This is a genomic window from Pseudomonas sp. 5P_5.1_Bac1 (assembly GCF_025466015.1).
Classification (GTDB): Bacteria; Pseudomonadota; Gammaproteobacteria; order Pseudomonadales; family Pseudomonadaceae; genus Aquipseudomonas.
Genome location: NZ_JANLNX010000087.1, coordinates 1 through 57,274 on the forward strand (window position 1 = coordinate 1; position 57,274 = coordinate 57,274).

Annotated in this window: 53 protein-coding genes (1 of these 53 cut by a window edge); 22 read left to right on the plus strand and 31 right to left on the minus strand. The window is 62.5% G+C overall.

Going from position 1 to position 57,274, the window contains the following annotated elements:
• The 5 genes from NTD82_RS17840 to NTD82_RS17860 form a co-directional block, all read right to left on the minus strand.
• Window positions 1-733: PepSY-associated TM helix domain-containing protein (locus tag NTD82_RS17840; RefSeq protein ID WP_262129645.1), on the minus strand; the 733-nt coding region annotated here is incomplete at its 3' end.
• A complete protein-coding gene (locus NTD82_RS17845; RefSeq protein ID WP_175653259.1) occupies window positions 730-1,017 on the minus strand; it encodes a DUF3649 domain-containing protein in 288 nt (95 codons plus the stop codon). The genes NTD82_RS17845 and NTD82_RS17840, both read right to left, overlap by 4 nt.
• 39 nt (window positions 1,018-1,056) lie before the next feature.
• A complete protein-coding gene (locus NTD82_RS17850) occupies window positions 1,057-3,276 on the minus strand; it encodes a TonB-dependent siderophore receptor (RefSeq protein WP_262129646.1) in 2,220 nt (739 codons plus the stop codon).
• Window positions 3,277-3,419: 143 nt separating this feature from the next.
• A complete protein-coding gene (locus NTD82_RS17855; RefSeq protein WP_262129647.1) occupies window positions 3,420-4,757 on the minus strand; it encodes a sensor histidine kinase in 1,338 nt (445 codons plus the stop codon).
• Window positions 4,754-5,479 (minus strand): response regulator transcription factor, encoded by a 726-nt coding sequence (locus NTD82_RS17860; protein WP_262129648.1) that lies wholly within the window; start codon window positions 5,477-5,479, stop codon window positions 4,754-4,756. The genes NTD82_RS17855 and NTD82_RS17860 overlap by 4 nt, the downstream gene beginning before the upstream one ends.
• A 249-nt stretch (window positions 5,480-5,728) precedes the next feature.
• On the opposite strand from NTD82_RS17860, the gene NTD82_RS17865 reads away from it, so the two are divergent.
• Genes NTD82_RS17865 through NTD82_RS17875 form a run of 3 tightly spaced genes read left to right on the plus strand, consistent with a single transcriptional unit; the run spans window position 5,729 to window position 8,045 of the window.
• On the plus strand, window positions 5,729-6,208 hold the full coding sequence (locus NTD82_RS17865) for a hypothetical protein (protein WP_262129649.1): 480 nt from the start codon (window positions 5,729-5,731) through the stop codon (window positions 6,206-6,208).
• 3 nt (window positions 6,209-6,211) lie between these two features.
• Window positions 6,212-7,651, plus strand: coding sequence for a PAAR domain-containing protein (locus tag NTD82_RS17870; RefSeq protein ID WP_262129650.1), 1,440 nt, complete (start codon window positions 6,212-6,214; stop codon window positions 7,649-7,651).
• Window positions 7,629-8,045, plus strand: a complete 417-nt coding sequence (locus tag NTD82_RS17875) for a hypothetical protein (protein ID WP_262129651.1) — start codon at window positions 7,629-7,631, stop codon at window positions 8,043-8,045. Before NTD82_RS17870 ends, NTD82_RS17875 begins: the two co-directional genes overlap by 23 nt.
• Window positions 8,046-8,660: 615 nt before the next feature.
• Here NTD82_RS17875 and NTD82_RS17880 read toward each other — a convergent pair.
• The 4 genes from NTD82_RS17880 to NTD82_RS17895 all read right to left on the minus strand — a co-directional run bounded on the left by NTD82_RS17880 (window position 8,661) and on the right by NTD82_RS17895 (window position 13,345).
• The gene (locus tag NTD82_RS17880; protein WP_262129652.1) at window positions 8,661-11,144 is read right to left on the minus strand and encodes a TonB-dependent siderophore receptor; all 2,484 of its coding nucleotides are present in this window, start codon (window positions 11,142-11,144) and stop codon (window positions 8,661-8,663) included.
• A 74-nt stretch (window positions 11,145-11,218) separates the two neighbouring features.
• Window positions 11,219-12,166: a FecR family protein gene (locus tag NTD82_RS17885; RefSeq protein ID WP_262129653.1), complete on the minus strand. Its 948-nt coding sequence runs from the start codon at window positions 12,164-12,166 to the stop codon at window positions 11,219-11,221.
• Window positions 12,163-12,675 carry a sigma-70 family RNA polymerase sigma factor gene (locus tag NTD82_RS17890; protein WP_095158697.1) on the minus strand — a complete coding sequence of 171 codons (513 nt, stop codon included), beginning with the start codon at window positions 12,673-12,675 and terminating at the stop codon, window positions 12,163-12,165. The genes NTD82_RS17885 and NTD82_RS17890 overlap by 4 nt, the downstream gene beginning before the upstream one ends.
• 64 nt (window positions 12,676-12,739) lie before the next feature.
• Entirely contained in the window at window positions 12,740-13,345 is a 606-nt protein-coding gene (locus NTD82_RS17895) for a LysE family translocator (RefSeq protein ID WP_095158698.1), read from the minus strand.
• Between the two features lie 129 nt (window positions 13,346-13,474).
• On the opposite strand from NTD82_RS17895, the gene NTD82_RS17900 reads away from it, so the two are divergent.
• Together NTD82_RS17900 and NTD82_RS17905 are read left to right on the plus strand one after the other, a co-directional pair.
• Complete coding sequence (locus tag NTD82_RS17900; RefSeq protein WP_262129654.1) at window positions 13,475-14,344, plus strand: LysR substrate-binding domain-containing protein; 870 nt, start codon at window positions 13,475-13,477, stop codon at window positions 14,342-14,344.
• Between the two features lie 44 nt (window positions 14,345-14,388).
• Window positions 14,389-14,724, plus strand: coding sequence for a DUF2834 domain-containing protein (locus NTD82_RS17905; protein ID WP_262129655.1), 336 nt, complete (start codon window positions 14,389-14,391; stop codon window positions 14,722-14,724).
• Here the strand turns inward: NTD82_RS17905 and NTD82_RS17910 are convergent.
• The gene (locus NTD82_RS17910) at window positions 14,672-15,265 is read right to left on the minus strand and encodes a YcbK family protein (RefSeq protein ID WP_262129656.1); all 594 of its coding nucleotides are present in this window, start codon (window positions 15,263-15,265) and stop codon (window positions 14,672-14,674) included. The two genes, NTD82_RS17905 and NTD82_RS17910, sit on opposite strands and share 53 nt — an antisense overlap.
• Before the next feature lie 83 nt (window positions 15,266-15,348).
• Here NTD82_RS17910 and NTD82_RS17915 point away from each other — a divergent pair, with 83 nt between their 5' ends.
• Entirely contained in the window at window positions 15,349-16,500 is a 1,152-nt protein-coding gene (locus tag NTD82_RS17915; RefSeq protein WP_262129657.1) for a hypothetical protein, read from the plus strand.
• Window positions 16,501-16,535: 35 nt separating this feature from the next.
• On the opposite strand, the gene can is transcribed toward NTD82_RS17915, so the two are convergent.
• From can to NTD82_RS17930, 3 genes are all read right to left on the minus strand, one after another.
• On the minus strand, window positions 16,536-17,174 hold the full coding sequence (gene can, locus NTD82_RS17920; protein WP_095158703.1) for a carbonate dehydratase: 639 nt from the start codon (window positions 17,172-17,174) through the stop codon (window positions 16,536-16,538).
• Window positions 17,175-17,239: 65 nt separating this feature from the next.
• Window positions 17,240-17,692, minus strand: a complete 453-nt coding sequence (rimI, locus tag NTD82_RS17925; protein ID WP_095158704.1) for a ribosomal protein S18-alanine N-acetyltransferase — start codon at window positions 17,690-17,692, stop codon at window positions 17,240-17,242.
• Complete coding sequence (locus tag NTD82_RS17930) at window positions 17,685-18,485, minus strand: energy transducer TonB (protein WP_095158727.1); 801 nt, start codon at window positions 18,483-18,485, stop codon at window positions 17,685-17,687. The genes rimI and NTD82_RS17930 overlap by 8 nt, the downstream gene beginning before the upstream one ends.
• A 176-nt stretch (window positions 18,486-18,661) precedes the next feature.
• On the opposite strand from NTD82_RS17930, the gene mksB reads away from it, so the two are divergent.
• From mksB to mksF, 3 genes are read left to right on the plus strand one after another with little or no spacing between them, the layout of a single operon-like run.
• On the plus strand, window positions 18,662-19,939 hold the full coding sequence (gene mksB / locus NTD82_RS17935; protein ID WP_095158705.1) for an Mks condensin complex protein MksB: 1,278 nt from the start codon (window positions 18,662-18,664) through the stop codon (window positions 19,937-19,939).
• The gene (gene mksE, locus NTD82_RS17940) at window positions 19,929-20,630 is read left to right on the plus strand and encodes an Mks condensin complex protein MksE (RefSeq protein ID WP_095158706.1); all 702 of its coding nucleotides are present in this window, start codon (window positions 19,929-19,931) and stop codon (window positions 20,628-20,630) included. The genes mksB and mksE overlap by 11 nt, the downstream gene beginning before the upstream one ends.
• The gene (gene mksF / locus NTD82_RS17945) at window positions 20,627-23,458 is read left to right on the plus strand and encodes an Mks condensin complex protein MksF (protein WP_262129658.1); all 2,832 of its coding nucleotides are present in this window, start codon (window positions 20,627-20,629) and stop codon (window positions 23,456-23,458) included. Before mksE ends, mksF begins: the two co-directional genes overlap by 4 nt.
• A 45-nt stretch (window positions 23,459-23,503) precedes the next feature.
• Here mksF and NTD82_RS17950 read toward each other — a convergent pair whose 3' ends face one another.
• From NTD82_RS17950 to rplU, 5 genes are all read right to left on the minus strand, one after another.
• Window positions 23,504-23,965, minus strand: a complete 462-nt coding sequence (locus NTD82_RS17950; protein ID WP_095158708.1) for a CreA family protein — start codon at window positions 23,963-23,965, stop codon at window positions 23,504-23,506.
• 5 nt (window positions 23,966-23,970) lie between these two features.
• Window positions 23,971-25,089, minus strand: coding sequence for a glutamate 5-kinase (proB, locus tag NTD82_RS17955; protein WP_095158709.1), 1,119 nt, complete (start codon window positions 25,087-25,089; stop codon window positions 23,971-23,973).
• 93 nt (window positions 25,090-25,182) lie between these two features.
• Window positions 25,183-26,406: an Obg family GTPase CgtA gene (gene cgtA, locus NTD82_RS17960; protein ID WP_095158710.1), complete on the minus strand. Its 1,224-nt coding sequence runs from the start codon at window positions 26,404-26,406 to the stop codon at window positions 25,183-25,185.
• 194 nt (window positions 26,407-26,600) lie between these two features.
• Complete coding sequence (gene rpmA / locus NTD82_RS17965; protein WP_010225698.1) at window positions 26,601-26,858, minus strand: 50S ribosomal protein L27; 258 nt, start codon at window positions 26,856-26,858, stop codon at window positions 26,601-26,603.
• 35 nt (window positions 26,859-26,893) lie between these two features.
• Entirely contained in the window at window positions 26,894-27,208 is a 315-nt protein-coding gene (gene rplU / locus NTD82_RS17970) for a 50S ribosomal protein L21 (RefSeq protein WP_009398990.1), read from the minus strand.
• 251 nt (window positions 27,209-27,459) lie between these two features.
• On the opposite strand from rplU, the gene NTD82_RS17975 reads away from it, so the two are divergent.
• The 3 genes from NTD82_RS17975 to NTD82_RS17985 all read left to right on the plus strand — a co-directional run bounded on the left by NTD82_RS17975 (window position 27,460) and on the right by NTD82_RS17985 (window position 29,250).
• Window positions 27,460-28,428, plus strand: coding sequence for a polyprenyl synthetase family protein (locus NTD82_RS17975; protein ID WP_095158711.1), 969 nt, complete (start codon window positions 27,460-27,462; stop codon window positions 28,426-28,428).
• 99 nt (window positions 28,429-28,527) lie between these two features.
• On the plus strand, window positions 28,528-28,869 hold the full coding sequence (locus tag NTD82_RS17980; protein ID WP_110970966.1) for a zinc ribbon domain-containing protein YjdM: 342 nt from the start codon (window positions 28,528-28,530) through the stop codon (window positions 28,867-28,869).
• Between the two features lie 132 nt (window positions 28,870-29,001).
• Window positions 29,002-29,250, plus strand: a complete 249-nt coding sequence (locus tag NTD82_RS17985; protein ID WP_042124780.1) for a hypothetical protein — start codon at window positions 29,002-29,004, stop codon at window positions 29,248-29,250.
• A gap of 84 nt (window positions 29,251-29,334) precedes the next feature.
• On the opposite strand, the gene NTD82_RS17990 is transcribed toward NTD82_RS17985, so the two are convergent.
• The 5 genes from NTD82_RS17990 to NTD82_RS18010 all read right to left on the minus strand — a co-directional run bounded on the left by NTD82_RS17990 (window position 29,335) and on the right by NTD82_RS18010 (window position 34,027).
• Entirely contained in the window at window positions 29,335-29,952 is a 618-nt protein-coding gene (locus tag NTD82_RS17990; RefSeq protein WP_095158713.1) for an FKBP-type peptidyl-prolyl cis-trans isomerase, read from the minus strand.
• An 82-nt stretch (window positions 29,953-30,034) separates the two neighbouring features.
• Entirely contained in the window at window positions 30,035-30,343 is a 309-nt protein-coding gene (locus tag NTD82_RS17995; RefSeq protein ID WP_095158728.1) for a DUF6482 family protein, read from the minus strand.
• Window positions 30,344-30,479: 136 nt separating this feature from the next.
• Window positions 30,480-30,968: a TIGR00645 family protein gene (locus NTD82_RS18000; protein WP_095158714.1), complete on the minus strand. Its 489-nt coding sequence runs from the start codon at window positions 30,966-30,968 to the stop codon at window positions 30,480-30,482.
• Window positions 30,969-31,101: 133 nt separating this feature from the next.
• Window positions 31,102-31,419 (minus strand): hypothetical protein, encoded by a 318-nt coding sequence (locus tag NTD82_RS18005; RefSeq protein ID WP_095158715.1) that lies wholly within the window; start codon window positions 31,417-31,419, stop codon window positions 31,102-31,104.
• Window positions 31,420-31,588: 169 nt separating this feature from the next.
• Window positions 31,589-34,027, minus strand: a complete 2,439-nt coding sequence (locus tag NTD82_RS18010; protein WP_095158716.1) for a Lon protease family protein — start codon at window positions 34,025-34,027, stop codon at window positions 31,589-31,591.
• Window positions 34,028-34,300: 273 nt separating this feature from the next.
• Between NTD82_RS18010 and NTD82_RS18015 the strand changes: the two genes are divergently transcribed.
• The 4 genes from NTD82_RS18015 (at window position 34,301) to NTD82_RS18030 (ending at window position 37,738) form a co-directional block, all read left to right on the plus strand.
• Window positions 34,301-34,789 (plus strand): DUF3015 domain-containing protein, encoded by a 489-nt coding sequence (locus NTD82_RS18015; RefSeq protein WP_262129663.1) that lies wholly within the window; start codon window positions 34,301-34,303, stop codon window positions 34,787-34,789.
• 73 nt (window positions 34,790-34,862) lie between these two features.
• Window positions 34,863-36,716 (plus strand): DUF4105 domain-containing protein, encoded by a 1,854-nt coding sequence (locus NTD82_RS18020; protein ID WP_262129665.1) that lies wholly within the window; start codon window positions 34,863-34,865, stop codon window positions 36,714-36,716.
• 100 nt (window positions 36,717-36,816) lie between these two features.
• Window positions 36,817-37,164, plus strand: a complete 348-nt coding sequence (locus NTD82_RS18025) for a hypothetical protein (RefSeq protein WP_095158719.1) — start codon at window positions 36,817-36,819, stop codon at window positions 37,162-37,164.
• Between the two features lie 70 nt (window positions 37,165-37,234).
• A complete protein-coding gene (locus tag NTD82_RS18030; protein WP_262129666.1) occupies window positions 37,235-37,738 on the plus strand; it encodes a GreA/GreB family elongation factor in 504 nt (167 codons plus the stop codon).
• Here the strand turns inward: NTD82_RS18030 and gdhA are convergent.
• Together gdhA and ettA are read right to left on the minus strand one after the other, a co-directional pair.
• Entirely contained in the window at window positions 37,735-39,072 is a 1,338-nt protein-coding gene (gene gdhA / locus NTD82_RS18035; protein ID WP_262129667.1) for an NADP-specific glutamate dehydrogenase, read from the minus strand. The two genes, NTD82_RS18030 and gdhA, sit on opposite strands and share 4 nt — an antisense overlap.
• A gap of 289 nt (window positions 39,073-39,361) precedes the next feature.
• Complete coding sequence (ettA, locus tag NTD82_RS18040) at window positions 39,362-41,029, minus strand: energy-dependent translational throttle protein EttA (protein WP_175653276.1); 1,668 nt, start codon at window positions 41,027-41,029, stop codon at window positions 39,362-39,364.
• A gap of 426 nt (window positions 41,030-41,455) precedes the next feature.
• On the opposite strand from ettA, the gene NTD82_RS18045 reads away from it, so the two are divergent.
• Together NTD82_RS18045 and glyA are read left to right on the plus strand one after the other, a co-directional pair.
• Window positions 41,456-45,304: an EAL domain-containing protein gene (locus tag NTD82_RS18045; RefSeq protein WP_262129668.1), complete on the plus strand. Its 3,849-nt coding sequence runs from the start codon at window positions 41,456-41,458 to the stop codon at window positions 45,302-45,304.
• A 107-nt stretch (window positions 45,305-45,411) separates the two neighbouring features.
• Window positions 45,412-46,665 carry a serine hydroxymethyltransferase gene (glyA, locus tag NTD82_RS18050; RefSeq protein ID WP_262129669.1) on the plus strand — a complete coding sequence of 418 codons (1,254 nt, stop codon included), beginning with the start codon at window positions 45,412-45,414 and terminating at the stop codon, window positions 46,663-46,665.
• An 88-nt stretch (window positions 46,666-46,753) separates the two neighbouring features.
• Here the strand turns inward: glyA and NTD82_RS18055 are convergent, their stop codons facing one another.
• From NTD82_RS18055 to NTD82_RS18075, 5 genes are all read right to left on the minus strand, one after another.
• Complete coding sequence (locus NTD82_RS18055) at window positions 46,754-47,056, minus strand: helix-turn-helix domain-containing protein (protein WP_095159899.1); 303 nt, start codon at window positions 47,054-47,056, stop codon at window positions 46,754-46,756.
• Window positions 47,057-47,287 (minus strand): type II toxin-antitoxin system RelE/ParE family toxin, encoded by a 231-nt coding sequence (locus NTD82_RS18060; RefSeq protein ID WP_410017067.1) that lies wholly within the window; start codon window positions 47,285-47,287, stop codon window positions 47,057-47,059.
• 15 nt (window positions 47,288-47,302) lie between these two features.
• On the minus strand, window positions 47,303-48,274 hold the full coding sequence (yjiA, locus tag NTD82_RS18065) for a GTPase (protein WP_095159901.1): 972 nt from the start codon (window positions 48,272-48,274) through the stop codon (window positions 47,303-47,305).
• Window positions 48,275-48,361: 87 nt separating this feature from the next.
• Entirely contained in the window at window positions 48,362-48,559 is a 198-nt protein-coding gene (locus NTD82_RS18070) for a YbdD/YjiX family protein (RefSeq protein ID WP_056841925.1), read from the minus strand.
• A gap of 15 nt (window positions 48,560-48,574) precedes the next feature.
• A complete protein-coding gene (locus NTD82_RS18075; RefSeq protein ID WP_095159902.1) occupies window positions 48,575-50,641 on the minus strand; it encodes a carbon starvation CstA family protein in 2,067 nt (688 codons plus the stop codon).
• A gap of 182 nt (window positions 50,642-50,823) precedes the next feature.
• Between NTD82_RS18075 and NTD82_RS18080 the strand changes: the two genes are divergently transcribed.
• The 4 genes from NTD82_RS18080 to NTD82_RS18095 all read left to right on the plus strand — a co-directional run bounded on the left by NTD82_RS18080 (window position 50,824) and on the right by NTD82_RS18095 (window position 55,506).
• Window positions 50,824-51,189, plus strand: coding sequence for a PilZ domain-containing protein (locus tag NTD82_RS18080; RefSeq protein ID WP_095159903.1), 366 nt, complete (start codon window positions 50,824-50,826; stop codon window positions 51,187-51,189).
• Between the two features lie 262 nt (window positions 51,190-51,451).
• Window positions 51,452-52,972: a nucleobase:cation symporter-2 family protein gene (locus tag NTD82_RS18085; RefSeq protein ID WP_095159904.1), complete on the plus strand. Its 1,521-nt coding sequence runs from the start codon at window positions 51,452-51,454 to the stop codon at window positions 52,970-52,972.
• A 174-nt stretch (window positions 52,973-53,146) separates the two neighbouring features.
• The gene (locus NTD82_RS18090; RefSeq protein ID WP_262129672.1) at window positions 53,147-54,712 is read left to right on the plus strand and encodes a tyrosinase family protein; all 1,566 of its coding nucleotides are present in this window, start codon (window positions 53,147-53,149) and stop codon (window positions 54,710-54,712) included.
• A 2-nt stretch (window positions 54,713-54,714) separates the two neighbouring features.
• Complete coding sequence (locus tag NTD82_RS18095) at window positions 54,715-55,506, plus strand: DUF2182 domain-containing protein (RefSeq protein ID WP_262129673.1); 792 nt, start codon at window positions 54,715-54,717, stop codon at window positions 55,504-55,506.
• On the opposite strand, the gene NTD82_RS18100 is transcribed toward NTD82_RS18095, so the two are convergent.
• A protein-coding gene (locus tag NTD82_RS18100) for a TonB-dependent receptor (protein WP_262129700.1) crosses the window boundary here: on the minus strand, window positions 55,445-57,274 show its 3' portion. The gene runs 870 nt beyond the window's last position; only the last 1,830 of its 2,700 coding nucleotides appear in the window; the start codon falls outside the window, past its right edge; its stop codon occupies window positions 55,445-55,447. The genes NTD82_RS18095 and NTD82_RS18100 overlap by 62 nt on opposite strands.

Below are 57,274 nucleotides of genomic sequence, written 5' to 3' on the forward strand. Positions count from 1 at the left end.
GCTGACCCGCGTTTGGCGCAGCCGCATGCTGCGCCACCGGCATGCCGCGCAGGGCGCGGTTGAGCGCATCGCGATCGCCATCGAACAGCGCGTCGGACGCCGCCGGCATATAGATCAGGTAGAAAATCACCAGCCCGGTGTAGGTGATCATCAGGTGGAAGGGCAGCACCAGCACCGCCGTGGCGTTGTGCGCGTCGAGCCAGGAGCGCTGGCCCTTGGCCGGGCGGAAGGTGAAGAACTCCTTGAAGAATTTCTTGTGGATAACGATGCCGCTGATCAGCGCCGCGAGCATCGCCATGGCCGCCAGCCCCACCACCCAGATGCCGATGTTGCGCGGCAGGTTGAGGGTGAAATGGAAGCGGAAGAAAAAGCTGCCGCCCGCGCTTTCGCGCACGTCCAGTAGCTCGCCGGTGTGCGGGTCGAGCGCGGTGCCGCCGCCACGGCGCTGCTCGCCGGCGGAAACGGTGAGGTTCGGCGAGCGCTCGCCGGGCAGGCCAATGTTCCAGGCGCTGGCGCCGGGATGGTTGCTTTGCAGGTAATCCAGCCCGCGCTGCACGGCCTCGTCCTGGCTAAGGTTGTGGGTCGGGATTTCCGGGCGCATCCAGCCGTCGATTTCCTTGTCGAACACCGCGAGGGTGCCAGTCAGAAAAATCGCGAACAGGACCCAGCCAAAGATCAGCCCGCTCCAGGTGTGCATCCACGAGAGCGATTGGGTGATGGTCTTCGGTTTCATCCCAGGGCCTCCATCAGTTGCGGCCAGAAGCCGATCACCGCCAACGGCACTGCCAGCGCCAGCCCGGCCCAGGCGCGGGCAGCGCTGCGGCAGGCGAAGGCCCAGAGGATGACGCCGGTGTAGACGGCGAAGGACAGCAGGCTGGCGCTGATCAGGGCGTCGACCTTGTCCAGCGGCAATAGCCGGGCCAGTGCGGCGGTGAAGGCATAGGTGAAGGCGTAACCGCCCAGAATCGCGGCGACGATGCGGGAGAGCATGGGCCAGGAGAAGGTTGTTGTTTTCATGGGGGGCTCATGTTTCCCGCTGGCCTTGAAGGTCTCTGATCAGAAGCTGGTCGTCACCGACGCATAGAACGCACGACCCGGTTCGTTGTACGTGCTCGCACCCGAGCTGGTGCCCGCGCCTTCGCGGTACACGCGCTTGTCGAACAGGTTGTTGATGCCGGCACCGAACGACAGGTTCTTGTTCACTTCATACGTGCCGCCAACACCCCAGACATGGTACGGATCGAGGGTCTTCAGCTCGTTCTGCGCGGTGACGTCGACGTCACGGGTCGGGTTGAAGCGGCGCGGCTCCTGCTTGCCGTAGTAGGTGCCGGTCAGGCTCAGCGCCAGGGCCTGGGTCACCTGCCAGTCGAGCATGGTGTTGACGGTGTATTCCGGCACCACCGACAGCGGGTTGCCGTCGCTGTCTTCGTTGGAATCCATGTAGGTGAAGTTGGTGTTCCAGCTCAGGATCTCGCCAGCCTCGCCCAGCAGCGGCACGCCGACGTTGCCTTCCCAGCCCTTGACCACGGCGTCCTTGGCGTTGTCCCAGCGCAGGATCGCTTCGTTGGCCGAGGTGCGACCGGCGAGGTCGTTGGACGAGACGATCTTGTTCTCGTAGTCGTTGCGGAAGTAGGTCAGGCCGGCGCTCCAGCCGTCGCGGGCAAAGCTGATGCCCAGCTCCTTGTTGATGCTGATTTCCGGGTCGAGGTTGTCATTGCCCAGCACGTAGCAGCCGTTGGAACTGAGGCTCGGCGCACAGCCGTTGCCGTTGCTGCGGTACAGGTAGTTGGGGTTGGACTGGTATAGGTTCGGCGCCTTGAAGGCCCGGGCGACGCCGCCCTTGAGGGTGATGTCGTCGGTGAGCTTGTACGAGGTGTTCAGGCTCGGGCTCCAGTTGGCGCCGAACTGGTCGTGGTGGTCCAGGCGCAGGCCCGGCGTCAGGTACCAGTTGGGCGTCAGCTCGATGTTGTCCTCGGCATACACCGCCATGATGGTGGAATCCATGTCGGTGGCCCGCGCGCCCGCGGCGGAGTTCGGCAGGGTGGTGCCGATGGCGCGGTTCATGGTGCTCGGGTCATCCAGTTCCTGGTAATTCCACTCGGCGCCGAGGGTCAGGGTCTGCGCCACCAGCACCTGCAGCGGGATGTCCAGTTGGCCCTGGACCAGGTAACTGTCGTAGGTGCTCAGGGACTTGTCGTTGCCGCTGATATCGCCGTCGACCGAACCGGTCTGGCCTTCCAGCAGGCGGTCGTTGCGGGTCTTCTCGTACTGCGCGAGCACACGCGACGTACCGAACTCCCAGTCGCCACGGTGGGTGACGGAGAAGTTCTGCCGGTACATCGTGTTGGTTTCGCGACCGAGCCACTGGTTGACGGTGCTGCCCGGGGTCAGCGAATCAGTACCGCCGGTGCCCACGTCGCCGGTGTAGATGTTGCCCTGGCGGCTGTAGCCGGTTTCGAAATCGAGGGTCTGCTGGTTGTCCAGCGCCCAGCTCAGCAGCGCGTTGACGTCCTTGTTGCGCACGCCTTCGCGGCCAGCGGCGAGGGACGCGCCGGAAGCGGTGTCGGTGTGGGCCTGGTTGATGTCGGCATCGTCGGCATCGGTCTTGTTCAGGTTGCCGTAGACGCGGAAAGTCAGCGAGTCGGTCAGCGGGCCGGCGAGGCTGAAGGTGGTGCGCTTGGTCACGCCTTCGGCATCGTCTTCGGGCAGGTTGGTGAAGGCCGAGATGCTGCCAGTCAGGGCCTGGGTCGGGCGCTTGGTGATGATGTTGACCACGCCGCCCATGGAGCCGGAACCGTAGCGCGCCGCGGCCGGGCCGCGCAGGACTTCAATGCTCTCGACTTCGTTGGCCGGCACCCAGTTGCTGTCGCCGCGGGTGTCGCGCTCGCCGGAGCGGGTGTAGCGCACCGAGTTGCGCGAGGTGACCGGCTTGCCGTCGATCAGGATCAGGGTGTTTTCCGGGCCCATGCCGCGCAGGTCGATCTGCCGGTTGTTGCCACGGGTACCGCTGGCGCTGTTGCCGGTGAGGTTGACGCCGGGCATCTTGCGGACGATCTCGGACAGGTCGTTGACCGGCGGGCGTTTCTTGATGTCTTCAGCGGTAATCAGAGAGACGCCGGGCGCCTGCTTCAGCTCTTCCGCGGCGGTGGCCACCACATGGGTGTCGCCCAGTTCCAGCGCCTCGCTGGTTTGCGCGTCGGTGGCGGCCAGCAGGGTCGAAGGGGATGCGGCCAACAGGGCCAGGCAGAGGTGATTGAGCTTGAATCGGGGTTGCATCGACGACGCTCCTTTCGCAATGAGGGCCTGCAGAAAAGGAGCGAGAGGAATGGAAAAACGATGACATCCGACTCACCCCAGGTCTGCCCGGGACGAGCGCGAATGCTATAGATTCGTAAATGAGAGTAAATCTTTTTTACATTTCATACACTTCTCAGCCTGAGGTTGACGCGCAGCCCTGGCGTGCGGTTTTGCGCCCAGACTTCGCCGCCCTGCAACTGCACCACACTGCGCGCAATCGACAGCCCCAAGCCAAAACCATCGCCCCCCGGGCGCGCGGCGTTGAGCCGGGTGAAGGGCTGGAAAATGCTTTCCAGCTTGGCCGGCGCCACGCCCGGGCCCTGGTCTTCGATCCACAGGTGCCAGTCGTCGCCATCGCGGTTGCCGCCAAGGCGCACGATCCCGCCCGGCGGCGAATGACGCACGGCGTTGCGCAGGATGTTTTCCAGCGCCTGGGCCAGGCTGTTGAGGTTGCCGAGCACGGTGCAACTGGCGGGCAGCTCGTTGTGCAATTGCTCGGCGGGCCAGCCGCTTTCGTAGCAGACGTCCTCGCACAGCACCTCCCACAAGCGCCCGATGTCCACCGGTTCCAGCGGCAGCAGCGGGCGTTCGGTGTCGAGCCAGACCAGCTCCAGGGTGTCGTTGATCAGCCGTTCCATGCTCTGCACTTCACGCTCCAGGCGCTGGCGCAGGGCGACGGTGTCCTGTTCGCGCTCACCGGTGACGCGCAGGCGGCTCAAGGGCGTGCGCAGCTCGTGGGACAGGTCGCGGAGCAACTGACGCTGAAAATCGACGGTGCTTTCCAGGCGCCCGGCCATGTGGTCGAAAGCCCGCGCCAGCTCGCCCAATTCATCACGCCGGCGGGTCAGTTGCGCGCCGACCCGGGCCGAGAGATTACCGGCGCTCAGGGTATTGGCCTGGCGCCGCAGAATCACCATCGGCGCGATCACCGTGCGGTACAGCAGCACGCCGAGCCCCAGCGCCAGGCATGCCGGCAGCAGCCGTTCCAGCAGCAACCGCCACAGGTGGTTGTACTTGCGCGGGTCCAGCCGCGGCGGCAGGTCCATCACCAGCCGGGCTTCGCTGTCGCTGAACGGGATGTAGAAGGTCGGCGTGCCACCGGGCCGGCCCACCGACCAGTCCAGCGGCCGCATGAAGTTGAGTTTCTTGCGCTCGCGCCCGCGCAACGGGCGCGATGACAGCGACAGGTCATGCTGCCCGACCACCGCCGCCCAGACGCCTTCTCGCGCCCTCAACGAAGCCAGAAACCCATCGACCCCGGGCGTGCCGTTTTCGGTCCAGGCGCTCTCCGCCTCGCGGGCGTAGTCCGCGAGAATCTGCCGGGTCGGCTCGGGCAACTTGGCGGTCGTCATCTCGATGCGCTGACTGACATCCACGTGCAGGCTGATGATCAGCAGGCTCAGCAGGGCAATGCCGCCAACCAGTTTCCAGAACAGCGAATGGCGGTCGGGCAGCGTCATGGCGTCACGCGCTTGAGCACATAACCGGCGCCACGCACCGTCTCCACCCGGCCAGCGCTGTAGCCGATGGACTGCAATTTGCGGCGGATATGGCTGACATGCATGTCGAGGCTGCGATCGTGGATCGAATACGCCCGGTGCAGCGCCTGCTGGTAAAGGAAGGTCTTGCTCAGCACCTCGTTGGGCGAGTGCAGCAAGGTTTCGAGGATGCGGTATTCGGTGCTGGTGAGATCCGCCCAGACACCGTTGTTGCAGACATCGCTGCGCAGCGGATCGAAGGTCAGGTCAAGCGCCTGGCCCAACGCCTCATGGCCGCTGTGGTCCGCACGCTCGTAGGCCACGCGCCGCAGGATGGCGTCGATGCGCACATCCATCTCGCCCATGCTGAACGGCTTGGGCAGGTAGTCGTCGGCGCCCTGGCTGAAGCCGACGATACGGTCCTGCTCGGCCCCCAGCGCCGACATCAGGATCACCGGCACGCGCTGGCGGCGGCGCAATTCGGCGAGCATCTCCAGGCCATTGCTGTCGGGCAGCAGGATATCCAGTAGCACCAGGTCATAGGCGCCGTCGCGCACCAGCTCGACCACGTCGCTGGCGTCATGCCGCACCGTCACGGCAAACCCGCGCTGGCCCAGGTGGCTGTCGATATGGGCGGACAACACCGGGTCGTCCTCGATGGAGAGGATACGGATCGGAGCGCGTGGGGAAGCAGCGGCCTGCATGGGGGCACCTTGCAAATGAGAATGTTTCTTTGTCGCGTATTCTGACTAAAGATGCGGAAGATGCCCACAGGCGGATGTCTATTTTTCATCCATGCCCCACATTAACCATCAAAAAATCCCTATCACCTTTTAGGAAACGTCTGATGTCTTTCCGCTAACCAAACCTCCAGGGTTGCAGGCTCCCAACCGACAGGCACCGCTGTTTTTTCATTCAGAAAAACAAGCGGACCCTCTGCAAGGAGCAGCACCGTGGACAGCACCACTCCTCGCTTTACCAACGAAGTGTCTGCAGAGTTTCTGCAGTCACTCGACGAATCGCCCAACGCTCCTGAAACCCTCGTAACCTTCGCCGAATCCGTGCGCGATCAGGTGCTGCAGCAGAACGAGTATTGCCAGCCCCATCCGGCGCAATCCATCCACCGCCTGGCCTGCGAAGGTAGCCGCACCCGCAAGGGCGGGGTCATTCGCAAGACAACCAGCGAAATGCGGATCACATTGCACAACGGCCTGGAGGTCGGCGTTGCCCAGGCTGGGGATGTCGCCGAATACTCGGACGGCAGCAGCGCAGCAATCCTGCCCCACAGCCTCGAGGAAGGAAGCCACATCGCCGTGGTCGGCAGCCGCCTCGCCAACGGCGACGAAATCATCGACACCCTACAGGACCAGGTCTTTCTCATCTCGAGAAAGGGCCTGCTCTCCTCCGATGGCGTGTATGTGACGGAGGACTGAGCCATGGCCCGCGTAATGGTAAACGGCCTGGGGCACGGCCTTCATGGCGACAAGACCACAACGGGCGCCATCTGCCTCGGCAGCCTGCCCTACTCCACCCAGGGTGGCCGAGGCGTACTGCGCCTCGGCGACAGAACCACCGAATGCCCCAAATGCGGCAAGGTGGGCACCCTCGTTGAAACCGCGCCGACCATCCTCTGGAACGGCAAGCGCGCCGCGCTGCACGGCGCGCTGATTCAGTGCGATTGCCCGGCGGGCAGCAACCGGCTGATCGCGCTGAAGGAGCCAGCGGCGGCAAGGTCGGCAGTGGCAAACCCTTTGCAAACAACCGCTGGCCCCTCCTCCTCACAGCCGTTCGCCCCACCGGCTACCGCCGCAGGCTCGGCTTCTTCCGTGTCCGGCGCGTCGGCTGTCTCGACCGCAGACGATAACGATCCCGCCGAGCCCGGCTTCTACATCGTGCAGAAATCCATCAGCCGCTCCGCGCTGGAAGCCGAACTGTTCGGCGATTCGCCGTCCCCGGAGCTGATGCGCAAGTTCAATGGCCTGAACGGCAGCCTTGGGAACGACATCGTCAAGGCTGGACAGTTGGTGGTGCTCGGTGATCCGCGGAATTTCATGTGCATGCGGGAAGAGGCGCATTTGATGCAAGTGGCGGAAGAAGTTGCCGTGGCGTTGAAGGATCTGGATCCGGAGGACGCAGATTTCATGGTCAAGTATCGGGGCGAGATTGCTGCAATTCTGGGGGAGACCTCAACTTGGGCAGGGGTCACCGCCACCGTACTGGAAAAACACGTGCGGAACATCACCCATGTTCTGCTCGAATTGGAAAAGCTTCATAAGAATACCTACCAAACTTATGGACACCTACGAGTACCCGATTTTTTTGAAAAGCGGAAACAGTTGCTGACGAAGTTAGATGCCTTACTCTTCAACTCAACCCGCGTACGGAGTTTCACTTCGCTGGGCAATCACCCGAAACTGCAAAAAGCACTGCATATCTCGACAAAAAGTCTGGTGCACAATTGGAAAAAGGCCGGAGGACCAAGAAAAATCCCCGGTTACTCTAATTATGTGAAATCCATGAGCAAGGCCGCAGACTACATGAAGAACGGTGGCTTTATCGCCATCGGGGTGGGCGGAATATCTTCGGCACTTATAATCAAGGAAACTTGCACGACTGAATCGGATGAAGAATGCACCAGGATCGTGATGAAAGAGGGCAGCAAATTCTCGTTTTCCACTCTCGGCGGATTAGCTGCTGGCTGGGCGGCCTCCAGCTTGAAAATATGCTTGGGTCGCAGCCAAAAGCTTTCAGTCACGGGGTACGCAGTTTGCACGATAGCTGTAGTTGGCGGAGCCTCTTTTACAGGGGCTCATTATGGTGGAAAACTTGGCGAACTCACGGGGGAAACCATTCATGACCACTTTCTCCGTGATTGATATCGACTCCTGGCCGATTGAATGGAGGGTTTTCCTCTGTTCGGGATGGGTCGCGCTGATTATCCTCAATTATGGTTTCAGAACCTATATTTATAATATCCACCTCCCCGAGATGATACAGGCATTCAGCCGAAGCCCTTACATATCAAAAACCGCATCCATGCTTGAAAAACAAGGACCTATTGCACGAAGAACCCTCATAGATTTTATATTCGGAGCCATAAAGTACGCACCAAAAATGATAAGACTCGGCTATGTATCCGCTCAAGATATCTACGACCTCCCTCTCTACCTGAAGGTGCTTATCTACACCCAAGACATGGCTACCCGAATAGCTATAGCATGGAGTTTTAGCGTACTGACACTCATATTGATTGCAGACACAACAAATTAAAAGAACGAGGACAACCTGTTGGCCGACCTGAGAACGTGGTACCCCATAGCAATTATGCTTATGAGCCTGACAGTCATCCTATCCTTTATAATCGCCTTCGCACACACTGCATATATAACAAAAAAGCACTTCAATGAAATACTCAACGCAGTAAAGCACAGCCCTAACCTCTATTCCCCCATGAAAGCTAACGCCTTAGGAGGATTCCCGAGAAAACTATTTGCAGTAGGTAGTTTATACGGAGCCTTGTCCAGCCCAAGACTACTGTCAGTCGAATATCTGTCACTCAAAGACATAGAAAATTTTCCACCGCACCTTTTACGTCTATTAGCCAGGGAAAGACTCCTTCACCACATAGAACTTATACTATTTCTTGCCGCAGTCTCTCTACTTCCGCTCAAGCCCTGATCGAAAATTCACTAAACCCGACAACCCATCAGTACATGAGGGGATAAGTGCCTGGAAAGCCTGCCAAAGTATAGGCGTTAGTCATATTCATATTAGTGCCCATAAAAGGAAACAGTCAGTGATAGAAACCGAACTGCGTCGTTGAATATCTACTAATGCGTTAACCTAACCCGCCCCCTCACCTCAGTGAGGGGACGATCTCAATCGTTAAAACTCCCACTTCGTCGTCACCATCACATTCCGCGGCGCCCCATAACTCCCGCTGTAGAAGTTCTCATCCAGCGAACTCACATACTTCTTGTCGAACAGGTTGTTGACCGTTGCGGTCGCCGACCATTGGGAGGTGAGTTGGTAGCGGGCCATCAGGCCGACCGTGGCGTAGTCGTCCTGCTTGTAGGTCGACGGCGACGGCAGCATCCAGCTTTCGGAGGTGAAATGGATGCTGCTCTGCCAGTTCACACCGCCGCCGACGGTCAGGCGCTCCAGCGCGCCGGGCAGGCGGTAGGTGGTCCAGAGCTTGAAGATGTCCATCGGGATGATGGTCTTGATCCGCTCGCCTTCGCTGTCCTTGACCCGCGAGTGGCTGTAGCTGGCGTCGACGTTCCAGCCCGGCAGGATCTCGCCGCTGACTTCCATTTCGAAACCACGGGTGGTGGTTTTCTTCGCGGCGTAGGCGGTGTCGTAGTCGGTGCCGATGATGATGCCGTCAGCCACGTTGTCGTTTTCCAGCTTCACCTCGAACAACGCGAAGGCGGTGTTCAGGCGACCGTCGAAGTACTCGCCCTTGAGACCGATTTCGTAGTTGTCGCCTTCTCGCGGGTCGAGCAGTTTGCCGCTCCGGTCCTTGTAGGTCTGCGGCTTGAAGATGCTGGTGTAGCTGGCGTACAGCGAGTGGTTGTCGTCGAGGTCGTAGACCACGCCGGCATAGGGTGTGACCTCGCCACTGACCCGCACCGAATCGTCGGTGTTCAGGTAAACCATGGCCGGGACGTTGTAGTGGTAGCTGGCGCCGTATTTGTAGTTGCTCACCCGGGCACCGAGCACCAGCGACAGGTCGTCGGTGGGCTTGAGGCGGGTCGCCAGGTAGGCGCCGTTCTGCCGCTGCTGCAGGTTGTCGTCTTCGCGGTTGATGCTGTAGGTCGGGCGCGGGCCGTAGTTGTCCCAGGTGCGGATATTCACCGGCAGGCCGCTGACAAGGTTGTTGCTGCCGCCGGACGCGGTGGGATGGCCGAAGCCGTTGCGGCGGTTTTCGTAGTTCTGGTAGTTGAAGCCCATCACCAGTTCGTGTTCGCGACCGAAGGCCTGGAACGGGCCGGAAAGCATCAGGTCGAGGCCTTGCTGCTTCTGCCAGTTCTCGCCTTTGGTGGCGGTGTATTTCAGGCCGCTGCCGGTGGCCGGATCGACGAAGCCGGTGGACGTGCCGGCGATCACCGAGTCGTAGTCGCGGGTGCCGTAGAGGTAGCTGGTGGACAGTTTCAGGGTCCAGTCATTGGCCAGCTTCTGCTCGATGGAGGCGAAGCTGTTGATGATTTCCTGATGGTTGCTGCTGTCGCGACTGGCCGGGTTGTCGGAGCGCGAGGTGTGCAGCTTGTTGCCGTACTTGTCGAGCAGCGGCAGGCCGGTTGTGGAGAACCCGCGCGGATCGCTGTCCAGATAGTCCACGCCGACGGTGAGCAGGGTGCTGTCGCTCAGGTCGAATTCGGTAATCCCGTAGAGGATGGTTTTTTCCTGCTGCAGGTGGTCGGTGAAACTGTTGCCCTGTTGATACGCCGCCACCGCCCGGCCACGCACGTTGCCGCTGTCGGTCAGCGGACCGGAGACGTCCACTTCCGTGCGGTACAGGTCCCAGGAGCCGAGGCCAGCGCTGGCGTAGCCCTTGAAGGTGTCGGAGGGGCGCTTGCGCACCAGGTTGACGGTGCCGGATGGATCGCCCGCGCCAGAGAGCAGGCCGGTGGCGCCGCGCACCACTTCGACCCGATCGTAGATCGCCATGTCCGCCAGCGCATGAGGCAGCGCCTGGCTGAAGGCGAAGGACGTGGTGGGCATGCCGTCGAACTGATAGTTGTCGATCGCCAGGCCACGGGAGAACACGTAGAGCCGGTCGCTGCCCGGGCTCTGCACGTTGAGCCCCGGCGCCTGCTCCAGCACCTGGCCGATGCTGCGCAGGTTCTGGTCGTCGATGCGCTGGCGGGTCAGCACGCTCACCGACTGCGGGGTTTCGCGCAGGCTCATGTTCAATTTGGTGGCGGTGTTTGTCGCACCGGTGGTGTAGGAACCCGTGCCTTCGGTGGTGCTCCCCAGCCCCACGCCAGTGACACTGGTCGCGCCCAGTTCCAGCGCGCCGTTGACCTGTGGAACGTCGATCAACACATAGCCGTCCGGGCTGGACTGGGCTTGCAGGCCCTGACCGCGCAGCAGTGTGGCGAACCCTTCCCGCACGCCATAGCTGCCTTGCAGACCGGTGCTGCGCTTGCGTGCCACCTGCTCGGCATTGAAGGAAATCGCCACGCCGGATTCGCGTGCATAACGGCTCAGCACATCACCCAGCGCGCCGGCCGGGATGTCGTAGCGTTGCACCTGTTGCTGGGCCTGGGCCGGCAGGGTCGCGAACAAAGGGGCGCCGACGATGGCGAAGTGAATGGCCAGCGCCAGGGCACTGCTGGCGTTGCGGGGGCGTAGCGATGCAGACATCTTGCGTAGTCCTCGTTAGGTGTTGGCTAGTACAAGGACGCACGGCAAACGATTAGTGGAAAAAGGTTTGAGAATTATTTCTGTTCGAGACGAACCCGGGTCAGCCACGGGGTGTAGTGCTCGACCTCGATCGGCAGGCTGCGCGCCAGCAGACGCAATGCACGCTCGCTGTCGTCGGCGGGCAGCACCGCGGACACTTTCAGGCCGGACAGGGCCTTCGCGTCATAGCTCAGGTAACCGCCATGATGACGGGCCAGACGCTCCAGCACCTGGTTCAGCGGCTGCTCGCGAATCACCAGTTGATGAGCGCTCCACGCCTGCTCCAGTCCAACACCGTCCACCGGCTGCGCCGGCTGGATGCCATGGCCGTCGAACTGCACTTGCTGGCCGGCCGGCACGGTGACGATATCGCCGGCGCTCTTCACTTCGGTGCTGGATTCGATCATCGCCAACCGCGTGGACTCACCCAGACGCTCGACCACGAAGCGCGTGCCCAGGGCACGCACGCTGCCGTGTTCGGTGACCACCAGGAATGGCCGGCTGGCGTCCTTGGCCACATCGACAAGGATTTCGCCGCTGACCAGGCGCAGGGTGCGGGTTTGCCCATCGAATTGCAGGTCCACCGCCGAACGCCCATCGAGCTGGATACGGCTGCCGTCGGGCAGTTGCTGACTGCTCCATTGGCCGACGCCCGTGCGGATATCGGCCAACAGATAGGCCGGCGGAAATTGCTGCAGCGCCAGCCCGGCGGGGATCGCCAGCACCGCCGCGACGGCTAGTGCCTTGAGGCTGCGCCGCGTCCGCGAACGCGCGACCACGGTGCCCAGCGCCGCGCGCACCGGTGCGCTTGGCAGGTCATGCAGTGGCGCCAGGCTGCCCTGCAACGCCTGAACCGCGTGCAGATGAGCGGGATCGGCCGTCAACCAGGCGCGGAAGGCCTCCCGCGCCGCGGCATCCGGCTCGTCGTCCATGCGCACCAACCATTCGGCAGCCTGGCGCAGCACCGCCGCCGAGTGCTTCACAGCACACCACCGGCGGCGTGGCACTGCAGCAGTGCCTGAACCAGATCGTTCTGCACGGTCTTGGTCGAGACGTTCAATTGCTCGGCGATCTGCGCATGGCTCAAGCCATCCAGGTGGCGCAGGACGAACACCTGGCGCATGCGCGGCGACATGTTTTCCAGCGCCCGGGCAATGTGTTCCAGGGCCTGCACCGCAGCCATCACCTGTTCCGCAGACGGTGCCTGCTCCATGAATTCGGCATGCCGCGCCAGTTCATCGCGGTAAGCCTGTTCGAGCTTGTGCCGGCGACTGCGGTCCACCAACAGGCGCCGCGCCACGGTGGCGAGAAACGCCCGCGGCTCACGCGGCGTGACATAGGCGCCAGCGCCCAGCAGACGGATGAAGGTGTCCTGGGCCATGTCCGCAGCATTGTGCGGACAATCCAGGCGCCGCCGCAGCCAGCTCAGCAGCCAGCCGTGATAGCCCTTGTACAACGCATCGAGACTGTCTGCTGGCGGAGTGGCTTTCATGGGACACAGGACTAAATGGGAATGATTCTATCTTACGGCGCTGACACAGAAAGTTGCAATCCGCTCAACGCACACTGGCGAACAGCACCGTCACGCCGAGTCCGAGCAGCGCCATGCCGATCACCCGGTCCACAAGCAATTGGCGCTCGATCATTACCCGGCGCAGCGGCGCACTGGAAAAGCCCAACGCCACCAGGCTGAACCACACCCAGTGGGCCACGGACATGAACAGGCCGTAGCCGAATTGCTGCGCCAGCGAACTGCCCGGCCCGACCACCTGGGTATAGGCGCTGACCACGAACAGCAGCGTCTTGGGATTGAGCGCGTTGGTGAGGAAACCCGCAACGAAGGTGCCTCTGGCTGCGGGCGCTTCGCCGTCCAGTGACAGGCGGCGGGTGTTGGTCAGCGAGCTGTAGCCGAGGTAGATCAGGTAGCCGGCGCCGAGCACTTTCATCAGCAGGAATAGCGTCGGCGAATGCTGCACCAGCACGGACACCCCGAGCACGGTGTACAGCACATGCACCTGCACGCCACAGGCGATGCCGAGCGCGGCGAGCAGGCCGCTGCGCCGGCCGAAGGCATAGCTGGCCCGAGTGACCATGGCGAAATCCGGCCCGGGGCTGATGACCGCCAACACGGTGAACAGGGCAACGGCGATGAGTTCGTTCACAAAGATTCCCTTTCTGGATACGCAAGCAAATAGCGCAGATCGACTACGCGGTCCGCCATTATCGAAACCCTGACCACGGCTTAAAAAGCGATTTATAGTGCGGCAAATCCGCTAGTTTTCCTCACAGATATGAAACTGCCTGCCCTCACCGCCTTTCGCTACTTCGATGTCGCCGCGCGCACGGGCAGCTTCGTCCGCGCCGCCGAACAATTGCACGTCACCCACGGCGCGGTCAGCCGTCAAGTGCGCCTGCTCGAGGCCTCGCTTGGGGTGGAACTGTTCGAGCGACGCAATCGCGCGATCTTCCTCAACGCTGCGGGCCGCGCCTTGCTGGCGACCACCCAGTCGGTGTTCGAACAACTCGAAGGCACGGTCTACCGCCTGCAACAACAGGCCAGGGAGAACGTGCTGGTGTTGTCTTGCGAGCCGACCCTGGCGATGAAATGGCTGATCCCGCGTCTGCCAGACTTTCAAGCCGCGCACCCGGAGATTCAATTGCACCTGATGGCGGCCGGCGGCCCGGTGGATTTCGCCCGCAGCGGCGTCGACCTGGCGTTGCGCCGCGACGACTTTCAGTGGGAAGACGGGCTACAGGTGCGAAAGATCTGCGACGAATGGGTCGGTCCGGTGATCAGTCCGGCGCGGTCGTTGCCCGCTTACGGATTCGCCGGCCAGCGCCTGCTGCACAGCGCCACCCGCCCCGGCGCCTGGGCGACCTGGCTGCGCCTGAGTGGACAGCCGGACGACAGCGAAGGCCGCGCCGACTACGAACATTTCTACTTATGCATCCAGGCCGCGGTGGCCGGTCTCGGCGTGGCCATGGCGTCGCGAATGATGGTCGACGATGAACTCGCCAGCGGCCAATTGCAGGCGCCGCACGGTTTCGTTCGCGACGGCTCGGCGTATGTGCTGCTCTGTCCGCAGCCTTGGGAGGAGTCGGAGAAATGCCGGCGCTTTGCGGACTGGGTGGTTGAGAAGACCCACAGCAATCCGGCGTGAGGTTACACTCGGCCCTCAGAATTTTCCGACGCAAGGACTGCACGATGAACAAGCCCTGGCTGGCCCTGGTCACCCTCCTCGCCTTCACCGGCTACACCCTCTACAGCATGAGCATCGCCGAACAATCCCTGCTGCAGTTCGGTCTGCAACTGATGTCCAGCCCCGACACCGCGCAGGTGGTGATCGACCTTTACATCATGGCCGGCCTCGCCTGCGCGTGGATGGTCCAGGACGCTCGGGCCAAAGGCCGCTCGCTGCTCAGCGTGCTGCCGTACTGCCTGCTGACCGCGGTGTTCGTGTCCATCGGCCCATTGCTGTATCTGGTGATCAACGGGTTTCGTCATTCGCCAGCCGCACACAGAACGACGAATCCGCACTGAAGTCGCCACCCCAGGTGCGATACCCGGCGGTGTCGATATGAATCCGCCCTGACGGATAACGCCCCAACCCCATGTTCCAGACCTTGCCGTAGCGCTGCCAGAAGCGGCACAACGGTTGCGGGTCGCTGCCCTTGGCCAGCAGCAGATCGACGGCGAAGGCGCGGGTGTGGGCACTGCCGACCGCGCCGCCGGCGCAGCGATTAAGTGCCGGGTCACGGTAGGCCGACACCACTTCATAGGGTCCGAGAATCCGTTCATCACTGAGCAGGTCCAGCAGCCGCAAGGTGCTGCGTACCTCCGGCCATTGCGCCACGGGCGGCACCGCAAAAGGCTCGGCGCGGCACTGGCGCCAGTCGCTGGCCGAGCGCAGCAACTGATACAGCGGCACCACGCCGTACAGTTGCGCATCCACCAGCATTTCGCGGAACGGCCGGGTCTGATGGTCCGCCGTCCATTGAGCGAACGACCAAAGATCGCGCTCATCCGCCTGTGCCGCGGTACTGATCAACAGGGCCGCGATCGCCTTTTTCCATCCGTTCATCCGCCCTCTTCCCATGGCCCCGGCAACTCCCCCAGTATGGCAATCCTCCCAATCGGAGGGAGGCATCTGACAAGGAGTTAAGCATGCACAAGATTGCACCGATCGCTCTGGGCCTGATCGCCCTCGCCGCAGCCAGCCAGGCAGCGGCCGACACCCGGGTGGAACTGGGCAGCCAGGAGCGCGTGACCCGGCTGTTCGCCTACCCCAACAACTGCAACGTGATATGTTTTCGCGACTGGTCGCTGGAAAAGACCGTCGAGCACTACCTGACCCAAAGCGTGCAGCGCGACGGCTACCCGGCCGCGACGGTGACGGTGCGGCGTGACAACGACAAACTGCATGCCGATATCAGCGGCGTCCCGGCGAACTACGGCAAACCGCTGACCGCCCTGCTCGACACTGGCGAACTGGCCTACAACGGCGCGAAAAAACTCAACACCGACGGCAAATGGGCCTACAACTGGTACCTGTTCCTGCCGCTGGGCATGGCCCTGGAAAACCGCCGCAGCATCGAGCTGCTGCACTTCCCGCCGGATTACTCGCTGACCCAGGCCCAGGATTACCTGCGCTCCAACACCACCGATCGCTGGGCCAGCCTGCTGACCTTCAACGGCATTCTCGCCGCCGACACCCCGGCCTACCAGACCATCGTCGACATCGCCCCGATCGCCGCGCCCGCCAGCGCCGGCAAGGACCTTGAAGGCGTCTACGGCTACTTCCAGGACTATCAGGTGCGCATGGTCAAGGAAGTCACCCGCAGCCAGAGCGGTGCCTCGCTGCCGATGGTGGCCTTCGGCTCGCCGGTGCGCACCTGGATCCAGCAGCAATACGGCCCGAGCCTGAAAGTGCTGGGCCTGGCGACCATCAGCCCGACGCCCGGACAGCAAGTGCCGGTGCTGGGCTCGAACCACCCGAGTGCGATCTGGTATGCGGCGGACCCGGCCAACAACGGTGGTGATCAGGACAAGGCCGATGCGGCGGGCCTGAAGATGATGGGCCAGGACCTCAGCGCTGCCTGCTGGCAGGCCGGCGTGGGCCGCAACCCGAAAGCCGACCCGCAAGCGACACTGAACGCCTGCACGCAAAAGTGGCAAGTGACCGCGAAGAAGCAGACCTGTGAATTGTTCTATCGGACCATTCGCGAGATGACGCCAGAGCAGGCGAGCGCGAAGTGCAATACCGGCGCGGTGACGCGCAAGCTGCGCGAGCTGCAGAAGCCGGTCGAAGAAATATGAAAGCCATCGGGGCTGCAAAGCAGCCCCGAAACACTTTATTCCTGCGGTCGCAACCGATACTGCGGCGGCAACTGGTCAAGTCCGCTGATGGTCACGTCCAGACTCTTCCAGCGACCATCCTTGATGCCATAGATGCAGCCATGTACCGACAACTCCTGGCCGCGATGCCAGGCGTTCTGGACGATGGTGGTATGGCCGACGTTGGCCACTTGCTGGATCACGTTCAGCTCGCACAGGCGGTCCACCTGTTCTTCCTCGGTGGGCAGCTTCGACAGCTCGACGCGGTGCTCGTAATACAGGTCGCGGATCGAACGCAGCCAGCCGTCGATCAGGCCGAACTGGCGGTCCTGCATCGACGCCCGCACACCGCCGCAACCGTAGTGGCCGGTCACCAGAATGTGCCGCACCTTGAGCACATCCACCGCGTACTGGATCACCGACAGGCAGTTCAGGTCGGTGTGCAGCACCACGTTGGCGACGTTGCGGTGGACGAACAGGTCGCCCGGCAGCATGCCGACGATCTCGTTGGCCGGAACCCGCGCATCCGAGCAGCCGATCCAGAGGAATTCAGGCGTCTGCTGGTTCGCCAGCTTGGCGAAGAAATCAGGGTCCTTCCGGGTGATGCTGTCCGCCCAACGCGCGTTGTTATCGATCAGTTCTTGCAGGTCGTGCATGTTCAAGCCTCACGGAAAGGATGCCCTGTTATGACAGGCCGCGACCCGGGCGGGTCACGCGCCCTTTATTCGATGAGGGTGCAGGCCATCACCAGCGCATCTTCGCGGCCACCCGGCGCCGGGTAGTAATCGCGGCGCCGACCCACTTCGTTGAAACCATAGCGCTCGTACAAGCGGTAGGCCGACTGGTTGCTGGCGCGGACTTCAAGGAAGCACTCACGACCGTTCGACTCATAGGCGCGCTTCATCAATTGTTCCAGCAGCGCCAGGCCCAGACCGCGGCCCTGGCTCTCCGGCTTGACGGTGATGTTGAGCAGGTGCGCCTCGTCGATGATCACATTGATCACGCCATGGCCGACCTGTTGCTCGCCTTCGAACATCAACCAGACTTCGTAGCTTTTCAGCGCGTCGAGGAAGATCCCGCGGGTCCAGGGATGACTGAAGGCGGCGTATTCGATCTTCAGTACGCTATCCAGATCCGCCTCGGTCATCCGACGGAAGCTGAGGGTGTCACTCATTGTGCGGTTTCCAGCGCGCCATCAGCCGGCGCATGGCTTTCCAGACGTCCGCCTTGCGCGGCGGCTCGTCCATCAACAATTCAAGGGACGGCAGCCCCCAGGCAGTGCCCAGGCCTTGCACCGCCCATTCACGGGTATAGGACGTTTCGTCGCCTTCGCCGGCAAAGCGGATGGCCGGCAGGCCGATCAGCCACAGACAGGCGCACGGCACTTCTTCGAGCCGGGCCTGAATGAAGCCCTGGACGAAGTCCCGCGCAGCATCCGGGCCCTGGTCGAGACTGCCGCGCACCAGCAACGGCCAGCGCACCGGCTCGCCGACGATCTGCGGGCTGTCGGGAAGGCCGGCGGCACGCAGCATGTCTTTGAGCAGCAGGTAGGACGGATCGCGACTCTGGAAGGCCTCGCCAGTCGCCAGTTCGACCAGCAGCAGGCAGTTACCGGCACGCAGCAACTGCAGGGCGAAACGCGGCGGCGGCTGGACCACGGCCTTGACCGGCGCGGGCGCTTCTTCCGCCGCCTCGACCGGCTTGGGCGCTGGCTTGGCGGTGACGCTCGGGCGGGGAATCTCGATCTTCGGCCGCTCTGCCGGCTTCACCACGGGCTTCACAACGGACTGGGCGACAGCGGCGGCTGCCCGGGCCGGCACTTCCGGCGGCAGTTCCTCGACCAGCGGCTCGAGCGGCAACAGCAGCTCCGGGCGCGACGGCGCGGCGAACGGCAGTTCGGCACGCGGCAGCCAGTGCACCACTTGCATGGCGTTCAGGTAAGCGCGGCGGCGGGACTCGGTCAGCAAGGAGGCGGCCATCTGTGGATAAGTCAGGGCGCACATTCTAACGCCGTTGCGCGCCGGGCGCCGCAGTCGATCGGCGGAAAAACGCCGGACACCCCCTGCAAACGATCAAGGGTGAAGCCAATCCCCCCCAATGCAGTACAATCGGCGCTTTTATTTGGCAGCGAGTCGAACCGCCAATGATCGAACCCAAGCGCGTCCTGCGCGCCCTGGCTGAACACTGGAACCTGTTGGAACCGCTGTGCGAGCGGTTCGACGGGGGTACCCTCAGTCTGGGCGAATTGCGCCAGCAACTGGCTGCCCAGCAGCTTGAAAGCACGGTCCAGGACATCACCAACCTGCTCGACGTGTGGATCCGCCTGGACATCCTCGTCCCGGTGGCAAAAAGCCCCAACCGCTTCGAGCTGAACGCCCAGATCCACGACTTCCTCGCCTACCTGCGCCGCGAACACCGCCTCGGCCTGTGCCTGGAAATCGAAGCCTACCTGCGCCACCTCGAGCGCCTGGCCGGGCATATCCAGGACGCCTTCGACATCCGCGACGGCCACGACCTGGCCCGCCAGTTGCGCCTGCTGGACATGCGCGTGCGCGATGTCCTGAAGAAGCTCGACAACGACGAGCAGGCGCTGGTCGGGGTGGCCGAGCGGGCCAAGACCAGCGACCGCCAGATTCCCCTGCGCCAGCGCTATGCAGAAGTACTGGCGACCTGGGACGAGTACGTCGAGCCGATGATCCAGTTGGTCAACGCCGACGGCGCCTTCGAACAAGGCGTGCGCAAGGTCGAGACCGTGCTGCTGCGCCTGCTCAGCGAGCAGGCCCGGCTCGGGCAACTGGTGGACGACGACATGCTGCTGCGCACCCACGCGCGCATCCTCGAAATGCAGACCAGCGCCCAGTTGACCCTGCGCCACGCCCGCGAACTGCTGCTGCCGCTGCGCGAAGAAGCGCGCCGGCACAACGCCGTAACCCGCGGCGCGGCCCTGGCCCTGTCGGTGATCCGCCGCAAGGGCATCGACGCCGTGCCGCAGGCGGCCATGCCGCTGTTCACCCGGCCGCAGAGCACCTTTCTCGGCAGCGCCAGCCAGGTCGAGGCCTACGTCTACGCCCTGGCTCGCTTCGAACCGAAGCCGGCGCAGTTCCCCAAGGCGCACAAGAGCCACAAGGGCGAACCGACCCGCGCCCCGCGCACGGTCAAGGAAATGCTCGAACGCTGCGAAGACGCCCTGCCGCTGCCGGACCTGATGGTCTGGCTGCTGGAGCAGGAACCCGAAGGCGCCACCGACGAACTGCTCTACTGGTTCTCGCGCCTCTCGCGGGAAAAACGCTTCGCCCGCGAACGCCTCGACCGCCGTGACTACACCACCCGCGAACACCTGGTCAGCCTGCGCTCCTTCGCCCTGACATCCAGCCGCGAAACTTCGCCAGAGCCTACAGCGAGCCCTACCCATGCATCTTGATCTTTCCGAACTGTCCCAGCTCGCACCGATCTTCCGCGAGCTGTTCAAGGGCTTCCACATCAGCCGGCGCGACCCGGAGCTGTACACCCAACTGTCGAACTTCCAGGACCAGTACCGCGGCCTGTTCAAGGCGCTGGGCTACGAGCTGGTCTGCGACACCCGCGGCTTCTACTACTTCGTCCCCGAGCTGGCTGCCGCGCAGGTCAACAAGACCGCGCAGCGCCTGTCGCTGTTCACCTTCATCCTGGTGGAGCACCTGGCCGATCAGGGCCGCGACCCGATGTCGGTGCTCGACGGCGGCAGCCTCGGCCGCGACGAACTGCCCTCGCTGCTGGACAAGTACCGCGACCTGTTCCTCCAGGCCGAAGTGCAGACCCCCGACGAACTGGAAGAAAAGATCATGCGCCGCATGACCCAGCTCGGCTTCGCCCACGAAGAAAACGGCATCTACCGCTTCCTGCCGCCGATGCACCGCTTCCTCGATGTCTGCCTGTCGGTCCAGCAGGACCGCGACCTGGCCGCCAGCCTGCACAGCAACCTGCCGCTGCCCACGCCCGTGCTGGTGGAAGAAGAAAGCCCCGAACAACTCAACAGCACCGACGACCCGCTGGATCTGGCGCCGTTCGAAGAAAGCGAAGAAGACGCCCTGGCCCGGGCCATCGCCGAAGAGCAACAGGAGATTGACGCATGAGCCAGGAACGCTACGGCATCCGCCGCTTCGCATTGCTCAACACCGCCGGCTACAGCCTCGGCCTGTTCCCGCTGGAACACCCGCTGTCGGTCTACGGCGCGAACAACCTGGGCAAGAGTGCCTCGATCAACGCCCTGCAATTCCCGATTCTGGCGCGCATGTCGGACATGAGCTTCGGCAAGTACAGCCTGGAACAGTCGCGGCGCTTCTACTTCGCCAGCGACACCAGCTACATCCTCTGCGAAGTGAACCTGCCCCACGGCCCACACGTGATTGGCGTGGTCGGCCGCGGCCCGGGCGGCGGCTTCGGCCACCAGTTCTTCGCCTACGCCGGCGAGCTGGACCTGGCCCACTACCAGCGCAACGACACCTGCCTGCGCCAGAAAGAGCTGTTCGCCAACCTTGAGCGCAACGGCCTGAAAGCCTACGAACTCAAGCCTGACGAACTGCGTCGACTGCTGGTCGGCGGACACACCTCGATTCCGCTCGACCTGACCCTGATCCCGCTGCGCTCCACCAGCGAGCAGAGCCTGAAGACTTTCCGCGCACTGTTCATCAACCTGCTGCACATGCGCGAAATCACCGCCGCCAAGCTCAAGCAACTGTTCCTCGACGCCTTCGAGCACAGCCTGCGCTCCGGCAGCGTCGACTACATCGCTGCGTGCGAAGAAGCCTTCCGCGACGTACGCCGCATGGAGCAGGACTACAACTCGCTGGTCGCCGCCGGCCCGCTGGTCGAGGCCCTGGCCAACGGCGTGGCGCAGCGCGACATCCTGCGCGGCAAACTGCACCGCCTGTCGCCCCTGCTCGATTCGCTGCTGGGCACCTGGCAGGACTACTCCGGCGCCCGCAAGGAAGAACTGGTCATCCAGTCCGAACACTACCGTGGCGAGCAGGACGCACTGCAGAACGACCAGCGCAACGGCACCCAGGAACTGATGCGCCTGGAGCGTGAAATCAGCGGCATTCAGCGCTGGCTCGGCGAGCTGTCGGTGCTGAAGCACCGCTTTGCTCTGGTGGACGACGTCAAGGTGCTGGAACAGCAACTGCTGGCCGCCAAGGATGCCCACGACGAGCTGGCCGGCGCCCTGGCGCAGTCCCGCCAGTTCAGCGCCGAAGACCTCGAAGAGCGCCTGCGGGACCTGGAAAAACGCCTGAAGTCGGTGAAACAGCAACTCGATCACGCCGACAACAACAGCTACGCCCGCCTGCGCGAAGAGTTCTCGCAACAGGACGTCGAACGTCTGATGCGCCTGTTCAACGGCGCGCTGTTCAGCCTGCCGCTGGGCGAGCGCGGCATCGAGCTGGATGACAGCGACGTCTGGGTCAAGTCACTGGAAGCGGTACTGGACGGCTTCAAGGGCGAGCGCTTCGAAGTGCCTGGCCTGTCCATCGACCTGTCCCATATCGAGCCGCCGGCCCTGCAGGCCCTGGCCGACCGCGCCGCACTGCGCGACCAGAAGGAGCGCCTGGAAAAAGAACTCAAGCAGCTCAAGACCCAGCAGTCGGTGACCGCCGACCGCGCCGCGAGCAAGACCCAGACCGAAGCCCTGTACCAACAGGTGCTGGACGCGCAGAAAGCCCTCGAAGATTTCCGCCGCACCCAGACCCTGAGCGTCGAAGAAGGCGACAAGCTGGAACAACTGGCGCAACTGGAAGCCGCCCAGGACGAACTCAAGCGCTCCAGCGACGCCTTCACCGAACGCGTCCAGCAACTGTCCGCCAAACTGCAACTGGTCGGCCGGCAGATCGCCGATATGGAAGCCAAGCAGCGCACCCTCGACGACGCCCTGCGCCGCCGCCAACTGCTGCCGTCAGACCTGCCGTTCGGCACGCCGTTCATGGAGCCGGTGGACGACTCGATGGACAACCTGCTGCCGCTGCTCAACGACTATCAGGACAGTTGGCAGGGCCTGCTGCGGGTCGACAACCAGATCGAAGCGCTGTACGCCCAGGTCCGCCTCAAGGGCGTGGCCAAGTTCGACAGCGAAGACGACATGGAGCGCCGCCTGCAACTGCTGATCAACGCCTACGCGCACCGCACCGATGAAGCGCTGACCCTGGGCAAGGCACGCCGCGCCGCGGTCACCGACATCGCCCGGACCCTGCGCAACATCCGCAGCGACTACGACAGCCTCGAACACCAACTGGCGCTGTTCAACCGCGAGATCAACCGCCGCCAGGTCTCCAACCTGCAGAGCTTCCGCATCGTCCTCGCGCCGAACAAGGAAGCCCTCAAGCACATCGACCAGATCATCCACAGCGCCGGCCAATACGAGGAAGGCGAGACCCTGTCGGTGTTCGACCTGAGCCAGAGCGCCGAGCAGGACAACAAGAACGAGGAAGCCAAGGAGTATCTGGCCCGCCTGGTTGCGGCGAACCACAACCAGCTTGGCCTCAAGGACCTATTCGAACTCGCGTTCGAGATCACCAAGGTCAATGGCCAGCCGGTCATCCACACCGACATCGACGGCGCCGCCTCCAACGGCACCACGATGACCATCAAGGCGCTGACCAACATGTACTTGTTGCTGCACCTGATGGACCGCGACCTCGCCGGCCGCGTGCGCCTGCCGTACTACCTCGATGAGGCTGCGGACATCGACGAACGCAACCAGGCCGCGCTGCTGGAAACCAGCCTGCAACTGGGCTTCGTCCCGATCCTGGCGAGCGTGAAGCCGCAGGTGTCGGCACACGTGGCGATCGATCTGGAAGGCGGTAGCGGGCCGAACGGCATCTACATCGACGAGTCGGACTGGAAGTACATCAGCCGGCTGGATGTGGTGAAGGCGGAGGTGCGGGAAGAGGCCGAAGAGGCGTCAGCCTGAAAATGATGTGGGGCCTTTAGTGGCCCCACATATTTCAGAAAGCGATCACTGCGCCCAAGGCAAAATCGGAATCGCCGTCACCGCATTCTGCGGGCTGCCTTCGATCACGCGGTCGCTGTACACCAGGTACACCAGCGTGTTGCGCTTCTTGTCGAGGAAGCGCACCACCTGCATGGTCTTGAACACCAGCGAGGTGCGTTCCTTGAACACTTCCTCGCCATCCTTGAGCTGCCCCTTGAAGTTGATCGGCCCGACCTGACGGCAGGCGATCGACGCTTCCGCGCGGTCTTCCGCCAACCCCAGCCCGCCCTTCACGCCGCCAGTCTTGGCCCGCGACAGGTAGCACGTCACGCCTTCGACCTTGGGGTCGTCGAAGGCTTCGACGACGATCCGGTCATTCGGTCCGACCAGCTTGAACACGGTGGACACCTGGCCGATTTCTTCAGCCGATACCAGCGCCGGCAGGGCCAGCAACGCGGCGACAAACAGTCCCTTGATCACGCTCATTTTCCTCACACCAGAATCAGGTTGTCGCGGTGCACCAGCTCCGGCTCGGCGCTGTAGCCCAGCAGGCTCTCGATGGCATCCGACGGTTGGCCGATGATTTTCTGCGCCTCGAGGGCGCTGTAGTTGGCCAGACCGCGAGCCACTTCCAAGCCGTCCGGGCCGACACAAACCACCATCTCGCCACGGCGGAAGCTGCCTTGCACGGTCTTCACGCCCACTGGAAGCAAACTCTTGTTCGCTTCGCGCAGCGCTTGTACAGCGCCGGCATCCAGCACCAGGGTGCCGCGGGTTTGCAGGTGGCCCGCCAGCCACTGCTTGCGCGCCGCCAGCATGCCGCGCTCAGGCGACAGCAGCGTGCCGATGCGCTCGCCGGCCTTGAGGCGATCCAGCACGCGCTCCAGGCGCCCGCCGATGATGATGGTGTGGGCGCCGGAACGGGCCGCGAGGCGAGCTGCGCGCAGTTTGGTCTGCATGCCGCCACGGCCCAGCGCACCGCCGGTACCGCCAGCCACGGCATCGAGGCTCGGGTCGTCGGCACGGGCTTCGTAGATCAGCTTGGCATCGGGGTTGTTGCGCGGATCGGCATCGAACATGCCGTCGCGGTCGGTAAGGATCACCAGCAGGTCGGCTTCGACCAGGTTGGCCACCAGCGCGGCCAAGGTGTCGTTGTCGCCGAAGCGGATTTCGTCGGTGACCACCGTGTCGTTCTCGTTGATCACCGGCACCACGCCCAGCTCCACCAGGGTGCGCAGGGTGCTGCGGGCATTGAGGTAACGCTTGCGATCGGACAGGTCGTCGTGGGTCAGGAGAATCTGCGCGGTGTGCTTGCCGTGCTCGCCGAAGCTGGACTCCCAGGCCTGTACCAGGCCCATCTGGCCGATGGAGGCGGCCGCCTGCAACTCGTTCATCGCACTCGGTCGCTTGGTCCAGCCCAGACGGCTCATGCCGGCAGCCACGGCCCCGGAGGAGACCAGCACCAACTCGACGCCTGCTTCACGCAGGGCCACCATCTGCTCGACCCAGACACCCATGGCCGCGCGATCCAGGCCCTTGCCATCCGCCGTCAGCAGGGCACTGCCAATCTTCACGACCCAGCGCTGGGCACCTGTCACCTTGCTCCGCATCTTCTTCCAACCTATCGATCTGTGTGGATTCTGTAGATTTTTTAGATAACAAAACGCCGCTTGAAAAAGCGGCGTTCAGTGTACTGCAACGGATCAGTCGCGCACGTAAATGATTTCCGGACCGTCTTCGTCGTCCTCTTCGCCCCAGAAGTCATCGTCGTCGCTGACATCGTCCACGCTCTTGACGCCAGTACGACGCAAGGTGCGGGCGTCGTCCAGGGCCTGCAACTGGGCGCGGGCTTCGTCTTCGATGCGCTGATCGAGGTCAGCCAGTTCTGCGGCGTAGGCCGGATCGTTAGCCAGGCGGTCGGCGCGGTCTTCAAGGTAGCGCATGAGGTCATGGCTGAGCTTTTCGGTGCCCTGGCGGGAGATCGCCGAGATCACGTAGACCGGGCCTTCCCACTGCAGGCGGTCGACCACTTCCTTGACCCGCTCATCGCGCTCGTCGTCAGGGATCATGTCCGACTTGTTCAGTACCAGCCAGCGCTCACGCTCGCCCAGCGACGGGCTGAAGCGCTCGAGTTCGTTGACGATGACTTCCGCGGCATCGGCCGGGCTGCTTTCGTCCAGCGGCGCCAGATCGACCAGGTGCAGCAGCACGCGGGTACGCGCCAAGTGCTTGAGGAAACGGATACCCAGGCCGGCACCGTCGGAAGCGCCTTCGATCAGGCCGGGGATGTCGGCGATGACGAAGCTCTTCCAGCGGTCGACGCTGACCACACCTAGGTTCGGCACCAGGGTGGTGAACGGGTAGTCGGCGACTTTCGGCTTGGCGGCCGAGACGGCGCGGATGAAGGTGCTCTTGCCGGCGTTTGGCAGGCCCAGCAGACCGACGTCGGCGAGGACTTTCATTTCCAGTTTCAGGTCACGCTGCTCACCCGGTTTACCCGGAGTGGTCTGGCGTGGCGCACGGTTAGTACTGGATTTGAAGCGGGTGTTGCCCAGACCGTGCCAGCCGCCCTGAACCACCATCAGCTTCTGCCCTGGCTTGACCAGGTCACCGATGATTTCCTGGGTAGCGGCGTCGATCACCGTGGTGCCGACCGGCACGCGCAGGACCAGATCATCGCCCTTCTTGCCGGTGCAGTCGGTGCTGCCGCCGTTCGAGCCGCGCTGGGCATCGAAATGACGGGTGTAACGGTAGTCGACCAGGGTGTTGAGGTTTTCGTCGGCAACCATGTAGACCGAACCGCCGTCGCCACCGTCACCGCCGTTGGGACCGCCGTTCTCGATGAATTTTTCGCGGCGGAAGCTCATGCAACCGTTACCGCCGTCACCGGCTTTGACCCGGATCGATACTTCGTCAACAAACTTCATAAAAACCGCCTCTCGTCAGTCGGACGAGTTGAATGACACAAAGACATAAGGCTCTTGCAAAAATGAGCGCGGCGGCCCCCGTCAACGACCGTAACAACCAGCGCCGGCAGCCCATACAAACAGCTTTGCAAGAGACTCACCCCAAAAACGAAAAAGCCCCGTCGCGAGACAGGGCTTTTCCAGCGATCGCACGATTACTCGGCGACAACGCTCACGTAACGACGACCGAAGGCGCCTTTTACTTCGAACTTGATCTTACCCGCGATCTTGGCGAACAGGGTGTGATCCTTGCCCATGCCAACGCCGTAGCCAGCGTGGAATTGGGTGCCGCGCTGACGGACGATGATGTTGCCAGGGATGATAGCCTGGCCGCCATACATCTTCACGCCAAGGCGTTTGGCTTCTGAGTCGCGACCGTTACGGGTACTACCACCAGCTTTTTTGTGTGCCATGAGTTCAATTCTCCTGAAGGGGGATTAGGCTGAAATTAAGCCTGAATACCGGTGATTTTGATCTCGGTGAACCACTGGCGGTGGCCCATACGCTTCATGTGGTGCTTACGGCGACGGAACTTGATGATGCGCACTTTGTCGTGACGACCTTGCGAGATCACTTCAGCAACAACCTTGGCACCAGCAACAACTGGAGCGCCGATGTTCACGTCGTCGCCATTGGCGACCAGCAGAACGCGGTCGAAAGTAACGGATTCGCCAGTAGCGACTTCCAGTTTTTCGATCTTCAGGTATTCACCTTCGGCGACTTTGTACTGCTTGCCACCGGTAACAATTACTGCGTAAGACATGGGTATTTCTCCAATAATCCTGCTCACCCAGCTCTTTATAGTAAGAATATTGGCTGGCATGGCTGCATAGGGCTGGAACGGCCCAGTGCAATTGCGTAAGGCAGGTGCTGCCCAGGAAGTTAGGGTGCGCGATTGTACGCAAGCCCATCCGGCCTTGCAAGTCCCGCCCCAGTGGCCCGGGCAGCGCGCCTTGACAGGCCGGGACCCGCGACCTAGCATGCCGCGCAACCTATATGGAGCACCTGTGGCCGATGCAACCCCAAGCTTTCTACCGCGCGGTAGCGGACGACTTCAGCGCCGTTGACGAGATCATCAAGAAACAGCTGACTTCCCGCGTCCCGCTGGTATCGAAAATCGGCGACTACATCACCTCGGCCGGCGGCAAGCGCCTGCGTCCGCTGCTGGTGCTGCTCTGCGGCAAGGCGCTGGGCCGCGAAGGCGATGACCTACGCCTGCTGGCTGCGACCATCGAGTTCCTGCACACCGCCACCCTGCTGCATGACGACGTGGTCGACATGTCCGGCATGCGCCGTGGCCGCTCCACCGCCAACGCCCTCTGGGGCAACGCACCGAGCGTGCTGGTGGGCGACTTCCTCTATTCCCGCTCCTTCGAAATGATGGTCGAGCTGGGTTCGATGCCGGTCATGCAGATCCTCTCCAAGGCAACCCGCGTGATCGCCGAAGGCGAAGTGCTGCAACTGTCGCGGATCCGCGACGCCAGCACCACCGAAGAGATCTACATGGACGTCATCCGCGGCAAGACCGCGATGCTGTTCGAAGCCTCGACCCACAGCGCCGCCGCCCTGGCCGGCGCCAGCGAAGACCAGCGTGAAGCCCTGCGTACCTTCGGCGACCACCTGGGCGTGGCCTTCCAACTGGTCGACGATCTGCTCGACTACAAGGGCGACGCACAGGAACTGGGCAAGAACGTCGGCGACGACCTGGCCGAAGGCAAGCCAACCCTGCCGCTGATCTACACCATGCGTGAAGGCACCCCGGAACAGGCTGCCCTGGTTCGCCAGGCAATCCAGAAAGGCGGGATCGAGGACCTGGAGCGCATCCGCGACGCGGTCGACGCTGCCGGCGCTCTGGAGTACACCGCTCAACTGGCTCGCGAATACGTGGCGCGTGCCATCGCCTGCCTCGACGTCCTGCCGGCCAGCGAATACCGCGACGCGCTGGTCGAACTCAGCGAATTCGCCGTAGCCCGCACCCACTGATACCCCTCCCGGCCCGTCGTCCGACGGGCCCGATTTTCCTCTGCCAGGCAAAACCCTATACAATGTGGGCTTTCTGCACGCATGACCTGAGGAAACTTAGTGAGCACCTTGCCACCCTGCCCCAAATGCAATTCCGAATACACCTATGAAGACGGCGCTCAACTGATCTGCCCCGAGTGCGCCCACGAGTGGTCCGCCAGCGGCGATGCCGAAGCGGCCAACGACGATGTGGTGAAGAAGGACTCCGTCGGCAACGTCCTGCAGGACGGCGACACCATCACCGTGATCAAGGACCTGAAGGTCAAGGGCACCTCGCTGGTGGTCAAGGTCGGCACCAAGGTGAAGAACATCCGCCTGTGCGATGGCGATCACGACATCGATTGCAAGATCGACGGCATCGGTCCGATGAAGCTGAAATCGGAATTCGTGCGCAAGGTCTGACCCCCTGCAAATCCGGAGGCGCGCCGCGACAAAGGCGCGCACCCCGGCAGAAAATGCAAAAAATTCCCAATTGTCACTTGCTATTTTGATAATAAGAATTATTCTCATTGGACGCTTTCAAGGAGAATAGCCATGACTTATCTGATCGACGCCTGGCTTGACCGCCCCCAACCTTACCTGCGCATCCTCCACCGCGAGACCGGCGAAGTCTGTGCCGTGCTCGAAGAAGCGGCACTGGACGAACTGCGCGACCAGGGCGACCTGGATCTCAATGGTCTGAATTCAAGTGAGCCGATCGTGCTCAAGGAACTGGTGAGGAACCTGTTCCTGTTCTGTTATGCGCGGGCCTTGCGCCCGAACACCCCGCATACCGGGTTCTGATCGGAATATGAAATCGCGAGCAAGCTCGCTTCTACAGGGTGTTGATCTCTGTAGGAGCGAGCGTGCTCGCGATCAGGATTTGGCTTACAGAACGTCCAGCAGCTCGACGTCGAAGACCAGAACGCTGTGCGGCGGGATGCTGCCAACGCCCTGGGCGCCGTAAGCCAGCTCGCTCGGCACGTACAGGCGCCATTTGCTGCCCGCGTTCATCAGTTGCAGGGCTTCGGTCCAGCCAGCGATCACGCCGCCAACCGGGAACTCAGCCGGCTGACCACGATCGTAGGAGCTGTCGAAGACAGTGCCGTCGATCAGGGTGCCGTGGTAGTGAGTACGCACGTTGTCTTCACGGGTCGGCTTGGCGCCTTCACCAGCGGTCAGGACTTCGAACTGCAGGCCCGAGGCCAGGGTGGTGATGCCGTCACGCTTGGCGTTCTCGACCAGGAATTCCTTGCCGGATGCAGCGGCAGCTTCGGCCTTGGCAGCAGCTTCGGCCTGCATGACGTCACGGATGACCTTGAAGCTGGCGGACAGCTCTTCTTCGCTGACGCGGCTGGCCTGGCCAGAGAAGGCATCGGTCAGGCCGGCGAGGATGGCGTCCAGGCTAACGCCCGGTGGCGGGTTGTCGCGCAGTTGACCGCCCAGTTGACGGCCGATGCCGTAGCTGACGCGGGTTTCGTCGGTGGACAGGTTGATTTCGGACATTGGCTTGCTCCGCAGCAGGGCGCAAAACCACTGCGCCCTTTATGAAAAGGGCCAGCAGCCTAGCACACTGCGGCGAAGCAGTTCAGCTACCAGGCGAACGACGCGGCAGGGGCAGCTTGAGGTCTTCTTCCCCGATATCGGCCATGCCACACATTTCATCCTGCACCGACCAATGCACGAGGTTCAGCGGCAACGTTGGCAAGCCTTCCAGCAGATGGTGCGCCTCGACCATCGAGTGCACTTTCAGACGGCTGCCCTTGATGTTGGTCAGCGGATGCGCGTGACCACTGCATCGCGCTTCAAGCAGGAAATCGCCGCCTTCGATGGCGATCAGGTTGAGTTCCTCGACACGGCCCGCGCGGGCCTGGGTGTTCAATTCGTGCAGGTTCATGACACTACCTCGCAACTGGAACATTCGAGCGACCGTTCATTTTTTGTACAGCACGCCATAAAGCACAAGGCAGAAACGCAACCGCCCGTCCGTTTTGCAACGGACGGGCGGCGGATGACGCGCTTACCAGCAGCAATCAGTGCTTGGTGAGCTTGTCCAGGTAACCCATGGCGAAGGCCGAAATCACGAAGGTCATGTGGATGATCACGTACCACATCAGGTAGTCGGACTTGATGTTCTGGGCGTCCATGAATACCCGCAGCAGGTGGATCGAGGAAATTGCCACGATCGACGCAGCCACTTTCATCTTCAGCGAAGACGAGTCCATCTTGCCGAGCCAGCTGAGCTTTTCCTTGCTTTCGTCGATGTCCAGTTGCGAGACGAAGTTCTCGTAGCCGGAGATCATCACCATCACCAGCAGACCACCCACCAGCGCCATGTCGATCAGCGACAGCAGCACCAGGATCAGGTCGGATTCGGCCAGGGAAAAGACGTTTGGGAGAACGTGGAATATCTCCTGGAAGAACTTCAATGCCAGCGCCAGCAAGCCCAGCGACAATCCAAAGTAGATCGGTGCGAGCAGCCAGCGCGAGGCGTACATCGCATTTTCGATAAAGCGTTCCATTGAGCTAGTCACCTGAAGGCGGGGGAAAATCGAGCGGCAGTATATCAGCCAGACGTGTGGGAAAAAGCCCGCGACGCGCTGCCGCAGGCAGGGGAAAGACCCCGAAGGGTTCGGGATCTGGGAGAGTCAGACGTCAGCCAACGTGATGCACGTGCCCGCCGTTGACGCGTCGTAACTGTGCCTGAAGGTGAACGCACCAGATCTGCGGATCATTCGCCACCGTGTAACCGTGGAGGGTCAGGCTGTCGACGATCGCCTCAAGCACCGACTCGGCCACGAACGGACCATGAAACGGCCCTTGGGCCTTGATGGCGGAAGGTTGTTCGCCAGCCATGCCGGCGGCGAAAAGCAGCGTCCACATGCCGTTGTCTCCGGCCAGTGGACGAATACTGCACTCAATGCGGGTCACCAGGCCCAGGCATTGGCGGGTAAGGCTGAGGCTGCGCGGCATGGCGACGACCCTCGGAAAGATCTCGTTCAGCCTCCGACCACAAGGCTGTTCCGTCCTGCACCGACGACTATCCATGCCCTGAAGAATAGAAGAAAACCGCCGCCGGCAAGCGAGTGCCGGCAAGCGGGCGCCGAATGGTCATGACAACACGGCGCCCGCAATGTTTCCCTCAGGCGGGTTTGACCTCCGCAAGCGCCTGTTCAGCCAGCTCTTTTTCGGCTTCCTTGAGGTCGTCTTCGCTGATCATTTCGGCGATCACCCGCAGACGCTCGACCACCCGGGCGTTGACGCTGCCTTCCGGGAACTGGCCATCGGCATCCGGCTCGCCCGCCGGCTCACCCACCAACAGGCTCAGGGCTTCATCGGCCTGGCTGACGGCGTAGATGTGGAACTGCCCGTTGCGCACCGCCTGCAGCACCCGCTCATCCAGCATCAAGGTGACGACGTTGGCTTTCGGAATGATCGCGCCCTGCTCTCCGGTCAGACCGCGGGCCTCGCAGAGTCGGAAGAAGCCTTCGATCTTCTCGTTGACTCCACCCACCGCCTGCACCTCACCGAACTGGTTGATCGACCCGGTAATGGCGAAGCACTGCTTGAGCGGAGTCTTCGACAGCGCCGAAATCAGCGTGCAGGCCTCACCCAGCGAAGCGCTGTCACCATCGACATAGCCGTAGGACTGTTCCAGGGCGATGCTCGCCGAAATCGCCAGCGGGAATTCCTGGGCGTAACGGCTGCCCAGGTAACCGGTAAGGATCATCACGCCCTTGGAGTGGATCGGCTGGCCGAGATTGACCTCGCGCTCGATGTCGACAATGCCGCTGCCGCCCGGGTACACCGTGGCGGAAATCCGCGCCGGCACACCGAAGGCCGAATCGCCTACTTCCAGCACGGTCAGGCCGTTGCACTTGCCTACCGCAGCGCCTTCGGTGTCGATCAGGATGATGCCGGCCAGCATGTCGTCGAGAATCCGCGCCGAGACCCGCCCGGTGCGCGTGGCCTTGGCCTTGAGGGCGCGTTCGATGTGGCCGACGTCGGTCATTTCGTCATTGGCCAGGTGGCGAATGAAGTCCGCCTCGCTGACCAACTGGAACAGGTCACCGATCCGCGCCGACAGACGCTTCTGATTTTCCGCCAGGCGCGCGCTGTAGGTCGCCAGGCGGGCCACCGCATCGGCGGTCAGCGGCGCCATGCCTTCTTCACTGGTACGGGTTTTCAGCAACTGGGCGAACTGCTCCAGGCTCTCGTTGTGCATCGGGATTTCTTCGTCGAAATCCACCAGCACGCGGAACATCTCCTGGAAGTCCGGATCATGGTCCTGCAGCGCGTAGTAGAGCTGGCGGGAGCCGATGATGATGACCTTGACCTGCAGCGGGATCATCTGCGGCGTCAGGGTCACCGTGGCGATGCGGCCCAGCTCGCCCAGCGGCGATTCCATCTTCAGCTTGCGCGATTGCAGGGCGCGCTTGAGGGCGTCCCAGACGAAGGGCTCGCCGAGCATCTTCTCCGCTTCGAGAATCAGGAAACCGCCATTGGCCCGGTGCAGCGCACCCGGGCGCAGTTGCCGGTAGGTGGTGTACAGCGCGCCTTGGTCGGTGCTGTATTCGATGCGGCCGAACAGGTTGTCGTAGGTCGGGTGCGGCTCGAACACCACCGGCGCGCCGCCGCTGGCCGGATGGCCCACCACCAGGCTCGGTGCGTATTGCTCTTCGAGCAGCTTGCGCGCCACGGCGTCGGTCTTGGCGTCATCCACCAGTTGCTCGACCACGGTGCGCAGCAGGTTGACCTGCATGGCCTGCAGGTAGGCGCAGACCTCGGCGTTTTCCGAGTACTTTTCCGACAGCGGCGCCAGCAATGGCTGCAGCGCCAGGGTGATGGTTTCTTCGTTGAGCTGGCGCAGTTGGTTGTTCGATTCGCGCTTCCACTGCGGGAGGCTGGCGAGTTCTTCGTTCAAGCGCTCTTCGAGGATTGCGATGTCCTCGTGGAAACGCTCGCGCTCGGCTTCCGGCAACTGGGCGAACTCCGCTTCGTCCAGCGCCTTGCCGTCGCTCATCGGGGTGAACGCGACGTTGGTGCTGTCGCGGTACAGCGCCACATCCTTCTCCAGCGAAGCGCGCTCGATCACGTCCAGCGCACGGTCGTAGCGCTGGTTGAACGCACGGTCGATGGCGCTTTTCTTCTGCTGGTAGGACGGGTGCTCGAAGACCGCCGGGAAGGTCGCCAGCAGGTTGTCGATCAGGCCGCCGATGTCGGCGATGAAAGTGTTCGCACTGCCGGCGGGCAGTTCCACCGCGCGCGGCTCGCGCAGTTCGTCGAAGTTGCTGACGTAGACCCAGTCCGACGGCGTGTGCAGGCGCTTGCCTTCGGCTTTCAGGTAGCGTTTGACGAACGAGAAGCGGCCGGTACCCGGCTCGCCCATGACAAATACGTTGTATCCCGGACGTGGCATGGCGACGCCGAACTGCAAGGCTTCGACCGCACGTTCCTGGCCCAGCACACCGCGAAATGGCTCCAGATCATTGGTTGTGGAGAAGGCGAACTGTTCAGCGGAAAACGGCCGGGTCAGGGCTTCTGGCGCAAGACGCAGGCTCGCAGCGACAGGATCGGGCATCGGGCTTCCTTACTTCGGCGGGGCAGATGTCGGCATTCTGGCGCCGCCCGCGCCCGCGTTGCAAGGCTCTTGGCGCATTTGCCTACAGGGCTGAATGAGCCGTGCAAATGTGTGTTAAAGCAATATTTCGCAATTAATCACGGAACCGCGGGATCGTGCCTAAACTCTACACTGCGCGGCCGGGTAGATAACCGGACCCGATCTGGCACGACCACCTATGGCAGGCCAGATAACCCTGACCTTTGGTTTGCACATCAAAAAGAGAACAAAGCTATGAAACGGATTCTTCTGGGTACTCTGTTCACCGCGGTTTCGATCAACGCCATGGCCCAGGCGCCAGGCGGCCCGGACTGCGGCTGGGGCAACATGCTGTTCGAAGGCCAACGCGGCACTCCCGCTCACTTCCTCGCATCCACCACCAACGGCACCTCCGGCAACGCAACCTTCGGCATGACCTCGGGCACCAACGGCTGCTCGACCAACGCTGCGCTGACCTACGGCGGCAAATCCTGGATTGCCATGAACGGCATGATGAACGAGCTGTCCGAAGATATGGCCAAGGGCCAGGGCGAAGCCCTGACCACCTACGCCGTGGTTCTCGGTGTAGCACCGGAAGACCGCGCGCACTTCGCCGCAGTCACCCACCAGCACTTCCAGGACATCTTCAAGACCGCGGACGCCACCGCCGAAGACGTCCACAACAACACCCTCGCCGTACTCAAGTCCGACACTCGCCTGGCCAAGTACGCTACCCCGGCCTAAGCAGCGTCACCCCGCCCCTCACCGGGGCGGGTTGTTCATCCCATTCGGCTTCATTCAGACGTAGTTGCCCGACATGCTCAAACGCCTTGCCTACCTGGCGCTCTGTGTCTGCGCCCCGCTGCACGCCGCACCTTTCATGGACGATTCGCGCCTGCAACGGCTGGCCGCCGATCCCTACTGGATCAGCCTTGGCCACTACGAAACAGGCAAGCTCGGAGGCTGGCGCAGCTATGTCGACGACAAGCGTTTCTTTCTCGCCGAAGACGGCGCCCACCACCCTGACCGGGAACTGGCGGCCACGTACAAGGCGCTCTATGACCCCGTCAGCAAGGGCGAGAAACACGCGCAGTGCGTCTTCCCGGCACGCACCCGCTGGTTGCGCGAGCAACTGCAACTCAATGACCTGCCAACACCGGACTGCAAGGAATACCGGCAGTGGTTCAAGGACGTCTCGCCGCACAGCGCGGTGCTGATTTTCCCTGCCGCCTACCTGAACAGCCCATCGTCGATGTTCGGCCACACCCTGCTGCGCATCGACCAGGCCGATGTGCAAAGCAACGAGACCGCGCTACTCAGCTACGCGGTCAACTTCGGTGCCTACATCGAAGGCAACGACAACAGCATTCTCTACGCCTGGAAGGGCCTGATGGGCGGCTATCCCGGGCTGTTCGCGCTGGTGCCCTACCAGGAAAAACTGTCCGAGTACCGCAGCCTGGAAAACCGCGACCTCTGGGAGTACCGGCTGAACCTCACGCCCGAGGAAACCGGGCGGATGGTCGAACACATCTGGGAACTCAAGCAGATCCGCTTCGACTACTTCTTCTTCGATGAAAACTGCTCCTACCGCCTGCTGGAATTGCTCCAGGTGGCACGCCCGAGCCTGGACCTGACGTCGCAATTCCCGCTGACGGCGATCCCGACCGACACGGTCAAGGCGGTCAAGCACGCCGGGCTGGTGGAGCGCACCGACTACCGTCCGTCCCGCGAACGCGAGCTACTGGAGCGCGCCGCACCTCTGGAAAAAACCGAGCAGCAACAGGTGCTGGCCCTCGCCGCCGATACCGGCCATTTACAAAACAGCGAATTCACCGCCCTGCCCCGGGAACGCCAGGCGCTGGTGCAAGACGCCGCTTACCGGCTGGAACGCTACCGCGCCAACGGCCAGGAACGTGATCCGGCTCAAGCCAAACGCAGTTTCGAGTTGCTACGCGCGATCAACCGCAATCCACCGCCACCGTTGCAGGTCGAACGCCCCGGGCTTCCGGAGGACGGCCACCAGTCGCGGACCTGGCAACTCGGCGTCGGCACTCGTAAAGACCGCGCCTTTGCCGAATATGGCCTGCGCATGGCCTACCACGACCTCAACGACAACCTCTACGGTTTCCCGTTGGGCGCGCAGATCGAGATTCTGCAACTCAAGCTCCGCCAGTACGAGGGCAACGACTGGCAGGTGCAACGCCTCGACCTCGCGACCATCCGCTCGCTGACCCCGCGCAACGACCTGCTGCAACCCTGGTCATGGCAGGTGGCGGGCGGCCTTGAGCGGGTGCCGGGCAAGCATGACGATGAAGTGCTGGTCAGCCATGTCAACGGAGGCGCCGGTGGCACTTGGGCACTGAGCGACGACATGCTTGGCTTCGCCCTCGGCACGGTACGGGTCGAACACCACAACGACTTCTCCCAGTTCATCGCACCCGCGGCGGGCTTCAACACCGGGCTGCTGTGGCGCAACGGGCTGGGCAACCTGAGCGTGGAGGCCAAGGGCGATTACTTCATCAATGGTGAAGTGCGGCGCAGCCTGAGCCTGAACCAGCAGTGGGAACTGAGCGACAGCCTGGGCCTGCGCCTGAGCGCCAAGCGCGAGTTCAGCCAACTGGCGACGGCGCAGAACGAAGTGATGCTGGAGTTGAAGTGGTACAACTACTGAGGCCTTGAGGGCCTCATCGCCTGCAACAGTTTCACGGCCTTTTGACAGCACACTGACATTCCCCCTCCTAGACTTTCCTTATCTTGTGGAGAGTCTTGTCATGCGGCGCTACTGGTTGTGTTTTCTGTTGTTACTGGCGGGTTGCGAATCAACCCATCAGCAATTGATCAATCAGGGTTATCCAGCGCCCTACGCCGATGGTTTCCAGGATGGCTGCAGCAGCGGCCGACAGGCTGCCGGCGTGATGACCGGGGATTTTCGCAAGGACGTCCCGCGCTACCTGCACAACCACCAGTATGAATCCGGCTGGGACGACGGTTTCCGTCAATGCCAGGCGATGCAGCAGAACCAGGAGCAACAGAACTACTACAACCGCCACTGGGACGAGCGCGAAGAACAATGGCAACACGAAAAGGACCGCGATGCCGCGCGCGCCTATCGACGCTGAAAGGTCGCCTGTGGATAACCATTGAAACCACGGGCCTGTCAGCATGGTCTTCTGGCAAAGGAGACCGTTCATGAGCCGTGCATTCGTCAACGAAGACCAGGCCGCCGCTCAGGCCAGCCAACCGGTGGAGCGCAAGGTCAGCGACCAGCCCAACTACGTCACCGCCCAAGGCCTGGCGCACCTGCAACAGCGAGTGGCGCAACTCAATCGCCTACGCAGCGAACTGCTCGCCCAGGGTGAGCAGGCGGACAAGCAGCGCATGGCCGATATCGAACGCGACCTGCGCTATTTCAACGCAAGGCAACACAGCGCCCAGGTCGTGCCACCGGCGTTATCACGCGACAAGGTTCAGATCGGCAGCCGGGTGATCTACCTCGACGAGGAGGACCGGGAGCACAAGGTGCAACTGGTGGGAGAAGATCAGGCCGACATCGCTGCCGGCCTGATCAACTGGGGTTCCCCGCTGGGCCGGGCGCTGCTGGGGGCAGGCCCGGGTGACGAGGTTGTATGGCGACGACCCGTGGGTGATCAGTCGATCGAGGTCATCGCCATCGAGCCGGAGCCCGATGCTTAGACCACGCCTTGAGCCAGCATGGCGTCGGCGACCTTCACGAAGCCGGCGATGTTGGCGCCTTTGACATAGTTGATGCGGCCGTTCTCTTCACCGTAGTGAACGCAGGCGTGGTGGATCGACTGCATGATGTTGTGCAGCTTGCTGTCCACTTCACCGGCGGTCCACAGCAGACGCATGGCGTTCTGCGACATTTCCAGGCCGCTGACCGCAACACCACCGGCGTTGGAGGCCTTGCCCGGCGCGAAGAGGGTGCCTTTTTCGATGAACAGGTCCACCGCTTCCAGCGTGGTCGGCATGTTCGCGCCTTCGGCCACACAGATGCAGCCGTTGGCCAGCAGGGCGCGGGCGTCTTCCAGGTCCAGCTCGTTCTGGGTCGCGCAAGGCAGCGCGATGTCGCACGGCAGGCTCCATGGGCGCTGGCCAGCACGGAATTCCAGACCGTACTGGGTAGCCAGCTCGCTCAGGCGGCCGCGCTTGACGTTTTTCAGCTCCATCAGCGCGTCCCACTGTTCATCGGTCAGGCCGGATTCTGCGAACAGGGTGCCTTCGGAGTCCGACAGCGAGATCACTTTGCCGCCCAGGTCCATGACCTTGCGCGCGGCGTACTGGGCGACGTTGCCCGAGCCGGAGATAGCTACGCGGCGGCCGTCGATGCGCTTGTCTTCACGCTTGAGCATTTCTTCGGCGAAGTACACGCAGCCGTAGCCGGTGGCTTCCGGGCGAATCAGGCTGCCACCGTAGTTCATGCCCTTGCCGGTCAGCACCGAGGTGAACTGGTTGGCCAGGCGCTTGTACTGGCCGAACATGAAGCCGATTTCCCGCGCGCCCACACCGATATCGCCGGCAGGAACGTCGAGGTCGGCACCGATGTGGCGGTACAGCTCGCTCATGAACGCCTGGCAGAAGCGCATGACTTCCGCGTCGCTCTTGCCCTTCGGATCGAAGTCCGAGCCGCCCTTGCCGCCGCCCATTGGCAGCGAGGTCAGGGAGTTCTTGAACACTTGTTCGAAGGCGAGGAATTTCAGTACGCCGATGTTCACCGACGGGTGGAAGCGCAGGCCGCCTTTGTACGGGCCGATGGCGCTGCTCATCTGGATGCGGTAGCCGCGGTTGACCTGGACCTTGCCGTGGTCATCGACCCAGGAAACGCGGAACAGAATGGCGCGCTCAGGCTCGACCATGCGTTCGAGGATGCCGGCTTCGAGGTAACGCGGGTTGGCTTCGAGGAAAGGCCAGAGGCTACGCAGGACTTCTTCCACTGCCTGGTGGAATTCGGGTTGGGCGGGATCGCGTTGTTTCAGACGTGCGAGGAAGTGGTCGACAGATTCGATCATGAGTAGACATCTCACCGAGGGAGTTGGACTTTTTGGTTTTTTCGGGACTTTACCAAGAAGCAATCGCACTGGAACAGGGCGAAATGTCGTTTTTATGAAATTTTTTGGTGCATTTCTATAAATGTATACACAAGCAGGTGGTTTTTTAGGGCCATCGCGAGCAAGCTCGCTCCTACAGGGGCCACGTAAAACCACAGCTTTCTGTAGGAGCGAGCTTGCTCGCGATGACCTCCAGACAGGCACAAAAATGGGGCCATGAAGGCCCCATTCCTGTGCATCAATTACCGACTTACTGAGCCAGCTTCTTGTGCCGTACGCGGTGCGGTTGTGCCGCAGCTTCGCCAAGACGCTTCTTGCGGTCGGCTTCGTACTCGGTGTAGTTGCCTTCGAAGAACACGGCTTGCGAGTCGTCTTCGTACGCCAGGATGTGAGTCGCGACGCGGTCCAGGAACCAGCGATCGTGAGAGATCACAATGGCGGCGCCCGGGAAGTCCAGCAGGGCTTCCTCCAGCGAACGCAGGGTTTCAACGTCCAGGTCGTTGGACGGTTCGTCAAGCAGCAGGACGTTGGCGCCCTCTTTCAGGGTCAGCGCCAGGTGCAGACGGCCACGCTCACCACCGGAGAGGTCCTTGACGAACTTCTGCTGGTCGCCGCCCTTGAAGTTGAAGCGGCCAACATAAGTGCGCGACGGGATCTCGTAGTTGCCGATGCGAATCTGGTCGGAACCGTCGGAGATCTGCTGGAACACGGTCTTGTTACCGTCCAGGTCGTCACGGCTCTGGTCAACGCAGGCCAGTTGCACGGTTTCACCGATCGAGATGCTGCCCGAATCCGGTTGTTCCTTGCCCATCAGCATGCGGAACAGGGTCGATTTACCCGCACCGTTACCACCGATTACGCCGACGATCGCGCCTTTTGGCATGACGAACGACAGGTTGTCGATCAGCACGCGGTCGCCATAGCCTTTGCTGACGTTCTTGAACTCGATGACGTTGTCGCCCAGGCGAGGACCGGCCGGGATGTAGATCTCGTTGGTCTCACTGCGCTTCTGGAATTCCTGCGATTGCATTTCTTCGAAGCGTTGCAGACGGGCCTTGGACTTGGACTGGCGGGCCTTGGCGCCTTTGCGCACCCACTCCAGTTCTTCCTTCATGGCCTTTTCATGAGCCGATTGCTGCTTCGACTCCTGGGCCAGACGGTCGGACTTGGCTTCCAGCCAGCCAGAGTAGTTGCCCTCGTAAGGGATACCGGCGCCGCGGTCGAGTTCGAGGATCCAGCCAGCGACGTTGTCCAGGAAGTAACGGTCGTGGGTAATCGCGACTACAGTGCCCGGGAAGTCGTGGAGGAAGTGTTCCAGCCAGGCGACGGAATCGGCGTCCAGGTGGTTGGTGGGTTCGTCGAGGAGCAGCATGTCCGGCGCGGACAGCAGCAGGCGGCACAGGGCGACGCGGCGTTTTTCACCACCGGAGAGGTGCTCGACCTTGGCGTCCCAGGCCGGCAGGCGCAGCGCGTCGGCGGCGACTTCCAGTTGGCGCTCCAGGTTGTGACCGTCGCTGGCCTGCAGGATGGCTTCCAGCTTGGCCTGTTCGGCAGCCAGCTTGTCGAAGTCGGCATCCGGTTCGGCGTAGGCAGCGTAGACCTCGTCCAGGCGGGCCTGGGCGTCCTTGATCACGCTGACCGCTTCTTCGACCACTTCACGTACGGTCTTGGCCGGATCCAGTTGCGGCTCCTGCGGCAGGTAACCGACGTTCAGTTCCGGCATCGGACGGGCTTCGCCGTCGAACTCGGTGTCGACGCCAGCCATGATTTTCAGCAGGGTGGATTTACCCGAACCGTTCAGGCCGAGCACGCCGATCTTGGCGCCGGGGAAGAACGACAGGGAGATGTTCTTGAGGATTTCACGCTTGGGCGGAACAACTTTGCTCAGCCGGTGCATGGTGTAAACGTATTGAGCCAAAATGCGGACCTCGCTCGAATCGTTGGAAAAGCCCCGTCGCCAGGACAGGGCTGGAACAAACCGGGTGTCAGGGAAAGGCGCTACTGGCCTGCGTCGCGGCGCTGCCGGCGTTTTCGCGGGGCAGGTGCGCGGCGGGCTCAGGCAACGGCCTCACCCTTGTCTATCTGGTAGTCGGAACCCGTAAGGTTACCCGAACTGGAGGGCGGCGGGCAGGGGCATCCCCGTTGAGCGTATCCCGGCGGTCGTGACGACCTTTCGTCAGGTCGAATCTTTGCGACGAAGATGACTGGCACTTTGCCACAACTCAAGGCATGCTAGCCGCCCTTCGGGCGTCAGGCTTATAGTGCAGCCCTGGATCGCCGCCCGTGTGGCTGGCATTGCTCTCGCGCTGCTGGACCACGGCCAGCCATACCGCAGGATCACCGTTTGACCAATCTCACTCAGCCGTCCTCCTTGCGCAAAGCCTCCACTGCGTCGGGTCAGTCCCTGCGCGGGTCGCTGAAGGGCGCACTGGCGATCCTGGTGCTGCTTTTGCTGGCCCTGTTGTTCTGGCAGATGCTCGATCAATACCGGCACATCCTCGCCGATCGCCGCCAACACAGTGTCGATGCCGCCGCCGAACTCGCCGACCGCCTCAACCTGAGCCTGGCCCTCGACGCCCAGTCCGCGCTGAACCTGCTGCAGGCCAATGCCGCGGTTCCGGACGAAGATGCCGTCCCCGCCCTGTTCACTCGCCTGCATCAACAAATGCCGGCCCTGCACAGTCTCGCCTGGCTGAATGGCGATGGGCAGATCCTGCGTGACAGCATGGACAACTCCCCCGACCAACCGGCGATGGCCGAGTTGCTCCGGCAGAACCGCGACAGCACCTACCGTTTCAGCAACGCTGACGACAATGCCTTTATTTACCTGCTGCTGCGCCAGCCCGGCGAAACCAGCAACGGCTACTGGCTGCTGCGCATGCAGCCGACCTGGTACCAGCAACTGGCCAGCCGCCTGGAGCACGCGGTCAAACCGCAGTGGCAACTGGAAAACAGCCGGACCGGGGAAATCATCAGCACTCACCTGCAACCGCGCCCGGACACCACGCCGAATAGCGAACAGGCGCCGCTGCAAAGCGTGATGCTGGCCTTCCTCGACAACAGCGACTGGCAACTGCGCGGCCTCTATGACGCCGAACGCAGCCGCCGCGATCTGCTTCCGGCGCTGGTCGGCAAAGCCATGCCGGTCGTGCTCTGTGCCCTGCTACCGCTGCTGGCGCTGATCAACATGCGCCGCCGCAATCGCGTCTTGCAGGAAGGTCGTCGGCGCTACCAGGACATTTTCGAAAGCACCGGCGTCGCCCTCTGCGTGCTCGACCTCTCGGGCCTTGCCGCGATCCTCGAACGCCTGCGCCTGCGCAGCCGCAACGAACTGGAGCAACGCCTGGAACTGGACCCGGCGCTGCGCGAAATCCTCCTGCACGAACTGAAAGTCACCGAAGTGAACCAGGTCGCCCTGCAACTGCTGGGGGTGGATTGCTGCGAGGGGGCCTGGCGGCAACTGGTCGCCGGCAGCGCGCTGGAAAACGATGGCATCGGTCTGCAACTGCTGGGCGCTGTGCTGGACAACCAGGCGCAACTGGAACTGGAAGTGCGCCTGCCGACCGAGCAAGGGCTGGAGCAGCACCTGTGGCTGATGGTGCGGTTCCCGGAGGCGCGTCGCGACTATCACGCGGTGATCCTCAGCATTAGCGATATCACCAGCCGCAAGCGCGTCGAACTGTCGTTGCTGGAGCGCGAGAGCTTCTGGTCCGACGTGGTCCGCACCGTTCCGGATCAGCTCTACGTCCAGGACGTGCAGAGCCTGCGGATGATTTTCAGCAACCGCCACCTCGGCCAGACCTTGGGCTACGCGCGCAACGAACTGGCGCAGATGGGCGAGTTCTTCTGGGAAGTCCTGCTGCACCCGGAAGACGCCGCGCTCTACCGCGACCTGCGCCAGCAGCAGCGCCAGAGCGGCTACGTCGAGCAACTGCACTGCCAGTTGCGCTTCCGCCATCACGATCAGCGCTGGCGCCGCTACGACATCCGCGAACAGGCGCTGACCCGCGACGTGGCCGGCCACGTCACGCGGATCATCGGCGTGGCCAAGGACGTCACCGACCAGCTCGAAGCCAGCGAATCGCTGCGCGACAGCGAACAACGCTACCGCATGCTCGCCGAAAGCATCAGCGACGTGATCTTCTCCACCGACGACCAGTTGCGCCTCAACTATGTCAGCCCGTCCGTGCGGGCAGTGCTGGGCTATGACGTCGAGTGGATCTTCAACAACGGCTGGCAATCGACCATCGCCAACCCGGCGCAACTGACCGGGCTGTCCGCCCTGGTCGAGCGGGTCAACCGCGCCCTCGGCGATGCCGCGCAACTGGAAGCCCTGCGCACCCAGGTGCCGACCCAGTTGTTCCTGTTCGACTGCCTGCGCGCCGACGGCCGCAAGATCCCCATCGAACTGCGCCTGGTGCTGGTCTGGGACGAGCACGACCAGTTCGGCGGCATCCTCGGCGTTGGCCGCGATATCAGCCAGCAACGCCGCGCGGAAAAAGACCTGCGCATGGCGGCAACGGTTTTCGAGCACTCGACCTCGGCGATCCTCATCACCGACCCGGCCGGCTACATCGTCCAGGCCAACGAGGCGTTCAGCCGGGTCAGCGGCTATGCCGTGAGCGATGTGCTCGACCAGTTGCCCGGCATGCTTACCGTCGATGAACAACAGGAAGCGCACCTGCGCTATGTGCTCAAGCAACTGCACCAGCGCGGCACCTGGGAAGGCGAAGTCTGGCTCAAGCGGCGCAATGGCGAGCATTACCCGGCGTGGGTCGGCATCACTGCGGTGCTCGACGACGAAGGCGACCTGGCCAGCTACGTGTGCTTCTTCACCGATATCAGCGAGCGCAAGGCCAGCGAACAACGCATTCACCGCCTGGCCTACTACGACGCCCTGACCCACCTGCCCAACCGCACGCTGTTCCAGGACCGCCTGCACACGGCGCTGCAACAGGCCGAGCGGCACAAGTCGTGGGTGGTGCTGATGTTCCTCGACCTCGATCGCTTCAAGCCGATCAACGACTCCCTCGGCCACGCCGCCGGCGACCGCATGCTCAAGGACATGGCCGAGCGCCTGCTGGACTGCGTCGACGACGACGACACCGTGGCGCGCATGGGCGGCGACGAATTCACCCTGCTGCTGCAACCACGGGCGACCCGGGAAATGGCGCTGAACCGCGCCATCAATGTGGCTGAGCAGATTCTTGGCAGTCTGGTACGACCGTTCGTCCTGGAAAACCGCGAGTTCTTCGTCACCGCCAGTATCGGCATCGCTCTCAGCCCGCAGGACGGCAGCGAACTGAGCCAGTTGATGAAAAACGCCGACACGGCCATGTACCACGCCAAGGAACGCGGCAAGAACAACTTCCAGTTCTACCAGGCGGACATGAACGCCAGCGCCCTGGAGCGTCTGGAGCTGGAAAGCGACCTGCGCCACGCGCTGGAGCAGAACGAGTTCATCCTTTATTACCAACCGCAGTTCAGCGGCGACGGCAAACGCCTGACCGGCGCCGAAGCGCTGCTGCGCTGGCGTCACCCGCAGCGCGGGCTGGTGCCACCGGGGGATTTCATCCCGGTGATCGAAGAACTCGGCCTGGTGGTGGATGTGGGCGACTGGGTCATCGCCGAGGCGTGCCGCCAGCTCAAGTCCTGGCATCAGGCGCGGGTGCGCGTGCCGAAAGTTTCGGTGAACATCTCCGCGCGGCAGTTCTCCGACGGCCAACTCGGTACGCGGATCGCCAACATCCTCAAGGAAACCGACCTGCCGCCAGCGTGCCTGGAACTGGAACTGACCGAAAGCATCCTGATGCGCGAGGTCAATGAGGCGATGCAGATCCTCGACAGCCTGAAAAACCTCGGCCTGAGCATCGCGGTAGACGACTTCGGCACCGGTTATTCATCGCTGAACTACCTCAAGCAGTTCCCGATCGACGTGCTGAAGATCGACCGCACCTTCGTCGACGGCCTGCCGGAAGGCGAGCAGGACGCGCAGATCGCTCGGGCCATCATCGCCATGGCCCACAGCCTGAACCTGGCGGTAATCGCCGAGGGCGTGGAGACGCATGAGCAGTTGGAGTTCCTGCGCGAACACGGCTGTGACGAGGTCCAGGGCTACCTGTTCGGGCGCCCGATGCCGCCTAACCAGTTCGAGGCGCAATTCAGTAACGAAACCCTGTTCATGCTTGAGTGATCCTGCGTGAATCCCATTTGTCTGCCAGATGATCCCCTTTCATATGCCAGACAAAAGTCTATGGGGTAGAATGCCCGCCTATTTCACCCCGATCCTTGAGGACCGCCATGTTCAGCCGTGATTTGACCATTGCCAAGTACGACGCCGAGCTCTTCGAAGCCATGCAGCAAGAAGCTCAGCGCCAGGAAGAGCACATCGAGCTGATCGCTTCGGAAAACTACACCAGCCCAGCCGTGATGGAAGCCCAGGGTTCGGTGCTGACCAACAAGTACGCTGAAGGCTATCCAGGCAAGCGCTACTACGGTGGTTGCGAGTTCGTCGACGTGGTTGAGCAACTGGCCATCGACCGCGCCAAGGAACTGTTCGGCGCCGACTACGCCAACGTTCAGCCGCATGCGGGTTCGCAAGCCAACAGCGCTGTTTACCTGGCCCTGCTGCAAGCGGGCGACACCATCCTCGGCATGAGCCTGGCCCACGGCGGCCACCTGACCCACGGCGCCGCCGTGAGTTCGTCGGGCAAGCTGTACAACGCTGTTCAATACGGCATCGACGGCAATGGCCTGATCGACTACGACGAAGTCGAGCGCCTGGCGGTCGAGCACAAGCCGAAAATGATCGTTGCCGGTTTCTCGGCTTACTCGCAGGTCCTGGACTTCCCTCGCTTCCGCGAAATCGCCGACAAGGTCGGTGCCTACCTGTTCGTCGACATGGCCCACGTTGCCGGTCTGGTTGCCGCGGGCGTCTACCCGAACCCGGTTCCATTCGCCGACGTCGTCACCACCACCACTCACAAGACCCTGCGCGGTCCGCGTGGTGGCCTGATCCTGGCTCGCGCCAACGCCGACATCGAGAAGAAGCTGAACTCCGCCGTCTTCCCGGGCGCCCAGGGCGGCCCGCTGGAGCACGTGATCGCCGCCAAGGCCATCTGCTTCAAGGAAGCGCTGCAGCCTGAGTTCAAGGCTTACCAGCAACAGGTCGTGAAAAACGCCCAGGCCATGGCCAGCGTCTTCATCGAGCGCGGTTTCGATGTGGTTTCCGGCGGCACCGAGAACCACCTGTTCCTGCTCTCGCTGATCAAACAAGAGATCTCCGGTAAAGACGCCGACGCCGCCCTGGGTCGCGCCTTCATCACCGTGAACAAGAACTCGGTGCCAAACGATCCACGTTCCCCGTTCGTCACCTCCGGCCTGCGCTTCGGCACCCCGGCAGTGACCACTCGCGGCTTCAAGGAAACCGAGTGCAAGGAACTGGCTGGCTGGATCTGCGACATCCTGGCTGACCTGAACAACGAAGCGGTGATCGACGCCGTTCGCGAGAAAGTCAAAGCCATCTGCAAGAAGCTGCCGGTTTACGGCAACTGATTGACCGATGAGCGCCCGGTGGCTTGATTGCCGGGCATGAAAAAACCGATGCCGGGTGACTCGCATCGGTTTTTTTATGGGCGGAATATCACGGTTGCCGGGAACATCCCTCAGGAACCAAACGCACCTCGACGCGCTGTCCCAAAGCTCGAGCGGCGCTCGCAAGCGTCGCCAGCGTCATGCCGGGATCACTTTGATCCAACGCTCTGTCCACCGCTGTTCGACTCGTTTTCATTCGCTCAGCCAAGGCTTTCTTGCTGATCCTCTGTTCTTTCATCGCCTGCTCGAGCTGCCAGGCGATCACCCGCTTGAGTGCAGCAGCGGAAACCTCCTCACCAAGGCCTTCATCGGCAAGGAAGTCGTCAAAGTCCGACCCAATATGTTGGTTCATTCACTGCCTCCACAACTTCGCCTTTCGTTGCCTGGCGGTTTCCAGGTCTGACAAGGGCGTTTTCTGACTCTTCTTGATGAAGCCGTGGAGCAAGACCATGACATCCTCCACAAGCGTGAAGAGTAATCGGGCACGGGTCTCACCCAAATCGACACGGACTTCCCAAAGACCACGCTCCATTTTCCTGACCAGCGGCATGCCTAGCGGCCAGCCTGTCTGCACAGCAACCAGTCAGACCCGTCCTCATCAACTACCAGCCAACGCCTCAAACCCCGCCCGGATCTTCTCTTCCGGCAGTTGATCGGCGATGAACACCATCACGCTCTCGCGGGCCTCTCCCTCGGCCCATTCGGTGTCCCAGTCGAAACCATAGAGTTTCAGCACGCCCTGGAACACCAGGCGACGGTCTTCGCCGGCGATGTTCAGCACGCCTTTGTAACGCAGCAACTGTTTGCCGTGCTCTTCCAGCAACTCGTTCATGAAGTCGCTGAGGCGGTCGATGTCGAGCGGGGTTTCCGTGCGCAGGACCATGCTGGAAATGCGGTCCGGGGTCGCCGGACCCGCCACCGGGCGCAGGCTCAAGCCGCCACCGAGGTCGGCATTGAGGTTGAAGCCCCGCACATCCAGCAGTTCGGCGAGGTCGATGCGGCCGTTATCCACCACGCGAATTGGCGCGCGGCGGTTGATCCGGCCAAGCCTGTCGGTCAGGGCTTCGACGGACTGGCTGTCCGCCAGGTCGGTCTTGCTCAACAGCAGCCGGTCAGCGAAGCCGATCTGGGCCTGGGCGATGGCCTGGGTCAGGTGCAGGTCGGCGTGGACCGCGTCCACCAGGGTGATGATGCCGTCGAGGATGTAGCGCTCGCGCAGTTCCTCTTCGATGAAGAAGGTCTGCGCCACTGGCGCGGGATCGGCCAGGCCGGTGCATTCGATCACCAGCCGGTCGAAGGCGATTTCACCACTGTCCAGGCGCTCCAGCAGCAGGAACAGGGCCTTGGTCAGGTCGGTGTGGATGCTGCAGCAGACGCAGCCGTTGGCCAGGGTCATGACCTGCACCGGTTCGTCGCCGAGCAATTGACTGTCGATACCGGCATCACTGAATTCGTTCTCGATGACGGCGATTTTCAAGCCGTGCTCGGCCTTGAGGATGTGCCGCAGCAAGGTGGTCTTGCCGGCACCGAGGAAGCCGCTGAGCACGGTCACGGGAATGGGGGACTGCACGGGGAATTCTCCTGACGCTGAAAATGACTGTGGGAGCCCGGCGCGCCGGGCTCCCACAGGTCTGTCACTGACGCCAAGCGCTGTGTTTCAACAGCACTTGGGCCCCCCCTTGCCGCCGTAGCGAGCTTCCTGGCGTTCCCGGAAGAACTCCTCGTAGCTCATCATCGGCTTGTCCGGGTGCTTGCCCTGCATGTGTTCGACATAGTTGTCGTAGTCGGGCATCCCGACCATCAGGCGGGCTGCCTGCCCCAGGTACTTACCCAGTCGACCCAGGTCGTTGAACATGATGGCATTCCTCGGTTAAGCGTCTGGTTGCGCCTGGAAAGGCGTTTCCTTGTCGGTGCGCTCTTTCTTGCCGAAGGCGGCGATGCCGACCTTGATAGCGAAGAACAGGACGCTGAACACGACGATCAGGAACAGCACAGTCAGGGTAGCGTTGGTGTAGGCGTTGAAGATCACATGCTGCATTTGCCCGATGTCCTTGGCAGGAGCCAGAACCTGGCCGGCGTCCAGCGCGGTGCTGTACTTGTTGGCCAGGGCCAGGAAGCCGACCGCCGGGTTCGGGTCGAACAGCTTGATCAGGCCCGCGGTGGTGGTGCAGATCAGCAGCCATACCGCTGGAACCAGTGTGACCCACATGTAGCGCTGGCGCTTCATTTTGATCAGGACCACGGTGCCGAGCATCAGGGCGATACCGGCCAGCATCTGGTTGGAGATACCGAACAGCGGCCACAAGGTGTTGATGCCACCCAGCGGATCGATCACGCCTTGATACAACAGGTAACCCCACAGCGCGACGCAGCCGGCGGTGGCCAGCAGGTTGGCGCCCCAGGATTCGGTGCGTTTCAGCGCCGGAACGAAGCTGCCCAGCAGGTCCTGCAGCATGAAGCGACCGGCACGGGTACCGGCGTCTACCGCGGTGAGGATGAACAGCGCTTCGAACAGGATCGCGAAGTGATACCAGAACGCCATGGTGTTCTCACCCGGCAGCACCTGGTGGAGGATCTGCGCGATACCGACCGCCAGGGTCGGCGCACCGCCGGCACGGGCCAGGATGGTGTGCTCGCCGATGTCACGGGCGGTTGCTTCGAGCTGCTCCGGCGTGATCGCGAAGCCCCAACTGCTGACGGTCTGCGCCACCGACACGACGTCGGCGCCGACCACTGCGGCCGGGCTGTTCATGGCGAAGTAGACACCCGGCTCGATCACCGAGGCGGCAACCATGGCCATGATGGCGACGAAGGACTCCATCAACATGCCGCCGTAGCCGATGTAACGGGCGTTGGTTTCGTTGTCCAGCAGCTTGGGCGTGGTGCCCGAGGAGATCAGCGCATGGAAGCCGGACACGGCGCCACAGGCGATGGTGATGAACAGGAACGGGAACAGGGTGCCTTTCCAGACCGGCCCGGTGCCGTCGGTGAACTGGGTCAGCGCCGGCATTTTCAGCTCGGGCGCGATGACCAGGATGCCGATGGCCAGCGCAATGATGGTACCGATCTTGAGGAAGGTGGACAGGTAGTCACGCGGCGCCAGTACCAGCCAGACCGGCAGCACCGCGGCGACGAAGCCGTAGCCCACCAGCATCCAGGTGATCTGCACGCCGGTGAAGGTGAACGCCGGGCCCCAGACCGGATCAGCGGCAACCTGGCCCCCCAGCCAGATCGACAGGAGCAGCAGCACCACGCCGATCAGCGAGATTTCGCCGATGTGGCCCGGGCGGATGTAGCGCATATAGATGCCCATGAACATCGCGATCGGGATGGTCGCCATCACCGTGAACATGCCCCATGGGCTCTCGGCCAGGGCCTTGACCACGATCAGCGCCAGCACCGCGAGGATGATGATCATGATCAGGAAGCAGCCGAACAGGGCGATGGTCCCCGGAATCCGGCCCATTTCCTCGCGCACCATGTCGCCCAGGGAGCGGCCGTTGCGGCGAGTAGAGAGGAACAGGATCATGAAGTCCTGCACCGCGCCGGCCAGGACCACACCGGCGATCAGCCAGAGCGTGCCGGGCAGATAACCCATTTGCGCGGCGAGAACCGGACCGACCAGCGGGCCGGCGCCGGCAATGGCGGCGAAGTGGTGACCGAAGAGGATGTGCTTGTTGGTCGGGACGTAGTCCAGGCCATCGTTGTTAAGGACCGCCGGAGTGGCCCGGCGCGGATCCAGTTGCATCACCTTGGTGGCGATGAACAGGCTGTAGTAACGGTATGCAACCAGATAAATCGCCACCGAGGCGACGACAATCCACAAGGCATTGATGGCTTCGCCACGCCGCAGGGCAACCACCCCGAGCGCACAGGCCCCTATCACTGCCAGCGCCAGCCAGGGAATATGGCGGGCCAGGCTATTATTGTTGTTCATGGTTCGCTTCCAGCTAGTGGATAAAAAGGTAGCTTTTCGAGTCTAGCGATACTGGCCGGAAAGGCCAGCCCCAACGTTGGTCTAGAGCCTCCAGAGCCCATGGCCACCATCGCAGATTGCGCCCCTTGCCGAGCGCTGGCAAGCACTGCGCTATAGTTCAGAGGAACCTTGGAGGGCCGAGCATGAGCGACCAGAATGAACGTCGACGCTTCAAACGCATTGCCTTCGATGCGCCAACCGAACTGGTTCAGGGTGAGCGGTGCTGGCCGGTCAAATTGATCGATATCTCGCTCAAGGGCCTGTTGATCGAGTCTCCGGAGTACTGGGACGGTGACGGCGAGCAATTATTCGAGGCCGCCGTGCACCTGAGCGAAGACGCTGTCGTCAGGATGCAGGTGCAATTGCGCCATATAGAGCCCCCACATCTGGGCTTCATTTGTCTACACATCGACCTGGACTCGATGGAGCACCTGTGCCGCCTTATCGAGCTTAACCTGGCTGACCGCACCGAATTGGAGCGGGAATTCCACGAACTCATCGAAGTTTAAGATCGTTTAGCCTGCTACCCACTAGAACCTGACGACCTGATCAGCTTTAAATCCCGCTAATCCCCTACACCTGAAAGGCCCTTTCGTGGCCTTTCAGCGCTGAAGCACGCCTGTTGGAACGAAAGCTGCAAAGGTGATCGTGCTCAAGTCAAGGGCAGAGTGTCCCTGAGACAATCAAAAAATTGTATACAATTGTGCTGGCAATCTTATGTAGCAGTTGTCTACAGTGGCGGCACAACAATAAAACAGAGATCACGCTCCCATGAACACGTCCTCACCAAGCACGTCTTCAGTTCCGCGTCCTGAAGACGAAAATCTCGGCCTGGGTCCCAACCTGGCCTATGGTCTGCAACACGTTTTGACGATGTATGGCGGTATCGTTGCTGTCCCCCTGATTCTCGGCCAGGCCGCGGGTCTCGGGCCTGCGGAGATTGGTCTTTTGATCGCCGCGTCCCTGTTCGCCGGTGGCCTGGCCACCCTGCTGCAAACCCTTGGCCTGCCGTTCTTCGGCTGCCAGTTGCCGCTGGTACAGGGTGTGTCCTTCGCCGGCGTCGCCACCATGGGCGCCATCCTTTCCACTGAAGGCGGCGGTGGCCTGCCGGGGGTACTGGGCGCTGTCATGGCGGCCTCGTTCCTCGGGTTCCTGATCACACCGATCTTCTCGCGCATCACCAAGTTCTTCCCGCCACTGGTGACCGGTATCGTCATCACCACCATCGGCCTGACCCTGATGCCGGTCGCGGCCCGCTGGGTGATGGGTGGCAACAGCAAATCGCCGGAATTCGGCAGCATGGAAAACATCGGCCTGGCGGCCCTGACCTTCACCTTCGTGCTGCTCCTGAGCAAGCTCGGCAGTGCGTCGATCTCGCGCCTGTCGATCCTCCTGGCGATGGTCATCGGTACGTTGATCGCCTGGTCGCTGGGCATGGCCGACTTCAGCAAGGTGCTGGAAGGCCCGATGGTCGCCCTGCCCTCGCCGTTCCACTTCGGCATGCCGACCTTCCACATCGCCGCAATCCTGTCGATGTGCATCGTCATCATCGTGACCCTGGTGGAAACCTCGGCGGACATCCTCGCGGTTGGCGAAATCATCGACACCAAGGTTGACTCCAAGCGTCTGGGCGATGGCCTGCGCGCTGACATGGCGTCGAGCATCCTGGCGCCGATCTTCGGTTCCTTCACCCAGAGCGCGTTCGCCCAGAACGTCGGCCTGGTGGCCGTGACCGGGGTCAAGAGCCGCTATGTGGTAGCGACCGGCGGGGTGATCCTGGTGGTCCTCGGCCTGCTGCCGATCATGGGCCGGGTCATTGCCGCAGTACCGACCTCGGTGCTCGGTGGCGCCGGTATCGTGCTGTTCGGCACCGTGGCTGCCAGTGGTATCCGTACCCTGTCCAAGGTGGAATACAAGAACAACATGAACCTGATCATCGTCGCCGCCTCGCTGGGCTTCGGCATGATCCCGATCGCCGCGCCGAACTTCTACGATCACTTCCCGAACTGGTTCGAAACCATCTTCCACTCGGGGATCAGCTCGGCGGCCATCATGGCGATCTCGCTGAACCTGCTGTTCAACCACTTCAAGACCGGCAACTCGGACCAGCAGTCGGTATTCGCCGCAGGCTACGAGCGCACCCTGAATTACTCCGACATCTCCGTGCTGCGTGATGGCGACTACTTCAAGGACGGCAAATTGTTCGACGCCGAAGGCAAGGAAGTCCCGGTGGTGGACCATGACGGCAACCCCGACACGGCCCCGCGAAGACAGGCCGTAGCGGAACACTGATAACGCGGCAAACCTGAAGGGCCGGTGCGAAAGCACCGGCCCTTTTTCTGTTTTTAGTGTCCGCCGTCAGCTTCGTTCAACATTTCGACATAGGGCCATGGCACATTGCCGCCACTGGACTATCGTCATCGGTCCGTATGGAACCCCTTCACATGGAATATGGAGAGCGTGAACATGACTTATGTCCGCAAGGATCTGTGGAACCTGGGCGAAACCTGGAACCCGACGCTGCTGTGGTACGCCAAGGCAATCCGTGAACTGCAATCGCGCCCCATCGATGACCCGACCAGTTGGCGCTTCCTCGCCGCGATCCATGGTTTCAACAAGGAGCTGTGGGTCACCGACGGTTACTACACCCCTGGTGAAAAACTGCCGGCACCCGCTGACCGCGAACTGTTCTGGGACCAGTGCCAGCACCGGACCTGGTTCTTCCTGCCGTGGCACCGCCCTTATCTGTTGTCGTTCGAGAAGATCGTCCGTGACGCCATCGTCAAGCTGGGCGGCCCCGCAGACTGGGCGCTGCCGTATTGGGATTACGACGACTACGCAGAGCGCCCCGACACCCTCGGCCTGCCCCAGGAGTTCTACGACAAGACCCTCCCGGACGGCACGCCAAACCCCCTCGCCTTACCGGTAGACCTGCGCTACGGCATCGACGGAAACGGCAACATCACCCTCGCCCCCGTACAACTCGACCTTGCCCGCGCGTTCAAAGAAGCGGAGTACACGGGCGTCCAGACCGGCGGTTCCCCGGGCTTTGGTGGCGCAGCCACCGGCTTCAACCACGGCAGCACCCGCGACTACCCGTTCGGCCTGCTGGAAAGCAGCCCGCACAACAACGTGCACAACATGGTCGGCGGCGACAACGGCAAGCCGGACACCTCCCCGGAATACCATGAAGGCCTGATGGCCGATCCGCGTACCGCCGGCCTCGACCCGGTGTTCTGGCTGCACCACGCCAACATCGACCGGCTCTGGCAGATCTGGCTGAACCGAGATCCAAGCCACCAGAACCCGACCGAATCCGCCTTCGTCAATGGCCCTCCGCAAGGCCGTCCGTTCATCTTCCCGGATGAAAACGGTGAAAGCACTTTCTGGAAAGTCGGTCAGACCCTCGACCTGAAAGCGCTGGGCTATACCTACGAAAGCTTCCACGATCCCGTACCGAAACCTGCGAAGGCCGCGAAGGACGCTGTCGCCTTCGCCGCTCGCCCAACGGTGGCCGCCGTGAAAGATCCTGTCGTCGAACTGATCGGTGCCAACAGTGGCAGCGTGAAACTGCAGGGCCGCAAGAGCGCCACGCAAGTACGGCTGGACAAACCGGGCGTCGCCAAAGTGGCGAAAAGCCTGGCCGCGAAGGGCCTGCGAGCGGAAAACGTCGCCGCGCCTGGCCATGAGCGGGTTTTCCTCAATCTGGAAAACATCCGCGGACGCCGCAACAATCTGTTCATCGAGGTCTACATCAACGTGCCGGACGGCGAGCAACCCGGCGTCCATCCGGAACTGCGGGCCGGCGGCGTGTCGTTGTTCGGTATCGCGGCCGCCAGTGATGCCAGCGACCCACACGGCGGCGGCGGTGTCAGCGCCTCGCTGGAGATTACTGAAATCGTCGACACGCTGCGCGCCAGCGGTGGGCTCGATCTGGAGCATCTGCAGGTCAGCCTGTACCCCGACAAGGAACTGGGTGCCGGCGATAGCATCTCGGTAGGACGCATCAGTATCTACCGTCAGGGCGAGTGAAGATGAACGTCAGGCAACGTAGCCTCGCCTGGCTGCACAGTCCCTGGCCATGGCTGGCCACCGCCAGCCTGGCGGGGTGGGCGGCATTGGCGGCAGCACCGACACAATCGGCGCTGCCGGCCTTCTGCGGCTCGATTGCCGACCTGCTCTCGACGCTCGGCTGGAGTGGCATCAGCCAGGCTCTGGTGCTGGACCCGTTTGGGCTGTGGCAATCCTGGCTGGTGATGTTGCTGGCGATGATGCCGATGCTGCTGGTCAGTCCCATGGCAACCCTTTGGCAACGCAGCCTGCCACGGCGCCGTCCGCTGGCGGTGGCGTTGTTCGTGGCGGGTTACGTTGCGCTGTGGAGTGTCGCCGGTATCGTGCTGACCGTGCTGTCGATCGGCCTCAAGCTAGTGGCCGGCGATGCGCTGTGGCTGGCAACGGCGCTGGCGATGCTGGTTGCGCTGGTGTGGCAAGCCACCCCGCTCAAGCAGAAAAGCCTCAACCGCTGCCACGCCTCACCCCGGATTTCCGCCTTCGGCTGGGACATGGCGGCGGATTGCCTGGGCTACGGCGTGAGCAAGGCCGGCTGGTGCATCCTCGCCTGCTGGCCGGCCATGCTGTTGCCGATGCTGGTTCAGCAGGGGCATCTGCTGGTGATGTTGCTGTGCACGCTCTGGCTGGTGCATGAACGTCAGCGTCCGGCGCGAGCGGCGCGCTGGCGCTGGCCGCTGCCGGCGCCTCATCGCATCAGAAGCGGTACTCAAGCATCCCGGTCAGGGTTCGACCCCGTGCAAGAGACAGGTTGTTGACGTCGCCCATCGCCACGAAATAGGACTCATCAGTGGCGTTTTCGAGCGCCATTGCCACGTTGATCTGCGGCGTCATCCAGTAGCTGGCGAAGAGGTCGTAGACCTTGTATTTGGGCCACATCGCCTGGTCGAGGGTGGCGTAGGAGTGGTCATTGAGGTTTTCGCCGTTGCCCTTGCTGTAGCGCAGACGGCCACCGATATCGAGCGTGTTGTCGAGGAAGCGCATGCCCAGGGTCAGCGAGCCGCGGTCAGCCGGCATGTAGGTCGCGTTGCCCATGATGTCGCCACACCTCATCTGGTTGCTCATGGCCTCGTTGTCCACGGCCTGGTTGATGGTGAACTGACGCAGGATGATGCGGTTGCCGATCTGCACCGGCCGGGTCACCGTGCCGACCCGCACTGGCGTCTTGGCGCCGCCCAGGAAGAACTGCCGCGAGCAGAAATCGTTGGTGCCGATCATGTGGGTGTAGGCCAGTCGTCCGTAGTAATCACCGGCGTCGTAGTCCAGGGCATATTCCACCCCGCGGAAACGGGTGGTTTCTTCGTTGTTCTGATAGGCCATGCGGCCCAGGCCAATCCCCGATGCCGTCTCGTGGGGCACGCTGATGTTGGTGTCGAGGAAGGAGAAGTCATCGATGCGGGTATCGAAGTACGCCACCTTCACGCCCAGGCGGTCGCCGTCACGAAACAGCGATTCCTTGAAGATGTTGAAGCCCACCTCCCAGTCATGTGAGGTTTCCGGCTTGAGGAACGGGTTGGGATAGACCATCTGCGCACCGCCACCGGCATGCGGGCGGCCGGTCATGAACACTTCGGTCACCGAAGGCGCGCGCCAGCCGCGGCCCCAGCGGGTATAGAGCTGCAGCCAGTCGACGCCGGGCTTTACCGCAATACCGAAGGTGGGCGAGAAGTGCCCTTGCTCGATGTCTTCGTCGAATATCAGGTGCTGCTGGATCTTGGGGGAGGCGCCAACTTCGTAGGGACCTTCCGGGAACATCCACACCGTCATCCCGGTTTCGCCGCTCAGGCGGTAACGGTCGTAGCGCAGGCCCGCATCCAGGGTCAGCCAATTGTCATGCTCGTATTGCGCCTGGGCAAACAGGCTCGCGGTCAGCTTCTTGCCTTCCGGGGTCGCGCCCTGGACATACGGGTAAGCGTTTTCGTTGGCCGCTGGCAAGCGCTCGCTCTCCGGCTTGAAGCGGTCTTCGTACAGCTCGGTGCCGTAGTTCAGGGTCAGCTTGTCCGCCGCGCCGATGTAGAAGCGCGAGGTGTTCTGCACTTGCAGGCCCCAGGTGTCGGTCTGGAAACGGTCGTTGTAGGGGGCATACCAGTTGCCGCTGGACGGGCTCGCGTCATTGCTGGAGTTCCAGCGGTCCATCCGGGTTCGGACGAAATAGAGCTTGGCCTTGAGGTCGATCAGGTCGTTGTCCGGGGTGAAGCTGTAGTCGATCGAGGCATTCTTCGCATTGAGGTCGGTGGCGCCGCTGCGCTTGTAATAGAACTGCTTCAGGTCATCGGTGAGCCAGGTCCAGGAGTCCTTGCTGTCGGTATCGGTCTCGATGTAGTTGAACTGGACCCGCTGATCCTGCGGCAGGTTGACGCCGAGCTTGAGCAAGCGCGAACGGGTCACGCTGCCCATGTCGCCGACCTCGCTGTTGAGCCAGCTTTCCCAGGCTTCGGGATAGAGATCGCGCGCGCGAATCTGGGTGCCCAGGTTGTCCTTGTTGTGGGTGCCGGCGCGGTAATCGCCAAAATGCCGTTCGCTGAC

Coding starts and splice junctions, on each gene's coding strand:
- NTD82_RS17900 (WP_262129654.1), top strand. CDS start 13,475: ATGAAACTGCCTGCCCTCACCGCCTTTCGCTACTTCGATGTCGCCGCG.
- NTD82_RS18000 (WP_095158714.1), bottom strand. CDS start 30,968: ATGGAACGCTTTATCGAAAATGCGATGTACGCCTCGCGCTGGCTGCTC.
- NTD82_RS18030 (WP_262129666.1), top strand. CDS start 37,235: ATGAGCCGTGCATTCGTCAACGAAGACCAGGCCGCCGCTCAGGCCAGC.
- NTD82_RS17860 (WP_262129648.1), bottom strand. CDS start 5,479: ATGCAGGCCGCTGCTTCCCCACGCGCTCCGATCCGTATCCTCTCCATC.
- glyA (WP_262129669.1), top strand. CDS start 45,412: ATGTTCAGCCGTGATTTGACCATTGCCAAGTACGACGCCGAGCTCTTC.
- NTD82_RS18075 (WP_095159902.1), bottom strand. CDS start 50,641: ATGAACAACAATAATAGCCTGGCCCGCCATATTCCCTGGCTGGCGCTG.
- NTD82_RS18085 (WP_095159904.1), top strand. CDS start 51,452: ATGAACACGTCCTCACCAAGCACGTCTTCAGTTCCGCGTCCTGAAGAC.
- can (WP_095158703.1), bottom strand. CDS start 17,174: ATGCACGACCTGCAAGAACTGATCGATAACAACGCGCGTTGGGCGGAC.
- mksF (WP_262129658.1), top strand. CDS start 20,627: ATGAGCCAGGAACGCTACGGCATCCGCCGCTTCGCATTGCTCAACACC.
- mksE (WP_095158706.1), top strand. CDS start 19,929: ATGCATCTTGATCTTTCCGAACTGTCCCAGCTCGCACCGATCTTCCGC.
- NTD82_RS17905 (WP_262129655.1), top strand. CDS start 14,389: ATGAACAAGCCCTGGCTGGCCCTGGTCACCCTCCTCGCCTTCACCGGC.
- NTD82_RS17915 (WP_262129657.1), top strand. CDS start 15,349: ATGCACAAGATTGCACCGATCGCTCTGGGCCTGATCGCCCTCGCCGCA.
- NTD82_RS17875 (WP_262129651.1), top strand. CDS start 7,629: ATGACCACTTTCTCCGTGATTGATATCGACTCCTGGCCGATTGAATGG.
- NTD82_RS17985 (WP_042124780.1), top strand. CDS start 29,002: ATGACTTATCTGATCGACGCCTGGCTTGACCGCCCCCAACCTTACCTG.
- NTD82_RS18020 (WP_262129665.1), top strand. CDS start 34,863: ATGCTCAAACGCCTTGCCTACCTGGCGCTCTGTGTCTGCGCCCCGCTG.
- NTD82_RS17870 (WP_262129650.1), top strand. CDS start 6,212: ATGGCCCGCGTAATGGTAAACGGCCTGGGGCACGGCCTTCATGGCGAC.
- NTD82_RS17975 (WP_095158711.1), top strand. CDS start 27,460: ATGCAACCCCAAGCTTTCTACCGCGCGGTAGCGGACGACTTCAGCGCC.
- NTD82_RS17995 (WP_095158728.1), bottom strand. CDS start 30,343: ATGAACCTGCACGAATTGAACACCCAGGCCCGCGCGGGCCGTGTCGAG.
- NTD82_RS18080 (WP_095159903.1), top strand. CDS start 50,824: ATGAGCGACCAGAATGAACGTCGACGCTTCAAACGCATTGCCTTCGAT.
- NTD82_RS17880 (WP_262129652.1), bottom strand. CDS start 11,144: ATGTCTGCATCGCTACGCCCCCGCAACGCCAGCAGTGCCCTGGCGCTG.
- NTD82_RS17850 (WP_262129646.1), bottom strand. CDS start 3,276: ATGCAACCCCGATTCAAGCTCAATCACCTCTGCCTGGCCCTGTTGGCC.
- NTD82_RS17845 (WP_175653259.1), bottom strand. CDS start 1,017: ATGAAAACAACAACCTTCTCCTGGCCCATGCTCTCCCGCATCGTCGCC.
- gdhA (WP_262129667.1), bottom strand. CDS start 39,072: ATGATCGAATCTGTCGACCACTTCCTCGCACGTCTGAAACAACGCGAT.
- mksB (WP_095158705.1), top strand. CDS start 18,662: ATGATCGAACCCAAGCGCGTCCTGCGCGCCCTGGCTGAACACTGGAAC.
- NTD82_RS18090 (WP_262129672.1), top strand. CDS start 53,147: ATGACTTATGTCCGCAAGGATCTGTGGAACCTGGGCGAAACCTGGAAC.
- NTD82_RS17990 (WP_095158713.1), bottom strand. CDS start 29,952: ATGTCCGAAATCAACCTGTCCACCGACGAAACCCGCGTCAGCTACGGC.
- rplU (WP_009398990.1), bottom strand. CDS start 27,208: ATGTCTTACGCAGTAATTGTTACCGGTGGCAAGCAGTACAAAGTCGCC.
- NTD82_RS18015 (WP_262129663.1), top strand. CDS start 34,301: ATGAAACGGATTCTTCTGGGTACTCTGTTCACCGCGGTTTCGATCAAC.
- NTD82_RS17890 (WP_095158697.1), bottom strand. CDS start 12,675: ATGAAAGCCACTCCGCCAGCAGACAGTCTCGATGCGTTGTACAAGGGC.
- NTD82_RS17910 (WP_262129656.1), bottom strand. CDS start 15,265: ATGAACGGATGGAAAAAGGCGATCGCGGCCCTGTTGATCAGTACCGCG.
- NTD82_RS18025 (WP_095158719.1), top strand. CDS start 36,817: ATGCGGCGCTACTGGTTGTGTTTTCTGTTGTTACTGGCGGGTTGCGAA.
- NTD82_RS18095 (WP_262129673.1), top strand. CDS start 54,715: ATGAACGTCAGGCAACGTAGCCTCGCCTGGCTGCACAGTCCCTGGCCA.
- NTD82_RS18005 (WP_095158715.1), bottom strand. CDS start 31,419: ATGCCGCGCAGCCTCAGCCTTACCCGCCAATGCCTGGGCCTGGTGACC.
- NTD82_RS18070 (WP_056841925.1), bottom strand. CDS start 48,559: ATGTTCAACGACCTGGGTCGACTGGGTAAGTACCTGGGGCAGGCAGCC.
- proB (WP_095158709.1), bottom strand. CDS start 25,089: ATGCGGAGCAAGGTGACAGGTGCCCAGCGCTGGGTCGTGAAGATTGGC.
- NTD82_RS17950 (WP_095158708.1), bottom strand. CDS start 23,965: ATGAGCGTGATCAAGGGACTGTTTGTCGCCGCGTTGCTGGCCCTGCCG.
- cgtA (WP_095158710.1), bottom strand. CDS start 26,406: ATGAAGTTTGTTGACGAAGTATCGATCCGGGTCAAAGCCGGTGACGGC.
- rimI (WP_095158704.1), bottom strand. CDS start 17,692: ATGAGTGACACCCTCAGCTTCCGTCGGATGACCGAGGCGGATCTGGAT.
- NTD82_RS18055 (WP_095159899.1), bottom strand. CDS start 47,056: ATGAACCAACATATTGGGTCGGACTTTGACGACTTCCTTGCCGATGAA.
- NTD82_RS18010 (WP_095158716.1), bottom strand. CDS start 34,027: ATGCCCGATCCTGTCGCTGCGAGCCTGCGTCTTGCGCCAGAAGCCCTG.
- NTD82_RS17855 (WP_262129647.1), bottom strand. CDS start 4,757: ATGACGCTGCCCGACCGCCATTCGCTGTTCTGGAAACTGGTTGGCGGC.
- rpmA (WP_010225698.1), bottom strand. CDS start 26,858: ATGGCACACAAAAAAGCTGGTGGTAGTACCCGTAACGGTCGCGACTCA.